This is a genomic window from Ruminococcus flavefaciens, assembly GCF_900108555.1.
GTDB classification, from domain to species: Bacteria; Bacillota; Clostridia; order Oscillospirales; family Ruminococcaceae; genus Ruminococcus; species Ruminococcus flavefaciens_P.
In genome coordinates this window covers 1-42807 of the sequence record NZ_FNWV01000016.1, presented here as the reverse complement: position 1 = coordinate 42807, position 42807 = coordinate 1, and the positions used below count along the sequence as shown (strand labels likewise).

Genomic DNA, 42807 nt, shown 5'->3' with positions numbered 1-42807 from the left:
GAGAAGATGCACATGAGCGAGATATGCATAACCTACGGTCAGACCGAGGCTTCTCCCGCAACTACTATGAGCAAGACCACTGATACTCTTGAACAGCGTGTAAACACAGTCGGCGGACCTATATTCGGCGTTGAGTGCAAGATCGTTGATCCTGAGACAAATCAGGAAGTACCTGATGATGTAGACGGCGAGTTCGTAGCAAGAGGATACAATATTATGAAGGGCTACTATAAGATGCCCGAAGCTACCGCAGCAGCTATTGATCCCGAGGGCTGGCTCCACACAGGTGACCTTGCAAGAAGACGTTCTTCTGACGGCTATTTCAAGATCACAGGACGTATCAAGGATATGATAATCCGCGGCGGTGAGAATATCTATCCGAAGGAGATCGAGGACTTCCTTTACACATATCCAAAGGTAAAGGACGTACAGGTAATAGGCGTGCCCGATGAGGATTACGGCGAAGAGATAATGGCTTGTATCGTTCTTCAGGACGGCGAGACTGCTACTGAAAAGGAAATAAAGGACTTCTGCCTTGCAAGAATGGCAAAGCACAAGTGCCCTAAGTATGTGGACTTTGTAGAAGGATTCCCCATGAATGCAGCAGGAAAGATACTCAAGTACAAGATGAGAGAGCAGGCCGTTGAAAAGCTCAAGCTCCACAAGGCAGACAGTATCGTTACTGCATAAGTACATAAAATCAGCCGCTGTATATACAGCGGCTTTTATAAAGTTGTCATAAAAGCCTCATCAAACTCCGTGATGCATTGATGTTAAGCATTTCTCATTATGAACTGGCATGATAAAATAATACGCAACTGGGTATATGCAGTCAGGCCAATTTCTGCTATACTGTAAAAAAACAAGAAATAAGGTTTTTGAAATCCTGTCATGGCAAAATGCCGTATCGGTCATTTTGCAGAGGCACAGATACTTGAAGCAATAGAGATCGACTACATTGATGAAAGTGAAGTCCTTTCACCTGCCGACGATGTCTATCACGTTGACAAGACAAAGTTCCGTGTGCCGTTTGTATGCGGTGCAAAAGATCTGGGCGAAGCACTGAGACGTATTGCAGAGGGAGCATCAATGATACGAACAAAGGGCGAACCCAGTACAGGTGATATCGTTCAGGCAGTACGTCATATGCGTATGATGAATTCTCAGATACGTCATGTGGTGTCATTGCAGGACGATGAACTATATGAGGAGGCAAAACGTCTGCAAGTACCCTATGAGCTTGTAAAACAGGTTCACGACAGCGGCAGACTGCCTGTTGTGAATTTTGCGGCAGGAGGAGTTGCTACTCCTGCTGACGCTGCGCTTATGATGCAGCTTGGCGCAGAGGGTGTGTTTGTAGGTTCTGGAATATTCAAATCAGGTGATCCTAAAAAACGTGCCGCCGCTATTGTACAGGCTGTTACAAATTATAAAGACGCAAAACTGCTTGCTGAATTGTCATCGAGTATTGGCGAGGTAATGGTCGGCATAAACGAACAGGAAATAGCCATTTTAATGGCAGAAAGAGGCAAATGATGCGTATAGGGGTACTTGCGGTACAGGGAGCATTTGCCGAGCATATTGTCGCTTTGGAAAAACTTGGTGCGGAGGCATTTGAGATAAGGAATACAGTCGATCTCAGTCAGCCTTTTGGTGGACTGATACTTCCCGGCGGCGAAAGCACTGTTATGAGAAAGATGCTGCATGATCTTGGTCTGTTTGACCCGCTTAAATAGAAGATCGCCAGCGGACTGCCGGTTCTCGGGACCTGTGCCGGAATGATACTGCTTGCTAAGAATATCGACAGCGGCGAAGAGCCATGTTTCGGAACTATGGATATTACAGTAAAACGCAACGCATACGGACGACAGCTTGGCAGTTTCGTCTGCACAGACAGATTTGCTGACAGTGATATCACAATGCGGTTTATTCGTGCGCCTTATGTTACAGAGACAGGAAACAATGTTGAGATACTGTCTGAACATGATAACATAATAGTTGCAGTGCGTCAGAAAAATCAGCTTGCTACTGCTTTTCATCCCGAACTGACAGACGATAAGGCAGTGTATGAGATGCTTTTCGGAATGATTGAAAACAGAGCAGCAAAGTGATATAATAGTAATATAAATCTCGGTGAAAGGAAGTGCAGATGTGCATATCAGTATAGACCATAACAGTCAGACGCCTGCATATATACAGATATATTCAGTGATCCGAAACATGATTGTAAACGGTGCATATCCCATGGGAACACGTCTGCCTTCTAAGTGTGAGCTTGCCCGTGACAGCGGCGTCAGTATCGTGACAGCAGAACACGCCTACCAGCTTCTCGCAGAAGAGGGGCTGTGTGAGCTTCGTGCAAGGAGCGGATGTTATGTAAAGTACGTTTCTGAGCACAGCTTTCCGCTTTACGACTATTCGCAGGATAATACTTCCAAACACAATTCTGCTGATTATCACAACGAGGATATACCGTTTTCGGCAGTTGCTTCAAAGCTGCGAAAGGTCATACTCGACCAGTGTGAACGCATACTGATGAAGTCGCCGAATAACGGCTGTGCTGAACTTCGTGATGCTATATGCCGATATCTTGCAAGAAACAGGAATATCAACGTCACAACTGAGCAGATAGTTATCGGTTCGGGAGCGGAATACCTCTACGGACTTTGTATACAGATGCTCGGCAGAGACTGGACAGTTGCGCTGGAAAACCCGTCATACCGAAAAATACGTGAAGTCTATACAGCCAACGGCGCATCCTGTGAGCTGCTTTCAATGGACAGTGAAGGTATACGGACCGATGAACTAAAACGATCAAAAGCAGGTATACTTCACGTCACACCGTTCAACAGCTTTCCAAGCCATATCACTGTCTCAGCCGAACGAAGGCAGGAGTATCTGAACTGGGCAAAGGAGCACAATGCAGTCATTATCGAAGACGATTACGATTCCGAATTCTCTCTGACATGAACTGCACCTCAGACGCTCTACTCGCAGACTTCCGATGAGAATGTGATCTATCTCAACACATTCTCGAAGACAATAGCCCCTTCGCTCAGAGCCGGTTATATGATTCTTCCGGCTGCACTTATCCCGCTGTATCAGCAAACCGTCAGTTTCTATTCCTGCACTGTCCCGATGCTGGAGCAATTCTTTCTGGCAGAGTGGCTCGATTCAGGTGAATTTGAAAGAAATATCAGCAGGATAAGAAATAAGCCTTGAAACTATATTATTCTAATTTACATTAATAATTTATCTCAGCAAGTGTATTTATCCAATGATAATTTTCATTGCTGTGCATTGGATCATGCAAATCATTAAATGTAGATGGATGCCCTATAGTACTGATCATGTTTAGTATTTTATAAACGGTCGATCAGTTTAGTTGGATTCTTGGAGGAATATAATAACGGCAACGATTATCAGATTTTTAGTTAATACATATTACACGAAAGCTACAGCACCCTTACGGGAGCTGTAGCTTTCATAACATTATATCGCCTTTTATTTGTGTGAAAAATTCTTGATTTTCACACATTACTGCAAAATGCAGTTATACCTGTTTTGTAACGCGCTATTTATAGCCTTTTTTCGTATGGAAACTTTTATGGAATAGAATTATTCTTATTAAAAGATATTTCTGTTATAGCTATTTGGTTTCGATTATTCAAATATAATCAGCTCCCATATATTGCTTAAATACTATAATAAATATAGAAGGATAAGAATTTACTGGCTCCACTTCCCTTTCAATATCGCATCGCTTTCTATTGTATTACTTCAAAAATTAATGCGATGTATTTGAAACGGATTTTATATGTGTCAATAGGTCAAGAGCTATTGAAATATTATAATGCCCCTTTGTATGAAGGCGCTTTTTTATTGACAAGATTTTTGACATCTGATATTATAAACATATTGACATAGAAAAATGAATGTAATAAGTTTATATATCTGATTGAAGGTGAATATATGCTCAAAGAATTTGAAATCTGTATCAACGACAAATCATGTGACGATTATTAGTATGATGTTGCGCTTTTTGAGACTCAGGAAATGCTGAACAGCTTTTCTGATGAGGAATGGATGGAATTGTTTGAAAAGATAGACAATTACTCTGAAAAAGCTCAAATGCACTGCGTGGAGTGCTTGTCGGATATTGATAACAGGAACAGTTTGTTACTGATCCTCAAACTCAGCGATACCCCAAATCGGGAATTATTTGTAACTTGTGTCGATTCGCTGAGAAATATGGATCTTTCATCTTTATATCAGAGCGAAAAGGAACACCTTTTGAAAAGAGTCAAAGAATATTCTGCTGATGCTTCAAAGCTTGAAATAATTGTACTTAAAGCTCTTATGGATGCAGTAGGCTAACGAGGTCATTATGAGAAATATATTGAAATAATCGTTCAGGAGGTTCAAGATGATTAGTGGAACTTACGGAGTCTACCATGGAGAATAACACAGAATTGGCTTTGAGCCAAACGGTAAAATTTCATTATCCTCCAATTCTGGTGATGAAATAGATGATACATTTGTTGATCTGTATCATCTTGGAATGTATACAAAAATCGTAGATCGTACAGAGCTTTCTGAGGCTTACAGTCTGGAATCCTATGCGGAATATAAAGGTTATAAGATTTCCATAGCCCGCGAAGCGGGTGATGAATATGAATTATATCTCAGCGATTATGCGCTTGCAGAAAAGCTCGGATTTGACAGATGAGATAAATGCGGATACAATCTGATGGTCAAAAAAGCGGATGTCAAAGTGATCGTCGAAAAGAAGCCGATCAGACTGTGATTATAATTGCCTTATAAACAAAAAATCCCCCTCGCCAAGCAAGAAACTTCTCAGTTTCCTGCCTGATGAGGGGGGATTATAAATATCTGAAGCTCATTTTAGAACGGAAAGCACCGCATTAATCACAATATTACGCATAACATCGGTATCAAGTCCGTAAAGCTCATTGTTCATCATCATATGGCAGTGCTGTTCCATAATACCTATCGCAGAATACGCCTTTTCCCTGATATAAGTATCATCGTTCATAAACACCAAAAGCCTTGATGTAACAATTTTCATTTTTTCTCCTGTTATTTCACTGTACAGTATCCTGACATCTTCATCGGTGTGTAGCAATCCCTCAAGCTCCACGTGAATATCGTGGTATCTTTTATGGAATGCTTCAAAACTTTTTAATATAACTTCAAGATACTGCCTTATATCCGTTATCTCATCGGGAATTTTGGTATTGCCGAGCTCAGCTATGTTTTCGATATTATCAGCACCGTAGGATATTACCGACAGAAGAATATCTTTCTTGTTCCTGAAATATCTGTATGCTATGCCCGTAGATACTCCCGCTTCTGCCGCTATATCATCAACGGTCGTTTTATGATAGCCCTTTTTCTCGTACATTGAAAGTGCCGCTTTCAGCAGATTTTCTTTTGTTTTCTGAGACCTTGCCTGAACGGGTTTTGCGGTATTTTGCATTATTATCTCCTTTTCTTTAGTACAGCAAATCTGAAAAGATCGGGGCCAAGTACCTTTGCACCCGATTTATCCGCTGCTTCTTCAAGGCGGCGTATTTCTCCCGATGTCAGCTTTACCCTTACCGCTTCGGCTTACGGCAGCCGCATATAGGAACAACACCCTTAACACTTTCGCCCCTTATAATAATGTGAGAGGACTCTCACATTAAATATACAACATGATTATTCATTTGTCAATAATAAAGTGAGAGATTTCTCATTTTATTATTGGTACAATGTAATAGCATATCAATCAAATCTCACTTCTAAAAATCTAACTAACGAAAAGTCCCAGCACCACTAACTGTGATGCGGGGTTCGCTCTATCTATCCACATTTCGATACTGATCGTCACGCCGGACTTGAACCTGAACTCCAAGTAGTCGTCGTGAAAATAAAATGTTTTTTAAAAGCAACAGCTCCCACGAGGGAGCTGCTTTGTTTAGTATGATGCTTTTACGTCAAACTTTTATTTTGTATGTTTCATATAGTTAAACTAAACCGTTTATTCCTTTGAATGTAATTGTACCGACATCGTTGGAGAACTTATCCAGAGGATATTTTCTGTCCGAATTAAACCACTCCTGATATGCACTCAACATACCGTTTATGGAGTAATTGACAATCAGGTCAAGCTTGGGCTCGGAAATGCTTATCTGCTTGGCAAATGCATCCTTGACTTTGCTCTTCAGCAGCTCAGAAATTTTGCTTACAAGACTGATATTACCATTTGATTTCATAAGATAACCGTAAAACTCGATATCGCTGTTTATTATATCCGTCAGCTTCTCAAATATAGGCTGCGGATTTTTCATTGCCTCCTGAAAGTCAATATCATTGATCTCATTGTCAAGCAGACATATCAATTCATTCTCGATCTCATCGATGACCTGATATAACCCGCTATAGTAGTTATAGAATGTTTTTCTGTTTATATCAGCCTTATCGGCAACATCACTTACTGTAATTGAATTAAGATCCTTTTCAGAGAGCAACTCGGCAAAGGAATTGCGAATGGCTCTTTTGGTCTTGAGTATCCTTCTGTCGATTTTTTTATCCTCGTTCATCAAGCTCACCCTTCTACAAATTATTATAAATATGAGGCATAATACTCAATTGCGAAGCAAAGTGTGGTAAATTCCATATATTGCATCAAAAATGTCCGTTCACTTTTTTGCTCACTTGTATTATAATATACACATGAGGTATATGTCAAGTGTCTGAAATAATATTCAAGTATATAATTTGAATATCTCTAAAACAGCTTTCGGAGGAGACCATGATAAGGAGAATAAGAAAAATGGGAATAATTGGTGCTGCTGCAATAATAATTATCAGTATCGGCTTATGGGGAGATATGTTATGGGAGATCATATCTTTACAGATACATACTCACAAGGTCAAAAAGAGAAGAAAAGCTTTATATGAAAATGAATTTTCCGAATAAGCCAGTTTTCAATACAAGACCTTTTCTTCCTGCACAGTAAGAATTTATAGACGATACAGCCTGTAAACAGTATGAACAGAAAAGAAAAGATCATAAAGTACGTAAAAACACTTTCAGCTGTAATATGGATCATATTATTTCTGTTTCTTATCGGCAACCGAAATTATATGTCTGCATCGGCAATAGCTGAATATTCTCCGAAAAATCAAATTCTTTCCGCTTTAGCAATGATTATGCTCTATGCATTCAAAACAGTTTCTATTATTTTTCCGTATAAGGTCTTGCAGATAACTGTCGGAATGAAGTTTTCAATAATACCTGCTTTATTCATCAACCTTGCTGGTTCGGCAGTAAGCTTTGCCGTAGGCTATCTCATGGGACGTTTTTACGGTACCGAAGCTGTAAAAAAATAATACAGAAAAACCAAAAATTATCGCTGCTTATGGAAAGGCAGAGCAATAATATCATTTTTTTCAGTTTCTTTCTGAGGACTCTTTTATTTCTGCCATTAGAGGCAGTAAGTATGTATTTCGGCGCAGTAAAAGCTGATCCCCCAAAATATATGCTTGGAAGTATATTGGGAATGCTGCCGAATATTATTATCTCCACTATCATGTGTGATAATCTGTCAAAGCCCGCATCTCCTGCTTTTTTTATCTGTAGCTTTATTCGTTTTGATCTCAATTATAGCAATTATATGGTATATCAAATATATTAAGATGGAGGATAAGCATTGAATATATTTCTAACTTTAACATTTCTGTTTGCGATCGGCAGTATGTTAGGCTGGGGACTTGAAGTCCTCTTCAGAAGATGTGTAACGCAGAAGAAATGTGAAAATCCGGGAATTCTTACGGGACCTTGTCTGCCGCTTTACGGCTTCAGCCTGTGTATATTATATTTACTTACTCAGCTTGAACATACGCTGCCTGTTAAGACTGAGTGGCTCGAAAAATTAATACTATTTGCTCTTATGGCAATAGCAATTACAGCTTTGGAATATCTGATCGGAACTCTAATGTTATCAGTTGCACATATCCGTCTTTGGGATTACTTTGACTGCAAGTGGAATATTAACGGGATAATATGCCCTCAATATACATTTTACTGGATGCTTTTAAGCGCAGTGTATTACTTCCTGATACACCCTCATACGTTGAATGCTCTGGACTGGCTGTCCCACAACCTTGCCTTTTCATTCGGAATAGGCTTCTTTTACGGGATCTTTGTCATTGATGTAGCATACTCGACACATATTATGAATTATATAAGCCGTTTTGCTGATGAAAATCAGATCGTAATACATCTGGAGTCCTTACGGAAATATGTTCAGGAGGGCTTCAAACAACGCAAACCACGTTTTCTCCTTTCCTTGAAGCCCGAAAAGCCGCTTTCCGAAATTCTGGAACAGTATAAAAACAAATTGTCGTTCAGCAAAAAAAATAATAGCAATTAAAAAACATGGCTTTTCAATTGGTATGAAATATCATATAAAACGGGCGCATATTGAAAGTCCGTTGAGCCCCACCATTATCTGTTTCCTTTCCAAAAAACAGAAACCAATCATTATCCTAAAGGTATTAGGCTCACGGACTTTCAATACGCGCTTAAATCTTTTATAACTTCATATCTTCTATTCAGCTCCGCTTGTTTTGGCACCAGAAGTGCCACTTCGGAGCAGGAGGCATGGGTTCATGCTTGATAAGTGCTCTTATTACTCTGCGGTGAGTAAAGCAGCAAGCAACTACTGCACAGATGACTAATAAAATAACGATACCTTTCATAGTCTTTTCCTCCTTTTTATCCGTTGATCATCTGCTGTACCAGTTCACGCTTCTCATAGAGGATACAGCCTCCATCATGGTCTTCCAACAGATAACCTTCATCTCTAAGCTTTCTGAACAGCGGCGAATTCATTGCCCCTTTCAAAGAACTTTCTATTACGTTGATATCTGAGTAAGGCGAGAACGGACAGGGTTCTGCACCACCGTGGGAATTGATATGGAAGAAGCCCCTGCCTGCGGCAACGCAGCCGCCTGAGCTTTTCTCATCGCCGGGGAACGATATGTATACCATTTCGGGACGAGTTTCCCTGAGCCTTATTATCTCGCTCTGCATAAACTCACGCTCAGTATCTGTGGGAGCAAGCTCGCGGCTCTCTTCGGTCACAGGGACATACTCCACGAATATGACCACTTTACAGCCTTTATCCGCAAGACTGTCCAGAAAAGCCTGTGAAGTCACTTCCCTGTAATTCCTTGTAGTTACCGTCACGGACGCACCGAATATGAGTCCGCGCTTTTTTATCTCGTCCATATTGGCGAGAAGCTTGTCGTAAATGCCTGCGCCGCGCCTTTCATCTGTCAGCTCGCGGCTTCCCTCGATACTCATAACAGGTATGAGATTGCGGCACTTGTCAAACAGTTCCAGATACTTTTCATCAAGGTATGTGCCGTTTGTAAAAATAGGGAACAAGATATTCTGCTTCTTTCCTGCCGCTTCGATAACACCGCGTCTCAGCATGGGCTCTCCGCCTGCCAGCAGGATAAAGCTTATACCGAGCTCCTCGGCTTCATCGAACACATTCTGCCACTCATCATCGGTGAGCTGCCTTACAGGTTCGGAATCGACTGTTGCGTGATTGCACCTTGAGTAACAGCCTGCACAGTGAAGATTGCACTTGCTTGTGATACTTGCGATAAGGAACGGCGGTATATGTTCACCTTTGTCCTCAGCTTTCCTTCTCTTTTTTGAAGCTGTACGGCTGGAGGCGGCAAATTTCAGCATAAATGCACTTTCCTTCGGGTTCCTGAGTGTAGCTTTTACAGCTTCGGACACTATACGCTCTACGCCCTCGGTGAGATATTCCTGAAGATCAAATTTTCCACCCATAATATCACCTCAACAATTCTTCTACCGCTTTCCTTACATCTTTCATATAAGCTGTAGGCTCAAATCTTGCAATAACTTTGCCTGTTCTGTCTATGAGGAACTTTGTGAAATTCCACTTGATATACGCTTTATCTCCGAATTTCTTGTTATTCAGCTCTGTAAACTTACTTAGCGCAGCGTATTTAATTCCCTTGCCAAAGCCTTCAAACGGCTTCTCCGCAGCAAGATAAGCAAAGAGCGGTTCTGCATTTTCGCCGTTAACGTCTATTTTTGCAAACTGTGGGAACTCAGTACCGAATTTCAGCTTGCAGAAGGACTGTATCTCATCGGCACTGCCCGGAGCCTGATTTGCGAACTGATTGCAGGGAAAGTCGAGTATCTCAAAACCTTTATCACGCAGGTCACGGTACATTGCTTCAAGAGGCTCATAATGGGGAGTAAATCCGCAGCCTGTGGCGGTATTCACTATCAGCAGCACCTTGCCGCTATAATCGCTGAGTTTTACGTCATTTCCCATGCGGTCTTTAACTGTATGATCGTACACTGTTTTCATAATTGAGGCTCCTTTCACATCATCATAACTCGAAGTTTGATCCAAGTAATTCATAAAGCAGCGAATAGAGCTGCTTTGCCTTTTCGGGAGAGATCTTAACGCACTGCCCGACCTTAAAAGGGATATCCTTTGCCTTTTCCTGCAATGCCTTGCCCTGTTCAGTCAGATAAATGAAGACTGCACGTTCATCGTCCGTGCTGTGCTGCTTGACGATATAACCGAGAGTTTTCATCTTTTTCAGCAGCGGCGAAAGTGTTCCGCTGTCAAGCATGAGCTTTTTACATATCTCACCTACTGTAACACCGTCCTTTTCCCATAGAACTAAAAGAACTATGTATTGTGTGTAGGTGAGATCGAGTGCTTTCAGGTAAGGAGTGTACGCCCCCGTTACAGCTCTTGCCGCAGCATACAGCGGAAAACAAAGCTGATTTTCAAGTTTCATTGCTTCCCTGTAGTCATATTCCATTTTATCACTCCCTGATTTTATGTTGCTTTCAATTATATTGTATCAAATATATCTCCGCTTGTCAAGTCCTTTTTTACTATTTTTGATATTTAACTAAAAGCTGCGACCTTATCTGATTCCTCATCAACATACTCTTTATCCATTATAAATGTGAATATCTCAGAAAATTCGTCTTTACCGGCTTTCAATATTTTGCCATACATTTCTTCATCATTTCTAATTCTTTCAATATGCCTGGCTCGATACTCCGAGACCTTCATGTTTTCTTCAGCTTTGAACCGCAAAGCCTTATCATTACTAATAATATCACAGCACAGATACGAATTCCACATTAAGGGAATTTGCTTATATGTATCATAAGAAGTATATGAAGTAAAAATTAAACAGCATTCATCAGCATGACCAAGGGCATATTCTGATAGTGAATATCTAAGTTGCTTACTGCAAATAGAATAGTCAATATATTTAGGAGAATTAATACAGACAACATGTCCGGTATATACACATATTTTCGACTCTATAAGCTCAGCAAAATCCTTATCATCTCGCAACAACCTCTCATAGTTGTCACGATCGATAACGAAGGTCTCATCCTCTTTTAATGTGCCCTGAGGAAAAGTGAACGGCTGATAACTACAGTCATCAACAGTAACAAAAGTTCCGTCAGCGTAATCGTATCCCAACTGACGAAGGCGTTCCTTCACCGTTCCTTCAAGAACATTAAAGTCCCACGAAAGCTTGTATATCATGTTCTGATAGTACATTCCGCTGAAAGGTATATCACTAGGATTATTTAGACTTTCATCATTATTATACTCTTCGATAGCCATCTCAACAAGATGCTTAGGCATAGCCACACGAATAGCAAGCTCGTTAGCCTGCCATTCTGCGTACCAGTAAGCTCTCTCTTTCAGTGACATGGAATCATCCAAGGTAATTGGCTTAGATGTGCAGTTCATAGGTTTTTTGTCATCTTCAAGAAGTTGACTAATAAAAAAATACAGTTTATGTTGGTTCCAATGAATAAGCTCATGCGTAGCTACAATGATATCATCATGGCGGTTGCCATTTCCTTTATAGTAATCGCTGTTGAGAAGGATTGAGTTTGCAGGAATATGTTCATCAGTGAAGCATTTGTTCATATTCCGGATATCATAAATATCTGCAGTTGATGATTTGAAGTGTATTTGCCCTAGGATACCTTCTTCAAGTATAGCTGTCCACATATTAAGATTGTATTTTTCCTTAATATCAATAACCGGAAACCAATACTTGTGTTCGGGATTTTTTTTGATTCGATAACAAAGAACTCTATGTATCTTTTCTGATTCTTTCTCAAGTGAATCCCTAGAGATATCAGGTAATCCGAACATTGCGGGTATGTCTTCTTTTAGTTCCCTTTCAGAGATCTCTGCAGAGAAGATAAGATTTAGACCTGAAAAGCCTGTTAATACATTTCCGCTGAAAGAGATATTGTAATACGCTGAGGAAACGTTGTTTTTGATTTTGTTGTACACCTCAGCACATACGTCCATAAAAACCATTGCATTCGGTTCAATTTCCGGAACACAACGAACATTGACTATTGTAATATCTTTTAAACAGCAATTGCCTTTGGCATTACTATCAGCTTGGATATAATCATTCACTTTTTGTAAAATCTCATCTTTCCTGTTAAAGTTAAGATAATCTTTTAAGCTTTCATACTGTGTCACAGTCAAGCCTCCTTGATTGATATGCTATCTCTCGAGCGAACCCTAAAATACATTTTTTCATAGCAATTACGTTTTTTCTAAAAATTCAAATTGCATTTTTCTCAAAAACAGCCTCTTTTTGAGAATTTTTGGATTTCAAAATTTTCAAAAAGCGTAATCGGACCACCAAATGTGTTTTTTGTGGTTACTCTCTTCAAAGCTGAGAGAGTGAGAGTAACCATCATTTTTTACTTAAATTATAACATGTTCCTTCATTGAAGTAAAGAGGCTGATTGATAGTTCTCAACTAATGAGAAGAAACTGAATGAAAAAACAGAAGCAATGTAGTGACTATTGAACCGCCCTTACGGGCGACATAGATTCATGATATTTTTTGTAAAAAAGTATTACTATATGATAATCTGGAGCGAAGCGACCTGTATTCTCAGTGTAGTCTTAGAGGTTCAGGTCGAAGGAACTAGTATCAACAGAAGAACTCTTGATATGGTACATGTGATATGATAGATATGATGATTCAAGTCATGAGTACAGTACTGAAGCAACTGTCACAAGTCACAAGATCCTTCGATTCAACCCACCAACCCGTCCATTCGATCTGCATACTTCTTGGACTTCACTGAGTTGTTTAAAGTCAGATAGCAATATCCGCGCCAGATTTATACTATAGTTGAAAGGAAATTTCGTATGAGAAAACCCGAAGAGAAAAAGACCGTACGCAAAACGGTACTTATGACAGAAGCTTTGTCAAATGAAATTGAAGAAGAGGCTAAGAATCGTGGCATTAAACCTAATGCCGTGATGAACGAAAGGCTGAAACATCCTGGAAGCGACAACAAACCGTCATTCATGGCAGCGGTTCAGGACTTTACAAACAAAGCTGTGAAGAAATTGGAAAAATACTCCGAACAGGAAGCAAAAGAACTTGAAAAGGAAGGTAATAAGTTATGGACATATTAACTCAGAAACGTATAACAGATAACGGCGATGGAGCAGGCTACTTCAGACATTGCGTGAATTACGTGTATAAGGATAAGCTTGAACCTGGAGAAAAACTTATACTGACCAAAGGCTATGGCGTATGCGATACCAACCCGAAATATACATACACCCAGATGTATGGAGTGAAGGAGTATTTCGGAAAAACTGGCGATAATCCAGTAATGCACCTTGTTGTGTCATTTGATAAAAACAAGGTGTTTGACTCAATAACAGCCTGCAATCTTACAGAGATAATCGCACAGCACCTTAGAAAGAACTATCAGGTAATAACAGCTGTTCATTATGAAAACCAGGGAGGTTCACTCTACCATGCTCATTTTGTTGTAAACACGGTGGATATCTATAACGGAAAGCTCTATCACAGCGGTATTTATGAACTCGGACAGTTAGCAATATTCATTCACAACCTGACCGGAAACTTCTGTAAGACTGAAATCAAGTATGAGGATCCCACAAAGTAAAAACAACGTAGAATAGAAGTAAAACAAGAAAGCCTATAACGACAATTCTGAATAAGAAATCAAACAGCTGTATCTATACTGATATATGAAAAGGTCTCCCCTCAAGGGGAGATCGGCTGTTTGATGCTGTTTACTATCAATGGAAATGCCAATATTCTGAAAGAAACTGCTGCTGTGACTAACTGGTTGAGAAAAGCAAAAGGACGCGCTTCCCAGTGTGAAAACGTGTCCTATTTATCGTATGAATCTAATAAAGATACAAGGTCTTGATTAAGGATTTCGCTAATTTTCCATCTTTTATCAAATGCATCAAAAGCTTTTTCAATATAATCTACCGTAGGAGTTACCAAACATACTGGCTCATAACTCCAATTATCATCTTTGCATTTGCGCCAACTCACGATATATGAAAATAAAATCTCAAGTGTTCTCTCAACATCCAAATCCAATACCACAGGCTCTTTTTTCGCATAATAGTAATAGACCATTCTTAGTGCGCTGTATATGAACTTCAACTTGTATTCCGGACGCATTGTGCTCATTGTAGGAAATGCTTGAAAAGTTATTTCTTCACCATGTTCTTCATGCTTCATTTCCATGCTATAGTCATTAACAAAGGCCAAATCTTTGGGAAGATACAAATCGGCACCACAGTAATGGTATATAGGAATATGCTGCTTTTTAAGAGAACCACGAATATCTTTGGCATTGATAGTAACTATTCGTGTACTGGTATCAAGCGTATCTCCAAATGTCAGAACATAATAGTCCACTCTTTTGTCTGCTTTTTCAAGGAGTTGAATGAACTCGTCAAGAACAAGTAATACAGGTGTATTTTCGTAATGCACCTTCCCATTGTGATGAAAGAAAAGGTTCTGAAATGCTGAATGCACTTCTATAAGAATAATAAGCCTATTATCAGCATTTCTCTTATCAGCTTCAACCTTGATAGCTCTTTTGTATTCGTCTATGCTTGCCATATGGGTATCTAAAGCAGATTTGAAGCTATAATAGAAAGTCTTGATGGTAGCGTAAGCAGAATTATTGAAGTGGGCGCTTAATGTATCGCAAAGGCCGGTTATCGCTTCATCAGGAATATGTTCTGAGTTAAGCACCTTCTCTTGCCATTTATTAAAGTATGCGAGTGTGTTGCTCTGATGAATTCGTCCCATAGACTGGTACTTTGTCTTCTTTTTACTCTGCTTTTCCTTAGAGAGGTGGTCAACCATGAAATGCTCGATACCTACTACTATACCTCTATCGTTCTTATTGGCAGGAGCTACATAGCGTATGAAGTCAGGACGTTCATCAGATTCACGATCAACGTCTATGCCTGACATCAGCTTGCCGATACGTTTGCTGTCACCCTTTTGAGAGAGACAGTTTTCAATAGCGGTATTCAGGCATTTTAATTCAACATCCTTTTTAGCCAGCATACATAGACCTCACAGATTACGGTATTACCAAAGGCATATTTTTACTTATTCAGCGTTTTTTTAATTCCTTCAGTTTATCTTCCTTTTCCTTCTGAGCTATCTGTTCATCAAGGATAAGCTCAATAGAGTATTTAAGAGATGGGAACAGTTCTTTTGAAGCTTGCTCTGACAATTCATGGACGCCTTTACTAAGCCAACCATAAATCTTGTCTTTGACACCTGATAAGTCGTCAGGAATAATTTTTTCTCCAAGCGATTCTAAGTATTCTATTTTCTCATTAAACCGCCTTTTGTTATACTCCTCTTCGTCCCATTCTGGCAGCTTAGAGCACTTATCCTGAGCATTTTTTATAAGCGTTTCATATATGCGTCGGAGATATAAAAGAGAGCCGCAACCTACTCCTGAAGCATGCAAACCTAAAGCCATTGAAAAGTCTCTGAAACTGTCACTGGACAATACTTTATTGTACTTTTCAATATCAAACATCTGAAGATCAGCCATGGACGGTTCCTGACCAACCTTTTCAAGAACAAGACAATACTTCAATTTTTCGTATTCATCAGATTCGCGCTTATCCTTGCAAACAGCTGTAGCTTTGTGAATAATGTAATATGCAGTGACGTGATGGCTTTTATCTAACGAACAGACAAAATCACGTCTTAATTCGCTGAAATATTGGCTTATTCCCTCAACACAAGACAAAGCAGCTTGATTAGTGTCTATATCTTCCTCATTTACTTGTTGATTCCCGATTAAATCCATTTCATCTTTTCCAGAACAATATAATGCCCTCAATGGATCAAATATGTTTCGTGTTGTTGAAGTTCCTGCTGGATACATTCCTTGATCAATAGGTACAATAACTGTTTTATTATATGGCACTTCATAATTGTCTTTGAGAGTAATAGTATCCAACTGTTGAGGATTAATAGTAATCATTGGCGAAAATACTTGGACTCTTTTGCATTCAGCACATGGAAGCATGATATTCTCTTTTAAGAAAAGGAATCTATGCAAAGCCTTAACCTCTTCACTAACATATACGTTAGTTACAATAGTAAGATCTTTTCCCAGTGGAGGAGAATGCCTAAATGATGTCTTCCATGAGATATTTGATGTATCAATCAATACTCCTTCATACAAACCTAAGTCTGTAATAAGCTTTTCAGGCGTGAAGTTATCCTGAGCATCATATAATAAATGTGATAAACGTGGCAATTCAAGTATTTTTTTAGCTGAATAATGTCTCATAAATCCTCCTTAACCCTTATCTATAGCCCCCAACGCCCTCTCCAGCACATCAGCAATGCGTTTCTGCTCGGCGAGGGGTGGGAGTGGGAACGGTAAATTCAATACTGACGGTCTGTCTATTCCTGGTATAAGCCCTTGCCCGTTATTCTTAATAACAGATAGCTTTGATACAAGAAATAGTTTCATAAACTTCGTATCTATGAATTCACTCTTTTTTACAGCCATAAACTGCCTTGCTATATGAGCATAATCAATAGTGCAGATAGTTATTTTTCCATATCCAGAGCCTTTGCATACAATCAGAACATCATCTGTATTTGCGATACAAGTTGGCTTTTCGGTCCATCTATTGATAATTAAATCTCCATTTTCAGCGATATTGCTTGCACCTGTCAGATACGGAGTGCCAATGTTATCAGCATTATAATCAGAAGGTTTGAAATCCTGTCCTGATTGAAGTGTTATGCACTCGCCTACCGCACAAATGAATCCATACCGCTTGTATGCAGAAGGAGATTTTTCATGTACTTTCTGTTTTCATCAAAAAAACGCATACAGTCGGTCACGATTTGTTTCCACTCATATCCTTCTGTGCCGAACTTTACTATGATTTCCGAGGTGCGCTGAACATAGTCATAGGCGATCAGATCATACTTGTCCTTGAAGTGACGGTAAAATGTTGCAGGAGAATAATCACAGTTATACACAATATCCTTAATGGTTATCTTGTCTATCGGAACTGTCCCGGCAAGCTCGCGGAATGATTCGGCGAGTATTTCTTTGGCTGTTTTGCGTTTCATGGTAACACCTCGGTCATTTGTTTTTACCATTATAACATACCACCGGAGAAAGGTCAACCAGCAGAAAAGGGAGAGTCCCGCATCACATGATACGGGGATTCTCGTATTTAATCACTTTTCAATGCTGATCATTACACCTGATTTCTATGCGGAGGTAGTTGATTTATTAAACGAAAGCCAGCTCCCTTGTGGGAGCTGGCTTCTTTCATAACATTATATCGCCTTTTCTTCGTGTGAATTTCGTGTGAATTCGTGTGAATTTTGCCTGTTTTTTCTTCACACGCAACTGCAAAAATGCAGTTCAAATAGCTTTCTACAGGCATGAGAAAAGTCTGTATTTCGGTGCTTTTCTCGAAATACAGGCTTCTTTAAAAGAACGGACAGAGAGGGATTCGAATATTTTTAAATGGCTATTTTCGCCTATTTATAGCCTTTTATACTTTTCGTGTGGAATAAATGAGTGGAATAGAATTATTCTGAATGGAAACCATTTCTGTTCTAGCTGCTCTCTTTCAATTATTGAAATATTGATATTTCCTGCATATTTTGCTTAAATACTATAATAAAAATGAAGACGCCTGTAATTACTGACTCCATTTTTATTATATCAAAAAGCCCCGAAAAGTCAATCTGTAAACCTTTTGCAAATCAAATCCCATTGCAATGTATCGCCATTTGCGCTTCACTTCTCATGTGGATATGCCTCAATAAGATTTTTTATGCATACGGATACTAAAACGAAGACTTCTTAGTATAAAGCATAATAAATAATATCTGTTTGCTTTATACGCCTTTGTATATTTGCACATTATGTTTTTTATTCAGCACAAAATGCACTATAAAGTCTCTTGACATACAGCGTAAAATACCATATAATTACGGTGTAATCATGCACGAAATGTAATACATAATTTTTCAGGAGGTGGAAACCCATGAAGCATAATAAGCTGTTGTCCGGTCTGATAGCTCTCTTTCTGACGGCATCTGCCGTTCCGTATCAGGGAACTGCTGTTCATGACGGCACAAAATATGCTTCTCACAGAGGAGCAGACAAATTCACACTGACAGCTGCGGCGGCAGATAACTGTCAGATATTCCGTGAACAGGATCTGAAGAATTTTCAGAATTATTTGCTCGGAAAAAATACTGATGAAAACCTTGACGGAAAACAGTATGATCTTAATAATGATGGTGTATGGGATGTTTTTGACCTGTGTCAGATGAGAAAAAAGGTCGTATCCCATCAGCAGAGCGGTATATCGGAACTATATATCAACGAAGTATGCTCTACAAACAAAAAATCAATAAAGGCAGCTGATGGAACATCACCCGACTGGATCGAATTGTATAATGCGGGTGACAATGTCTGTGATCTCAGCGGAATCGGAGTTTCAGACGGTGACAAAAACCGTTACAAGTTCACATTTCCACAGGGAACGACGCTTGGCGTCGGTAAATATATCATCATTTTCTGTGATGATACCGACTCAGCAACAGGTGAGCTTCATGCTGCTTTTAAAATTAGCGCAACAGGAGAAACCATATACCTGACTTCACCTGACGGTACGGAGCTTGACAAGCTTGAGCTCCCTGAGCTTGATACTGATGTTACCTTCGGAAGAACCCCCGACGGCTCTGACAGTCTGGCATTACTGAAGCCCACACCCGGAGCTTCTAACAGCTCAGCTGAAGTGGTATACCGTGTTGAAAAGCCTGTATTCTCATCAGAAGGAGGCTTCTATGATTCTACATTCGATCTTGCTATTTCAGGCAGCAGCGGCTCCACTGTGCTTTATACACTTGACGGTTCGGATCCGCGCACCTCGGGTTCAGCAAAACAGTATCAGGGAAGTATCAGCATACGCAATAACACCAATGATACCAATCAGCTCGCTTCTATCCGTGATATTTCTCTCAGAGGCTATGAGCCTCCGAATTTCGCAGTGGATAAGGGCATGGTAGTTAGAGCGGTATGCAGGGACAGCAACGGACTTTACAGCGACGTAGCAACAAACAGTTACTTTGTCGGAAAAAACGCCTCATATTACAATGATATGAAAGTGCTTTCAATCTCCACTGACAGCAGTAATTTCTTTGATAAGGAAAAAGGTATATATATGATCGGTGATCAGTATTACCGCTGGAAGAACAGTGGCAGCTTTGATCCCAATCTTGATGTGGGAAGCAACGAAAATCCGACGAATTACAACTCGGAGGGCAAGGAATGGGAGCGCCCCTGCAATATACAAGTATTTGAACAGGGTAAGCTCAAGTTTACAGAAGATGTTGGAGTCCGCATAGCTGGAAACTGGTCTGCCGCATTCCCTCAAAAGAGCATGACGTTCTATGCACGCCGTGACTACGGTGCAAATAAAATGCAGTATGATTTCTTCGAGGGCGGTGCCACAGATATTGACGGCGCAAAGATCAAGGAATATAAAAAGGTAACTATCCGAAATGGCGGAAATGCTTATGATAACTGCCGTTTCCGTGATGACCTGAACCAGTCCCTCGCAGAAGGACTATCACTCGGTAAACAGGCAAAGCAGGATTATATTGTCTTCCTAGATGGAGAATTCTGGGGTACCTATTCAATGCAGGAAAAGCTTGACGAGAACTATCTTGAATCACATTATCATGTGGATTCCGACCGTATAACTACTGTAAAGAATGGTTACGAGTATTCGGGACTTGATTCGGCATATCAGGATTTCAAGCAGTTCTGGAACTGGGCTATGTCCGCAAATATGTCAGATCCTTCAAATTATAAAAGGGTATGCGATACTCTGGATATTAACGGCTTGATCGACTTTATCGCTTTTGAAAACTATATCGCAAACTGGGACTGCATTATTAATAGCAATAACTGGATGATATGGCGTTCAGACGAGAACGATAGCTCAAATCCATATATGGATGGTAAATGGCGTTTCCTGCTATTTGATACGGAGTATTCTTCAGGCTATGACGGACAGTGCTCATTCCGCCGTGACTGCTTCAAGAATATGGACAAATCAGGAAAAATCACCAGTATTTCCTCACTATTCAACAAGCTGATGAACAATAACGAATTCAAGCAGCAGTTTTATAGCCGATACAAGGAGATAATGAATGATAACTTCGATAATTCTAAGGTATCAGCAAAGATAGACTCATATGCTGCCGCAACAAAAGATGCTGTTAATGATACTTTCCGCAGATTTGGCATAAGTTCAAACTATGACAGTTGCATTAAAATGATCCGCAATTTCTACAAGAACAGAGCGAAATATGCAGAACACCATCTCAATCTCCTCTATGGAATAAATGATAACTGGCAGGACGATCCGAATATGATAGATCAGTTCGGCTGGAGCGTCTGGATGAATGATGGTGTCGGCTCTATCGAGTACAATGATGACGGAAGCATAACTGTCAATGTATCAAAGACAGGGCAGTATGCGCAGGTAAGCAGCAGCACAGTTTCACTTCAGGCAGGAAAGACTTACCGCATGACTTACAAGATCAGTACTTCACAGAACATAAACACTTATACGATGTTCCAGCAGGGCTACGGAGAGTATAAGAGCTATTCCTACCATGAGCATACGTTCACTCCTAACGTTCAGACTATCACTGACACAGTAACTATGACTCAGTCAGATGACAATGTCAAGTTCCTTATCGGACTGGATAAGGGAACCGGAATATATCGTATTTCTGATTTCTCACTTATTTGCATCAATTGATATGAAAAAACGGCACTTCTCTTTCTGAAGTGCCGTTTTTGATGCTATCATTATATTCACTTTTCAATGCTGACCGTCACACATGTCTTGAAACAAACTTTCAGAAAAGTCGCAGACCTTCATATTGGTAGTCCTTTAATAAGCGAACTTCTTTTCATGTGAAATAGATTATTATTTCAACGCACAGATTATCTCAGCAGTCAGCTTATCCACGGAAATACCATGAGCATCAAGCAGTTCCTCAGCCTTGAATTCCGTGTGGAACGCCTTGGAAATGCCACGGCAGCGTACCCGCATATCAGAATCGCCGTAGAATGCTGCAATATTCTGTCCGTAGCCGCCCATAACTTCACCGTCCTCAATGGTGATGACAAGGCTGTGGTCTTTTTTCAGTGAATCAAGAAGATCCTCGTCTACACCGCTGACAAATCTCGGATTGATGACCGTGATCTCTGTACCGGTCTGAGCCTTGATCTTGTCAGCCGCTTCCAGTGCCATGGGAACAAGTCCGCCCACTGCAAAGAGTGCGACCTTGCTGCCCTTGCGTTCGATCTTGTTTTTCAGAACTGAGTAATCAGTATCGTCAGCGACACCTGTCGATTTCAGATTGTCCACCACTCTGATCGCAACAGGGTGCTGCTTCTGCGTGGTTGCATAGCGGAACATCTGCACGAATTCCTCATTGCTTGCGGGTGCAAGATAAATGAGATTCGGGATATGAGCAAACATCTGAATATCGCAGAGCGCAATATGCGTATTGGAATTCATACCGTAGGCACCGGGGCTAAGTATCAGGAAAGTTGCAGGACTGTCATTCAGACACACATCATGTGACATCTGGTCGTATGTACGCTGATAGAAAGGAGCGAATGTGCCGAATACCGCCGTGCCGCCGTTTCTTGCGATACCTCCTGCCATAGCGACTGCGTTTTCCTCTGCGATGCCGACGTCAATGAACTGTCCGCGGTCAACATATTCCTCACGGACACCCTGAACAAAGCCCAGTCCCATAGGAGTTGCGGCGTTCAGAACAATGGCATTCCCGTTCGTGTCCAGCATTTCTTTCAGGCAGTTGAACATGACACTTTCGCCGTCCTCATAAGGATACAGCGGAGAGCCGTCCTCAACATGGAAGGGACCGCCTGCGTGCCAGCTTTCACGGTCTTTTTCTGCATAGGGCAGACCTTTTCCCTTGATCGTGTGGATATGCAGCACAACAGGGTGGTCGATGTCCTTCACACTCTCAAACAGTTCAACAAGCTTTGTGGTATCGTGACCGTCATCGAGATAGCGGTAGTCCAGTCCCATTGCACGGAACAGATTGTCCTCGGCAGTGCCGTTTGATTCACGGAGCTTTTTCAGCGTTTTGTAGAGTCCGCCGTGATTTTCAGCGATACTTTGGTCGTTGTCATTCACGATGATAATGAGGTTCCTGTCGTACTCTCCTGCGTAGTCGAGAGCCTCAAGCGCCTCGCCGCCAGAAAGGGAACCGTCGCCGATGAGTGCGATGATATTCTCACTGCGCTGATTCAGGTCGCGTCCCTTTGCAAGTCCGAGCGCCAGAGAAACAGAGGTCGAAGTATGACCGACAATGAACATATCGTGTTCACTTTCATTCGGATTAGTATAGCCTGTCACATCGCCGAAATGCGTCTCATCCAGAAATGCCTCTTTTCTTCCGGTCAGAATCTTGTGCGGATAGCACTGGTGGGATACGTCAAAAACGATCATGTCCTTCGGGGAATCGAATACATAATGAAATGCCACAGTCAACTCCACCACACCGAGGTTTGGTCCCTGATGTCCGCCGGCTTTGCTGATCTTATTGATGAGTGCGGCTCTTGTCTCATCTGCAAGTACCTGAAGCTGAGAAACCTCCAGCTTTTTGATGTCGGCAGGGCCGTTGATATTTTCTAAGTACATAGTTTTATCCTCCTCAGATCTTGAAACCATTTATAATCTTTACGAATGCAGGATCGCTGTGGTCAACTATCTCGCTGTGCCCAAGATCAAGTGCCGCGATCTTCTGCATATCCTCGTCTGAAAGGGTGAAGTCCCAGATGTCAAAATTCTGCTCCATACGTTCCACATGAACGGATTTTGGCAGGATCGAAACACCTCTCTGAGCATTCCATTTCAGCGCAATTTGTGCAGCGGTCTTACCATATTTTGATCCGATCTCCGTCAGTACAGGGTGGGTGAAGATACCGTGTCTGCCCTCTGCGAGAGGTCCCCATGCCTGTGGTGCGATACCGTATTCCTTCATGAGCGTGATCGCACTGTCCTGCGTAAAGAACGGGTGCAGTTCAACCTGATTGACAGCAGGCATGATTTCTACATTCTCACAGAAATTTGCAAGAATAGCAGGATAGAAATTTGATATGCCGATCCCCTTTACCCAACCCTCTTTGTAAGCTTTTTCAAGCGCACGGTAGCCTGCAAAATAATCGCCCATAGGCTGATGGATCAGGATCAGATCAATATACTCCATATCAAGCTTTGCAAGAGATTTCTTCAGAGAAGCATAGGCGCCGTCTTCTGTTTTCATGTTTGATACCCACAGCTTCGTGGTGATGAATAGTTCCTCACGGCTTACAAGTCCGTCAGCAATCGCACGGTGGACAGCTTTTCCGACAGCCGCTTCATTCATATAGGCTTGTGCAGTGTCGATAAGGCGATATCCTGTCTTGATTGCATCATATACAGCCTGTTCGCAGACAGCCGCATCGGGCACTTGAAATACGCCGAAGCCCTCAATCGGCATTTTTGCTCCTGTGTTCAGTGTTACGAATTCCATAATAAGTTCCTCCTTGTCTTATAGGTTCAGCCATTCTCTGACATCAGCTTCTGTCAGGTGATTTCCGTCAATGCTTTTGTGGACATTTCCCTTGCACAGCTTCTTGATATCGTCCGTGCCGACAGAACCGCTTCCGCCGTGGGTATTGAAAATATATACATTTTTACCGGTCAGGTCGTATTGCTCAAGAAAACTCAGCACGATCATCGGGCAGGTATACCACCATGCCGGATAACCGATCACAATGTCGGTATACTGTGATATATCCGCAATACCACCTACATAGGGAGGTCGTGTGTCTTTGTCACGTTCTTTTTTCGCCTGTGCCGCACAGATGGGGTATATTTTTGAGTACGCTTTTTCCGGTTTCAGCTCAAACAGATCGCCGCTTGTTGTTTTTGCGATCATTTTGGCAGTCTTTCTTGTGTGTCCGCCCCATGAAAAGAATACAGTCAGAAATTTTCTCTCCGGCATATGATCCCTCTTTTCCGGTATTGATTTTGATACTGGTTTGTGTTATAATCAGAACAGATATCATGTTACAAGCATATTATAGCATACTATTTTGGATTTTTACAATGCTAATATCGGATACTGCTATAAATCAAAATCATACTGAGGTGATGATATGTGTGAGTTATATCTTCTGCGTCAGCTTGCCGCATTCAAAGAATACGGCACACTTTCCGAAGCTGCCGAACGGCTGTATCTTTCGCAGCCAGCACTGAGTCGGAATATGAGAAAACTGGAGGAAGAGATTGGTGTACCGCTGTTTGTACGCAGCCGCAATAAACTGGAGCTCAACGAAAACGGCATACTGACCGCTGAGCTTGCCAGGAAAGCCTTGTCAGAGATTGATGGCATTGCAAAGCAGGTACGTGACTTTGACCGCAGCCGCAGGACGATTTCGCTTGGTGTCTGTGCGCCCGCACCCATATGGAAACTGACTCCGCTTCTGTCGCAATTATACCCGACCATGACGATACAAACGGAGATCACGGAGGAAACGGAACTGCTGGAAGGTCTCCACAACGGACAGTATCAGCTGATCGTGCTGCATTTTCATCCCGAGGATAAACACTATATCAGCACTGCCTGTGGAACGGAAAAGCTGTTCTTCTCGCTGCCGCCGACACACAGGCTTGCAAATGAAGCCGCGCTGTCCTTCTCCGACCTTGACGGCGAGAGCTTCCTGCTGATGTCGGAGATCGGATTCTGGCACGATATGGCCGTCAGAAAGATGCCGCATTCCAGATTTCTGATCCAAAATGACCGCTTTACTTTTGACGAGATCGTCAATGCCTCTGTCCTCCCGTCATTTAGCACAGATACTGCAAATGAGTTTTTCGGAAACAGTTCAGACCGCATTCAAGTCCCCATTACAGACGAAGAGGCTGAGGTGAGATATTTCCTTGTCTGTCTGAAGGAGAATGATAAACAGTTCGGACAGCTGTATAAAGTATTATAATAGCTAAGTTTTTACTTTTGTATGGTTTCAGAAAGAAATGGGCCTGCGTGCCAACACCTTTTACCGCCGCATCAAGGAGTATGAAGACAAGCATATATAAATAAGAATGGAGCCGTTAACGGCTCCTTCTTTTTTCATTAAACTGTCCATATAATTTGAAATATTGCAAAAGCGAAAAAAGCACTTATATGACACAGTTTTACACTGTGTCAATAGACCTTAGTCTACTGCAACCATACTCATGCCAGATCCATAATGGAGCTGGCATTTTTCATAACATTATATCGCCTTTTTTCGTGTAAATTCTTGTAAAAAACGCCTGTTTTTTCTTCATACGAACTGCTTTGACCGTTATTTCATTGATATTAGCAATCGTCTTAAATTTAAAAAGTAAGCGGTTCCTGAATAATAGAGACATTGTCGCAGTTGTAATGATACTTCTTGTCGGCTGGAACAAGACCTTCACCGTAATCCACTTGATTAGACTTTACAGTGAAATCACTGAACCAGCCGTCTACTACATACATTCTGCGATTTGAATTCTCAGCTCTATATGGCTGATCCATATAGAGGGTATTTTTCTCAAAAAACTGGTGATAGCCCCAGCCCTGCACCTGCTCGTGTATCTCAAATGCAGCTACTATTTTTGGGTTGCCGTTTCTGTAACCAGTATTGTCATGGACATAACAATCGTTGCCCTTGATGTCTATGAAGCTTCCGGCATAGTTCTCCCCTGTAATTCCGTCGCCATAGAAGGTACATCCGCTTATCTCAGTATCGGTAGTATACTCCTTGATGTCGATATGCTCTGCGGCAACATTTATAAAGGTGCAGTCCATCACTTTATTATGGTCGCATTTGAAGTCAAACTCCGTTTTATCCTTAGAGCTGCCTATATAAACACCTTCACCGTATCCGGGGGACACAAGGCCGGTATCGTGGATATAGCATTTATTGATCATACAGTAAGAGCTTCCGTCACGAATAGCTATTGCCTCTGCACCAACGGTGTGTATTTCACAGTCAGATATCATAGAATGGTTTGAATTATCCATAACTATTCCCTTCTGCGCATTAGTGAAAACAATACCTTCAACGTTCCAGTAGTCGCCTGTAATATGCATAACATATCCGTTTTCTGCAGCCTTGCATTTGAATACAGGAGGTTCATCACTGTCAAATGCTTTTATGGTTATATGATTTTCTTCTGTACCATCAGCTGTGGCTTTCAAGGTCTTTCCCGACAAATCGTATTCCCCCGATGTGACTTTGATCAGATCGCCTGCTTTTGCATTTTCCACGGCAGTATAAAGCTCCTCGGTATTATGTACTACTATGCCCTGTTCTTCTTTTGGATCATCGTTTATGATTTCAATTTTATTTTTTTCAACAAGTCTTTTTCTCATTAAACAAAGATCAAAGGAATCAAGGCGTTCGTCTTTGTAAAAATCAGCCGCTTTCCAGTTTGTCAGCTCTGCATCATGAGCTCCCATAAGCCACTTCTGAAACAGCAGAAGATCAGCAACGTTGAACTCCCCGTCGTCATTAACATCACCTCTTATGATACCAGACATAAAGTCTGTAAAATAATCGTCCTTTTCAATACCTTCACTTGCGAAAAAGTCAATATAATCGATGATACTTGCTTCTCCAAGCTTATAGGTCGCGTTGTAATTCTTATGCAGAATTTCCATATCTGTTAAGCTGCCAAAAATACCAATAGAATTTTCAACCCAGAAATGCATTTTATCCCCTACTGCTATTTTCTGTGCTTCTATCCATTTGCTTTTCACAGTAACATCTGCTGCAAGTCCGCTCATATCCTTAGCAGTGTAAATATCTATAGGGCGAATCTCCGAAGCAGCTAAAAGCTCAGTTAGAAATGTGCCAAACTGCTCTGAAGTAGAATTATCGTAATAGTAAAATGGATTCAGCATTATGGGTTTATCAGGACAGTTTTCCTCTATCGCAGATATATTTGCATTTATATTATTGCTGATAATCCGAGCAATCTCTCCGTCATCATTACCGTTACAGGCGTTTTCAAAGTTATTAAAATTGTTTGAATAGTACCAGCCTGCTATCTGATCTCCGTATTCCTCTCCGTAGCGAGACCAGATCTCTGATATGATAGAACTGCTAAGCTCAGAGTTTTTATTGCTCCAGCTCTCGTAACTGTTGACATTTTCGTCTGTAGGTGAAATCCATGTATTATCGCTTACAGTTCCAAACCATAGCTTCATATCAGTATTCTTTGCAGCCTCAAGAGCAGGTTTGATACTATCTCCGCTACATCGAACATCATAGGCAACAGGAGTTTCCAGAGGGAACCAGCTGTGACAAACAAGATCAGGTGGATTACCCCAGAATGTGTTGACAAACTGTTGATGTATATATAGAACAGATGGGATTATCATCGTATCAAAGCCTAACTTCTTAGCTTTATTGAAAGTCTGTTCCCAGCGCTCTGTATCAAGGAAATCGCTGTAATAGGGCTGTACAAATGTCGAAGTAAAATGAGGAACAGGTTCAAAGGCTGATGTGAATTGTGGTATATTAGCAGCTGCACATACACACACAGATAATATCAAACTTATACTCTTTTTCATAACGAAACTCCTCCTTTTTCAGGTATCGATGTTCTGCCAACTTTATGCATAAATTATATCACATCCATTTCATAAAAACAAGATACAATAAGTAATCTAATGTTTAGTCATCTCATAAAAGTTGAATCAGTACTTCTGAATTCATGGAAGAGTATAGCAACGTCAAAAATGAACGAAGTAATTATATAAAAATATTATATAAAAAATACGTCCGCTTCGGATGTCCATCAAATCCTCTTCCTGAGAACTGGCTTGAGGCGATTGCGAAAGTCCGCTGCGGAAACAAAAAGCCCGTAGAAGCGGTTAGGGAATTAGGTGTATCTCGCTCTTACTTCTACAAGCTTTATAGCGACAATTGATAGATGTAGCCTCCTTCGGGAGGCTACTATTCTATTCCAAGATCATTTGTTAATGAAAGAGTCTTTAATACTACTTCTGAGCATTTCATGCTCATTCTGGCAAGCTGTTATTTTAGGCGTATAATCAATCACAGTATTCAATTCTTTTTTTAAGCTATCCTTATGAGTCAGAAGACCAACTCTTTTTTCGTTAAGTTTACGGACAGAAGCCTCTCTAAGTTTTCTGCCAGCGCTGTCTGTTTTTTTAGCATATGGAAAGGGCTATGTCCTCCGTAACCTGTGTACGGAAGGCATAGCCCTTATTTTCTGTGCCTATTCAATTAAGTGTAATCCTGCTTTAATCTTTTCAGAAACAGTTCTGCTATCGGCGAGAACACCTGATACTTTTTCCAGATGATATACATATTCGTTTCAAGTGTCGGCTTTATTGGTCGAAAACAAAGACTGCTTCCCTCACTTGTGTCTACAAGGTACTCAAAGGTCAGCATACACCCCAGCCCCTCCTTCACAAACACTGAGCCGTTATATGCAAGATTGACTGTTCCCGCAAAGTTGAGCTTATCCATATTATCCCCGCACCAGCGCGGAAAATCCACACGGATAGACTGCTCCGAGCAGAACAGCGGCAGACCATAAAGATCATCAAATGTTACATACTCTTTTTCGGCAAGCGGACTGTCACGGCGCATTACAAGCCCCCATTTGTCACTTTCGGGGATAGAAAGATAGTTGTATTTTGAGAGGTTCGGCGGTTCAACGATAACTGCAAGATCAAGGATACCTCTGTCAAGACGTTCCGCAACAGGTTCTGTGTCTCCGCTGAAAATGTGGAAGGTGAAGCCCGGGTACTGCTCCTTGAATGTCTTGATACTCCGCGCCAGATACTTGATGAGATGGCTCTCGGCGCAGCCTATGCGTATCTCTCCGCCGATGATGTTGTCAAGCTGGCTGAACTCCTCGGCGGTCTTGTCTACCATTGCGAGAATGTCCTCGGCACGCTTTCGCAGGAGCATTCCCTCATCATTTAAGAGCATACTTTTATTCGTGCGGATAAACAGTTCATGCCCCAATTCTTCCTCAAGTTTCTTTATCTCTTTAGACAGCGAGGGCTGCGAGATATGAAGCCGCTCGGCTGCCCTTGTCATGTTTTCTTCTCTTGCGATGGCAAGAAAATATCGTAATATCCGTATTTCCATAATAAACCTCCGATAGTTTCTATTATCATTATAACCTGTTTTGCTATTCCTGTCAAGAATAGCAAGCTATTCAAAATAGGTATTTTACATATCATAAGATCTGTGTTATACTAAAGATACCAAATAACACAGAGGTGAGAATATGGCAAATGCAACCGACAAAATGGCGGTCATGACCGAAAATCTCAGGGATATGGGCTTGGACGATGAAAGCGTAACGAAATGCCTGCAAATGGTCGAAAGCGGACAATATCAGGCACTTGACTGTTTTCTGAAAAGCTATCGTCAAACGCTCCTTGACAGCGTTCACAAGTATAACGACCGCATCGACTGCCTCGACTATTTCGCCTACACATTAAGAAAAAACGGAGGTATCTGAAATGAAAGATGAAATGCTTACTTTAACACAGGAATGGGACAAGACCTTCCCAAAGTCCGACAAGGTTGACCACAACAAGGTCACTTTCCACAACCGCTACGGCATCACACTCGCTGCCGATATGTACACTCCGAAAAACGCAGGCGGAAAACTCCCTGCGATCGCCGTGTGCGGACCGTTCGGTGCAGTCAAGGAACAGTGCAGCGGTCTTTACGCACAGACACTTGCAGAGCGTGGATTTCTGACCATTGCATTCGATCCGTCCTTTACGGGTGAAAGCGGAGGACAGCCGAGATACATGGCTTCTCCCGACATCAACACGGAAGACTTTATGGCAGCGGTGGACTTCCTCTCAGTACAGGAAAATGTTGATCCTGAACGCATTGGTATCCTTGGCATCTGCGGCTGGGGCGGTATGGCATTGAATACAGCAGCACTGGATACCCGTATCAAGGCGACTGTTGCATCTACCATGTACGATATGACAAGAGTGAATGCAAATGGCTATTTCGACAGCGAGGACAGTGAAGAAAAGCGTTATGAGAAAAAGGTTGCTCTGAATGCCCAGCGTATCAGGGATTATCAGTCCGGCGAGTATGAGCTCGGTGGCGGTGTTATTGATCCTCTGCCGGAAGACGCTCCCTACTTTGTCAAGGACTACCACGCATACTACAAGACTGAAAGAGGTTATCACCCTCGTTCGCTCAATTCCAACGGCGGCTGGAACAAGATCGGCTGTATGTCGTTCATCAATATGCCTATCCTGCACTACAGCAACGAGATACGCTCTGCTGTCATGGTGCTTCACGGTGACAAGGCACATTCTTTCTACTTCGGAAAAGATGCGTATGAGAATATGATAAACGGAAACAAGTACACCGACAATAAACAGCTTCTTGTGATCGAAGGTGCTTCCCATACCGACCTCTATGACGGCGGCGAGAATAACTCTATCCCGTTTGACAAGCTGGAAGCATTCTATAACGAATATCTTAAATGATCCCGATTGGAGGAAAAGCAATGACAACAGCAGGATTTCTTGAATATATGAACAGCGGAAAACAGGTCACGGCGGAGAGCAATGTGCATCAGATCATGCATGAGCTGAGTCAGGAGGCTATCCGCATTACTATGGAGATCAACAGCCGCTATCATACCCCCGATGAGATCAATGCGCTGATGTCGGAGCTTATCGGTGAACCTGTTGAGGTCAGGCTGTTTCCTCCGTTCTATACAGACTGCGGAAAGAACATTCATCTCGGAAAAGGCGTGTTCATCAATGCAGGCTGTAAATTTCAGGATCAGGGCGGTATTTACATAGGTGACGGTGCGCTGATCGGTCACAATACGGTGCTTGCAACGCTGAATCACGGACTTCTCCCCGAAGAACGTCATGATCTGATACCCAAGCCCATTCACATCGGCAGGAATGTGTGGATAGGCTCTAACTCAACTATCCTTTCGGGTGTGACGATCGGTGATAATGCAGTCATCGGTGCAGGCTCAGTCGTTACAAAGAATATTCCCGAAAATATGATAGCGGTCGGCACTCCTGCAAAGGTGGTGAGGAGCATTTATGATTAAAGCGAGATTTTTAGCAGTTATTTCTTCTTTTCTGATGTTGACCGGGTGCGGCAGTTACTCAGAGGATAGTTCGGCTGTGACGGTGCAAAGTGAAAACTCGTCTGTTATGATGCAAAGCGACAGCAGCGTTTCATCTGTGGCCTCTGACAAACAAGAGGTCACAACCGCCGAACAACATGAAGAAAATGATGCTGATGGTATGCAGATAGCTGTAGGAGATACGCAATTTCGTGTCTCATTGGAAAGCAGCGATACAGTCACAGCTTTGACGGAAATGCTGCCCCTGACTCTTGATATGTCCGAATTGAACGGCAATGAAAAGTATTATTACCTTGATACCTCTCTGCCTTCCTCGCCTGAAAAAGTCGGTCATATCAGCGAGGGGGATATAATGCTGTATGGTGATAACTGCCTTGTGGTATTCTATGAGAGCTTTGATACTTCATACAGCTATACAAAGATCGGTCATATATCAGATACTTCGGGGCTTGCTTATGCACTCGGTAAAGACGATGTGACCGTAACGTTTGAAATGAACGGCAGCCAAGATACCGAATACACCGTGCAGGATGTACGGAATCTCAATGATTTTCTTCTTACGAAACCGACAGAAGAAGATTTGCGGGGAAAGCCTTACGATCTCGACAATGACGGGGTATGGAGCGTTTTTGACCTATGCCTGCTGAAACGAAAGATATTGGAGCAGCGTAATATGACAACAGAATTTGATTTTGAAAACAAGACTGTACTGCTCAACAGCGGCTATGAAATGCCCATTCTTGGACTTGGTACATGGACACAGGACGATGATACTGCGGAAAACTCTGTCTACGAAGCGCTGAAAGACGGTTATCGGCTGATCGACACAGCGCAGTATTACGGTAATGAAACAGGTGTTGGCAATGGCATTCAGAGGGCGATCAATGATGGTATCGTAACCCGTGAGAAGGTCTTTGTCACCACAAAGGTCATGCCTTCCAACTATGACAGAGCGTACAGTTCTATTGACGATTCGCTTGAACGGCTCGGACTTGATTACATTGACCTGATGCTGATACACCAATCGGGAAGTAATGATACTGAAGTCTACAAAGCTCTGTGTCAGGGTGTAAGGGACGGAAAGCTGCGGTCAATCGGTATTTCTAACTATTATACCATCGACGAATATGAGCGTGTCACATCCGGCGGTGAGATCAAGCCTGCGGTAGTTCAGAATGAAAATCATCCGTTTTATCAGAACACCGAGTTCCAAAAGGATATCGCCAAATACGGTACGGTGGTAGAATCATGGTATCCGTTCGGAGGCAGAGGGCATACGCAGGACTTGTTCGGTAATGAAACGATCACGGATATAGCAAAGGCACACGGCAAGACATCGGCACAAATAATACTCCGATGGCATTTGCAGGCAGGCTATGTCACGATACCGGGTTCACAGAATCCGGATCATATACTTGAGAATTACAGCATCTTTGATTTTGAGCTGACCGATGCAGAAATGCAAAGAATGGCAGAACTGCACACAGGACAGCGGTATGAAAATTGGTGAGGTGTGCTATGAAAATACTTGTATTAAATGGAAGCCCCCGTCAAAATGGAAATACTGCAAAAATGGTCACAGCATTTTGTGAAGGGGCTGAATCATCAAGGCATACCGTGAAAACAGTAAATGTCTGTAAGCTGAATGTAAAAGGCTGTCTTGCCTGTGAATACTGCCACAGCAAAGGGAACGGCAAGTGTATACAGAAAGACGATATGCAGGATATATATTTGCTGCTGAATGACACTAATATGCTTATTCTTGCTTCCCCGATCTACTATCACGGTATTAGCGGTCAACTCAAATGCGTGATCGACAGGTTTTATTCTGCACTTTATCCTGCTGCGCCGAAAAGCTTGACTCAAATTGCAATGTTTTTATCCTCCGGTGACAGAAACCAGTATGACGGAGCAATGTTTTCATACAATGGTGATTTTCTCGGTTATCTGGGATTAAGGAATATGGGAGTGTTTACATCAGCAGGCAATGTTTCTGATGAGCTGCTTGCAAAGATTAGAAAATTTGGGGAATCGTTATGAGAAGCCGTGCGAGCAGCACTATTTCATTAGCCCATGGGCTATTGAAATAATATAGTCACATTATATATTGACAAGTGTTTAGACTTCTGATATTATAAGAATAACGACATGATCCCAAATACGTCACACGTTGAGTGCGTGGTTCTGCTGACAAGGAACGACTGATAAAACGCCGATTTTACGCGGTTTTACGGAATATACGTCATTCAAAAAGCACTCAAAACAGCCCGGTTTTCGTGTAAATGGGAACATATCAGGCAAACTGGAAAAGTCCCATGAGATACACGATATTTCCGCATTTTTACGCACTCGGTTGGTTGGTGTGTAATTCTGCGATTGCCCCTTTTTCAGTGTGTGAATATGCAGACAGAAAATACGCTTTAACGGCAATATGGATATCTGCTACAAGGATTTCCCGACCATTATCAAGGGTAAGGGGCTGAATGGATTCAGTAAGACTGAACCGACTCCCACACTTGCCCCCGATGTGCAGGAATCCAATGTTACCGTGACTGTACATATCGGCAAAGACAGCTATAAGGGAACGTTGAAAAAGTTATAAAAAACAGGGCAGGTTTTCCTGCCCCTGTACATATTGTAATGCTATTTATAAAGATGATAGACTTTGAATTTTCTCCATTTCATATCTTGGGATACAAACCAGGTAATCATCGCTGCTTGTGTGAAGAACCGTATATTTATATGGAATCAAATAATGATCCGGGATAAAACTCCCCACAAAAGGTATTAGCGAGATCAGTCTTCCTTTCTTTTTTACACCCTCTTTCGCATAAGCAGACGGCTTGCTGTTCTGGATCCAATGCCGGATCCTAGCATTGTTCTCGGAATCTACCCACGGTTCAATCAACGAATAAGGAATTTTTGCAGTTCCGGTCACATCCACAAAATAGAATGATTCAGCGTCTGCGTAGACAAGGTGCAGGCTGTTATCAAAAAGCAGATTCTTCTTTTGCGAAAAGTCATCCGAAACTTTCTGTGGAAATAGCATTTCAATTTCAACTGCATCATCAGGCACATCCATATCACTGCCTGCCAGCATCGCCATTTCCTCAGATTTCCTTTTCAGTGATGGTCTGCTCACCCATATAGCACCAAACACCAATATCAGCGGATACCCGAAAATAGTCAGCAGTCCAAACATCAGCACAAGATTTGAGTTCATTCCGGCAATATCCCCGCCGATCCATATCACTGCCATGATGATGACAAAGAGAAGCGCTTCTCTTTTGATGTTTTTCTCGAAACTGTCGATCTTGTCGTTGTACTGATATATGGACTCTAAAAGCGCCTTATTTGGAGCTTTTACAATGATATTTTCGGTGTTCTCACGATCCTTAAACAAGTTTTTCAACATCTAACTTATCCCTTTCCATTCATATATTACTTTGATTGTCTCCTGCTTATATTATACATCCCATTCCTGAAAAAGTCAATGTGTTATGCCCACATAGCCATCAGGCACAAAAACTCCCCGGAACTGCTCAAAACGAACAGCTCCGGGGAGCATTATTTCGGGATCATATCTTAGCGAGGTATTATCCCTCAATTGCAATATACTTGTGATTCTCCAGCTTCTTAGGCTCTGCCTTCGGAACGCAGATGTTCAGAACACCGTCCTCAAACTTTGCCTTCACATCGGCTTCGGTAACAGTATCACCGATGTAGAAGCTCCTCTGCATTGCGCCTGCATAACGCTCCTGACGGATCAGCTTGCCCTTCTTGGACTTTTCATCCTTGTCAAGTCCCTTTGCGGCGCTGACAGTCAGATAACCGTTCTGAAGCTCAAGATTGATCTGGTCTTTCTTGAAGCCCGGCAAATCGATAACGATCTCATAGTGGTCGTCATGCTCATGGACATCCGTCTTCATAACCTGCGCAGCGTGCTTGCCGTACAGCTTCTTCTCCACGTCTCTGCCGAAGTCAGGGAATCTGAAGAAATCATCGAATAAGTTTTCACCGAAAATGCTAGGATACAACATAGGTCAGTCCTCCTTTTTACTCGTCACATTGTTTCCATTGCTTCGAGCAAGGGGACGGAGGGTTCAGCACCCGGATCCTTTGGTGCTTCTCTGTTCCTTTGTTCTGATTATATTATAGCACTCTGAATTAGCACTGTCAAGGGGAGAGTGCTAATTTTCACACAGGTTTCATTTTTTTTGACAGAAATGTCACATTGATTTTAAGGGAGGTATGCTATGGAACAGCAGAAAATCATTGACGAAGTAAACTACCATAAGGCACAAAAGATCACAGAATGACCGTTATGATAAGAATCTGCATGGCTTGGTCAAGACTATGGGTTGACGGAATTTCACCTTTCGGTTATAATATAATCAGGCTCAAGTCATAAAAAAGTCGTGGCGGCAGATGTGCTGTAAATGGCGTAATATCGCATATGTTACGATTCGTGTCACTGCTGTGACGATACGGTTCTTTACTTTTTTCAGTCCCCGTGTTACCATGAGATCAGTCGAAAGGAAATCATCTGAAAGGAACACGGAATTATGAAAAAGAATGAAAAGAACATATTGATCACAGGCATGATAATGCTAGTACTGTTTGCAGTCTGGACTGTACTGATACAGACAGTTGATGTTCAGGCAGTGGGACAGAACGGAACGGACATCGGGTTTGCAGGTCTGAACGTGTGGTTCCATAAAATGACAGGCGTTCATATGTGGGTGTATACTGCCACCGACTGGCTTGGACTTGTGCCGATCTTTATCTGTATGATATTCGGAGTTGTCGGTCTGGTTCAGCTCATAAAGCGGAGAAGTCTTCTTAAAGTTGATAAGGATATTATCCTGCTTGGTATTTACTATATCCTTGTGATATTTGGTTATCTCATATTTGAGATGATACCTATAAACTACCGACCGATACTTATAGAAGGACGCATGGAGGCTTCTTATCCCTCTTCGACAACGCTGCTTGTTACGAGCGTTATGCCAACACTGGCTTTTCAGGTGTATCGCAGGATACGAAATACTAAAGTCAGGTACGTGCTATATACGTTTACAGTCTTATTCACGGCGTTTATGGTGGTGGGACGCACCGTTGCGGGAGTACACTGGCTGACAGATATAGCAGGCTCTGTTCTGCTGAGCTCTGGACTGTACTTAATATATCATGGTGCTGTCCGCCTCACTGACAAAAATAACTAACGGAGAAAAGAAAATGGAATTTCACGAGAAATTGCAGGAATTAAGGAAGAAAAAAGGCTTAACTCAGGAGGAACTTGCAAAGGAACTCTACGTTTCCCGTACAGCTATCTCTAAGTGGGAGTCGGGAAAGGGATATCCGAATATTGATTCGCTGAAAGAGATATCAAAGTTCTTTTCTGTGACCATAGATGAGCTTCTGTCGTCGGAGGAACTCATTACTGCGGCAAAAGACGAGAACCGTTCAAATATTGGTAAAATGATCGACCTGCTGATAGGTGTAGTCGATATAATGAGCATTATGCTTATTCTTCTGCCGCTTTATCCTAAAAAGGTAGGAGAAACAGTCTCGGCAGTTGCACTGTTTGATTACACGCATATATCGTTCGGGATAAGCTGTGTATGCTGGGGACTGTTTTCAATACTTATAATCATCGGTGCAGTGAAGTTGTTTATGAATTACAGGAACATAGAAAAGGGCAGAAGCACAGTTACTGGCACATCGCTTGTACTTAGCATTATCGCGGTATTGTTCCTGACTATGGCAAGAATACCCTATGCGGCAACAGTAGCGTTCCTGCTGCTGATAATAAAGGGGATAATGCTTTTCAAACTCCCAAAAAGTGAGCACTGAACAGATAGGAGAGACAAATGAAATTAGAGAACTTACCGCCTGTATATGAGGCGTATAGCGCAGAATATCCAGACCTTACAGTATGCCGTGTAGTTTTGCAGGAAAAAGATCTTTATCATGTCATACATAAAGACGGAATGATGCAGGCGCAGGTATCCGGCAAATTCAGATATGATGCCATAACTGTATCTGATTTCCCTGCCGTAGGCGATTATGTTATGGCTGATATAACCGTCGGCGACAGGGCTGTGATACATAATGTTCTTCCAAGAACAAGCGTATTTATCCGTAAAGCTGCTGGAAAGTCAAACACTGAACAGGTAGTTGCTGCAAATATAGATACAGTATTTCTGTGTATGTCACTCAATAACGATTTCAACATAAGACGTATCGAAAGATATATGACTGCCGCATGGGACAGTGGAGCTGTTCCTATTGTACTGCTGACGAAAACTGATCTTTGTGATGAAGTTGCTTCGAAGATAGCTCAGATAGAAAGAGTTGCAGTCGGAGTTGATATCATTACGACATCGGTCGCTGAACCTAATGGTTACAGCCAGATCACGCCTTATCTGAAAGCAGGAAAGACACTTGCTTTTGTAGGTTCATCAGGCGTTGGCAAATCAACCCTTATCAATCACCTTCTTGGAGATGACAGGCTTGATACGAATGGACTACGTAACGATGACAAGGGCAGACACACTACTACTCACCGTGAACTGCTTATGCTTCCAGGCGGCGCTATGGTCATTGATACGCCTGGTATGCGTGAAATGGGAATGTGGGACAGCAGCGAAGGACTTTCGGCTGCATTTGAAGATATCGAGGAACTTTCAGCAAAGTGTCGCTTCAATAACTGTACTCACAAATCTGAACCTGGATGTGCAGTACAGGCTGCTATCAAAAATGGTGAACTTTCAGAGGAGCGGCTGTCATCTTATGAAAAGCTGAAAATTGAAAATGCTTATTCTGAAGATGCTGAAGGATATCTGGCAGCAAAAGAGGAAAAATTCAAAAAGATAGCCAAGTACAATAAAGCTAACCATAAAAAGTAAGATGAACGCTATATAAGAATACCAGTTCCCTTACGGGAGCTGGCTTCATTTGTAACATTATATCGCCTTTTCTTCGTGTGATTTCGTGTGATTTTCGACTGTAAAACAGTCACACGGAGCTGCAAAATTGCAGTTATAACTCTTTTCTGTAGGTAACAGAAAAGCCTGTATTTCGGTGCTTTCCTCGAAATACAGGCTTCTTTAAAAGAGCGAAAATGTAGATTCGAATATTTATAACGTAGCATTAGGGAATGTTTATAGCCATTTTCTTTTTATTACTTCTCATTCTCATCAAGCAGACTGTTAAAGTAATCGTCGATCTTTTTATCGACCTGCTTACGCTCCTCTGAGAACGTATGCTGATATACTGATTTAAGCGTAGAATTGGTCGACCACCCTCCCCTCTCCATCGCATACTTGTCAGGAATATTAAGCATGAGCATAACACTCGCAGACAAGTGACGGAGATCATGAAAAGTCATATGATAGTTATACTCTTCAAGCAGCTTATAAAACTTGCTTCGCAGCGTCTGATACTCCATCTGAACTATAAACTCGTCTTCCTTCTCATGAGGAACGGCTTCTATGAGGCTCTTTATGTGGTCGGGTATGTTCAGCCTTCGAGTTGACTTGAAGGTCTTATTCATATCGCGGACGTTGTTGCTGCCGTCAAAGTAGATATTACTGCGGCAGACAGTAAGTACATTTCCCTTTAGATCGCGGAACTGTAAGCCTCTAACCTCGCTCATACGTAGCGACAGCCACATTGCAAGCAGGCAAGGCAATTCAATATCAGTACCACGAACCATATTCATTACCTGCTCCGCTGTTGGCAGCTCCTTCAGCTTCGGCTTTCTTGCAGGATATGTTACACTCAGCACAAGTCTAATGCCATACAGTCTCAGTGCTGCACATACAAGATGTACACCTTCTTTAATCGTTTTTGCCCCGACCTTTGCAGCGTCTTCATTTATTGCTTGCTGGACATTGAAGCTGTTAACTTCGTGAATATCGAGTTGCATAAGACCCTGCAAGCGATTCCTGCGGAGAATACCGTATCCTCTCAGTGTGGACGGTGCAAGCACATTTTGCTTAGCAAGAATATAGCCATCAATAGCATCAGCTACCGTAAATCGTGCCTTACGTTGCATACCGTTGACGATGTATTCGGCAGCCATTTTCTCCGCTTCCCTCTTTGTAGAGGCAGTGAATGACTCACGAATCTTCTTACCGTTTTCATCAAATCCGACAAATACTTGTGTGTGCCAGCTGCCTGACTTTAATTGCCAAGCCTCTGGGAATTTACGTTTTGGCATGTTTTTTCCTCCTTTATATGCAGAAGAGGACGTATCTACGGCTTACGCAGTACCTACGCCCTCTATCATTATTTTATATTATCAAGCACTGATAAGTGCTTCAATATCCAGTCCTGAATGCTCAATAAAGAGCTGTACACGCTTCAACGTGAGCATCGACGGGTCGTGGTCGTAATTGTAAAGTGTCCTCGTCGTTAACTTCATCGTCTCAGCAAGCGCTTCATCTGAAAGTGAATTCAGATATTGATAACGACGGATATTGCTCCAGATCACCATATAAAATGTATACGGCTTAGTTTTGGCTTTCATAGTGTTCACCTCGCTTTCTTACTGCTTGACAGCGGAATGTTGTTGTAATATAATAAGTATAAGTTGGTGCGCCCTTAAGGGCGCCCACTAGCTTTTTCTGAATTTAAATCTGTTGATATTGAGACGCGGCTCATTACTTGTTGCCTTTCTCAGAACCTGATTGATATAAGTCCAGCCGATGACAGTAGCCTGCTTGTTTTTGCCTGTCGTTTTGTCATAAAGCAGACCGTAAACCAGACACTGCCCCTGCTCCAGACTTGCAAGAGTAGCTGAATCAACACCTGTTAGCTTGGAGATGTCCGCGAAATCAACATATTCCGGACGAAAGATAATCAGCGTTCTGCAGTTACCGAATGTTTTACCAAGTTTTTCCTTAACAGCTGAAAAGTGCTGTGTTGCTATTAACATACGTATACCATGTTTTGCACCCTTGCGCAGCAATTTGTCAATTGCGCTATCAGTGCTTATATCCAGATCTTGCGCTTCATCAAGAATTATTGTATTACGAGTCTCAGGAAAATGCTGCTTGTAGGCGTAATAGCTCGCAAGTAACATATCTGTCACATAGGAACCTTTAGCTACACTATCAAAGCCTGTGGAAATTACAACTATCTTCTTCTTGGAAGAGAAGAATTCTCTCCATGAAGTCTTTGGAGTTGGTAGTTCTTCAAAATCTTCAAGGACACCTTCAATTTTATCGCGTAAAGCCTTTTGAACTTCATCTTTTTTTTCAAGATAAGCAAGTATATCACATATATTTATATCGTCATTTTTATCCTTTAACATTACGCCTATGCGTTTGTATAGCACTTTTCCCTGCTTATCACCTAGGCTTCTTGCCGCACAGGATAAAACGCTTTTTATGCGATCCTTTTTCTCGGTAACATCATCACAGTCGCTAACGTCGGCAAGGTTAACTGGCAATCCCATCTTTGGGATGCTCCAGAAGGAAAAATACTTATCAATTATACTTTCTGGAAGACGCTTCCTTACCTCACGCTCTGACCATGATCCATCATTATCTACAATTAGAACTTGTTCATCATTTATAGCAGCGTCTACAGCCTGCTCGCCTTCATACGTGCTCTTGCCACTACGAGAATCTCCTGAAATCAACTGATGATAATTCAAATCCGGTTCCATATTCTGTCCATACAGGCAAGTACCTGCTCGGTTCATTACCAAAGGTCTGAGTTTGATATTCGCCGCTTCAACCTTCGTTAACTGATAACCGGCATACTTTAACTCTCTGACCTTTTCTAAATTGGAAGGATATAGAATTATACTCGGTATACTAAAGACACTTATTGATATTTGAATCTTAGGAGCTATATCTACATCTATATTCCGCTTGTACTCTTTCTGTCTATGATTTTTTTCCATACATTTTTCGAGTGCTTTAAGAATCTTGTATTTTTTCTTACAGGTTCGCATGCGCATCAAAATGTAATCCCAGAGTTCAGGCTCAAAATTCAGCCAAAAACCGTCGTAAACGATTGTTTTACTCTGTAATTTATAATACGGGAAACCTTTCTGTGTCGTAATCTTAAAGATGCCAGTTGCTATAAGCTCATTCAAAACATTAATAAAATCGTTAAAAATAGCCGTAACCGAGTCGTCACGGTTATCACTACCCGACTTCATCCATGTCAGAATACTCTTGGTCTCCTCTTCGGATATCAAACCGTAAGAAAACATTATTGAAATCGCTACTCTTATCATTTTTTTTGCGTTGATATTCTCAGAATTCTGGATTGTCAGAGTTTCAATGTCAGCAGCCTTAAGAGCATTTTTTATAAATGCAAGCATATTTGTAGGATCGTTTACGATAGCCTGTATCAATGCAGAATCGAACTCACCTGAAAATCTCTGAAGCTTATCCGGATCTCCGATATTTACTTTTTCGCAGAGATTAATATACATCGCCGGCGTATCTTCAGGGATTACGCATGGATTCTCACAGATAATCGAAGTCAAATGCCTCGTACTATCCTCAATTCCATTCGTTCCTTGCAGATCATCAACCACGACCTTAAGCAGCTCGTCGTGTCTTTTGCCATTCTCAATGCGAGCATCATCGTATAGAACAACCATGCTGTCGTTTGAATCACGAAAAGCCTTTTTCAGTTCGCTTTTTGTTGACATTAAAGATTTAACAACCTGTGAGCTATAATTTTGCGTTTTTAGCAATGCAATCGCTGTTTTTGCAGCTGAAGGACATGCAGGTTCAACAATAATCAGCTGATCCGGCTTAATGCCTTCTTTCTCGAAAAAGTACAGCAGTAAGCTTGCAATTCTAAGAGCAATAAGAAGTTTGTACTGCCAAATTCTCGGAAGTACCATAGAGTAATCCTTGGCAATATCCACGATAGCCCTATCTGTTGGTAGCAACTGTCTTTCACGAACATCGGTCGGATAGCAAGACATATACTGAGGATTCACTATTTCAGCCGAAGCGAAAAGCAAGTGGCCCTCACTATCTTTGCTCCACCCAGAACGCTTAGGAGTAAACAGCAATTTTCTCTCCGTTATTTCCTGAACGGCAAGGTAGAA

The 42807-nt window shown here is 41.7% G+C and carries 42 protein-coding genes and 2 pseudogenes; 23 read left to right on the top strand and 21 right to left on the bottom strand.

Annotated features, from left to right (window positions below):
* The 6 genes and pseudogenes from BLW60_RS15015 to BLW60_RS16920 form a co-directional block, all read left to right on the top strand.
* The coding region (locus tag BLW60_RS15015) for an AMP-binding enzyme (protein WP_139283394.1) at positions 1–690 on the top strand (690 nt) is incomplete at its 5' end.
* Positions 691–885: 195 nt separating this feature from the next.
* Positions 886–1536, top strand: a pseudogene (locus tag BLW60_RS15010) (pyridoxal 5'-phosphate synthase lyase subunit PdxS); the annotation flags it as partial.
* Positions 1536–2111 (top strand): annotated as a pseudogene (gene pdxT / locus BLW60_RS15005) (pyridoxal 5'-phosphate synthase glutaminase subunit PdxT). The pseudogenes BLW60_RS15010 and pdxT, both read left to right, overlap by 1 nt.
* A gap of 40 nt (positions 2112–2151) precedes the next feature.
* Complete coding sequence (locus BLW60_RS15000; RefSeq protein ID WP_242872897.1) at positions 2152–2970, top strand: aminotransferase-like domain-containing protein; 819 nt, start codon at positions 2152–2154, stop codon at positions 2968–2970.
* A gap of 1086 nt (positions 2971–4056) precedes the next feature.
* Complete coding sequence (locus BLW60_RS14995) at positions 4057–4377, top strand: hypothetical protein (protein ID WP_074718830.1); 321 nt, start codon at positions 4057–4059, stop codon at positions 4375–4377.
* Positions 4378–4561: 184 nt separating this feature from the next.
* Positions 4562–4729, top strand: a complete 168-nt coding sequence (locus BLW60_RS16920) for a hypothetical protein (protein WP_175460954.1) — start codon at positions 4562–4564, stop codon at positions 4727–4729.
* A gap of 171 nt (positions 4730–4900) precedes the next feature.
* On the opposite strand, the gene BLW60_RS14990 is transcribed toward BLW60_RS16920, so the two are convergent.
* Together BLW60_RS14990 and BLW60_RS14985 are read right to left on the bottom strand one after the other, a co-directional pair.
* Entirely contained in the window at positions 4901–5500 is a 600-nt protein-coding gene (locus BLW60_RS14990; RefSeq protein WP_074718828.1) for a TetR/AcrR family transcriptional regulator, read from the bottom strand.
* A 529-nt stretch (positions 5501–6029) separates the two neighbouring features.
* On the bottom strand, positions 6030–6605 hold the full coding sequence (locus BLW60_RS14985) for a TetR/AcrR family transcriptional regulator (RefSeq protein WP_074718826.1): 576 nt from the start codon (positions 6603–6605) through the stop codon (positions 6030–6032).
* 212 nt (positions 6606–6817) lie between these two features.
* On the opposite strand from BLW60_RS14985, the gene BLW60_RS16915 reads away from it, so the two are divergent.
* The 3 genes from BLW60_RS16915 (at position 6818) to BLW60_RS14970 (ending at position 8441) form a co-directional block, all read left to right on the top strand.
* Positions 6818–6985, top strand: coding sequence for a hypothetical protein (locus BLW60_RS16915; protein WP_175460953.1), 168 nt, complete (start codon positions 6818–6820; stop codon positions 6983–6985).
* 71 nt (positions 6986–7056) lie between these two features.
* Entirely contained in the window at positions 7057–7398 is a 342-nt protein-coding gene (locus BLW60_RS14980; RefSeq protein WP_074718824.1) for a hypothetical protein, read from the top strand.
* Positions 7399–7718: 320 nt separating this feature from the next.
* Positions 7719–8441: a putative ABC transporter permease gene (locus tag BLW60_RS14970; protein WP_074718820.1), complete on the top strand. Its 723-nt coding sequence runs from the start codon at positions 7719–7721 to the stop codon at positions 8439–8441.
* Between the two features lie 181 nt (positions 8442–8622).
* On the opposite strand, the gene BLW60_RS16910 is transcribed toward BLW60_RS14970, so the two are convergent.
* The 5 genes from BLW60_RS16910 to BLW60_RS14950 all read right to left on the bottom strand — a co-directional run bounded on the left by BLW60_RS16910 (position 8623) and on the right by BLW60_RS14950 (position 12611).
* On the bottom strand, positions 8623–8769 hold the full coding sequence (locus BLW60_RS16910) for a hypothetical protein (RefSeq protein WP_175460952.1): 147 nt from the start codon (positions 8767–8769) through the stop codon (positions 8623–8625).
* Between the two features lie 16 nt (positions 8770–8785).
* Positions 8786–9877 carry a radical SAM/SPASM domain-containing protein gene (locus BLW60_RS14965; RefSeq protein ID WP_074718818.1) on the bottom strand — a complete coding sequence of 364 codons (1092 nt, stop codon included), beginning with the start codon at positions 9875–9877 and terminating at the stop codon, positions 8786–8788.
* Positions 9878–9881: 4 nt separating this feature from the next.
* Positions 9882–10430: a glutathione peroxidase gene (locus BLW60_RS14960; protein WP_074718816.1), complete on the bottom strand. Its 549-nt coding sequence runs from the start codon at positions 10428–10430 to the stop codon at positions 9882–9884.
* 22 nt (positions 10431–10452) lie between these two features.
* Positions 10453–10896, bottom strand: a complete 444-nt coding sequence (locus BLW60_RS14955; protein ID WP_074718814.1) for a MarR family winged helix-turn-helix transcriptional regulator — start codon at positions 10894–10896, stop codon at positions 10453–10455.
* An 89-nt stretch (positions 10897–10985) separates the two neighbouring features.
* Positions 10986–12611: a hypothetical protein gene (locus BLW60_RS14950; RefSeq protein WP_074718812.1), complete on the bottom strand. Its 1626-nt coding sequence runs from the start codon at positions 12609–12611 to the stop codon at positions 10986–10988.
* Positions 12612–13295: 684 nt separating this feature from the next.
* Here BLW60_RS14950 and BLW60_RS14945 point away from each other — a divergent pair.
* Both BLW60_RS14945 and BLW60_RS14940 read left to right on the top strand, forming a co-directional pair.
* Complete coding sequence (locus BLW60_RS14945; RefSeq protein WP_074718810.1) at positions 13296–13568, top strand: hypothetical protein; 273 nt, start codon at positions 13296–13298, stop codon at positions 13566–13568.
* Positions 13556–14071 carry a relaxase/mobilization nuclease domain-containing protein gene (locus BLW60_RS14940; protein WP_074718808.1) on the top strand — a complete coding sequence of 172 codons (516 nt, stop codon included), beginning with the start codon at positions 13556–13558 and terminating at the stop codon, positions 14069–14071. The genes BLW60_RS14945 and BLW60_RS14940 overlap by 13 nt, the downstream gene beginning before the upstream one ends.
* Positions 14072–14301: 230 nt before the next feature.
* Here BLW60_RS14940 and BLW60_RS14935 read toward each other — a convergent pair whose 3' ends face one another.
* From BLW60_RS14935 to BLW60_RS14920, 4 genes are read right to left on the bottom strand one after another with little or no spacing between them, the layout of a single operon-like run.
* On the bottom strand, positions 14302–15507 hold the full coding sequence (locus BLW60_RS14935; protein ID WP_074718806.1) for a hypothetical protein: 1206 nt from the start codon (positions 15505–15507) through the stop codon (positions 14302–14304).
* Between the two features lie 49 nt (positions 15508–15556).
* Positions 15557–16759: a hypothetical protein gene (locus BLW60_RS14930; protein ID WP_074718804.1), complete on the bottom strand. Its 1203-nt coding sequence runs from the start codon at positions 16757–16759 to the stop codon at positions 15557–15559.
* 9 nt (positions 16760–16768) lie between these two features.
* Complete coding sequence (locus tag BLW60_RS16340) at positions 16769–17224, bottom strand: restriction endonuclease subunit S (protein ID WP_278289931.1); 456 nt, start codon at positions 17222–17224, stop codon at positions 16769–16771.
* 8 nt (positions 17225–17232) lie between these two features.
* The gene (locus tag BLW60_RS14920) at positions 17233–17589 is read right to left on the bottom strand and encodes a TetR family transcriptional regulator (protein WP_074718800.1); all 357 of its coding nucleotides are present in this window, start codon (positions 17587–17589) and stop codon (positions 17233–17235) included.
* Positions 17590–18491: 902 nt separating this feature from the next.
* Between BLW60_RS14920 and BLW60_RS14915 the strand changes: the two genes are divergently transcribed.
* Positions 18492–21287 (top strand): CotH kinase family protein, encoded by a 2796-nt coding sequence (locus BLW60_RS14915; RefSeq protein ID WP_074718798.1) that lies wholly within the window; start codon positions 18492–18494, stop codon positions 21285–21287.
* Between the two features lie 171 nt (positions 21288–21458).
* Here BLW60_RS14915 and BLW60_RS14910 read toward each other — a convergent pair whose 3' ends face one another.
* Genes BLW60_RS14910 through BLW60_RS14900 form a run of 3 tightly spaced genes read right to left on the bottom strand, consistent with a single transcriptional unit; the run spans position 21459 to position 24558 of the window.
* The gene (locus BLW60_RS14910; RefSeq protein ID WP_074718796.1) at positions 21459–23210 is read right to left on the bottom strand and encodes a 1-deoxy-D-xylulose-5-phosphate synthase; all 1752 of its coding nucleotides are present in this window, start codon (positions 23208–23210) and stop codon (positions 21459–21461) included.
* 13 nt (positions 23211–23223) lie between these two features.
* Positions 23224–24084, bottom strand: coding sequence for an aldo/keto reductase (locus BLW60_RS14905; RefSeq protein ID WP_074718794.1), 861 nt, complete (start codon positions 24082–24084; stop codon positions 23224–23226).
* 18 nt (positions 24085–24102) lie between these two features.
* Entirely contained in the window at positions 24103–24558 is a 456-nt protein-coding gene (locus tag BLW60_RS14900) for a flavodoxin (protein WP_074718792.1), read from the bottom strand.
* A 154-nt stretch (positions 24559–24712) separates the two neighbouring features.
* On the opposite strand from BLW60_RS14900, the gene BLW60_RS14895 reads away from it, so the two are divergent.
* Positions 24713–25552, top strand: coding sequence for a LysR family transcriptional regulator (locus BLW60_RS14895; protein ID WP_074718790.1), 840 nt, complete (start codon positions 24713–24715; stop codon positions 25550–25552).
* Between the two features lie 383 nt (positions 25553–25935).
* Here BLW60_RS14895 and BLW60_RS14890 read toward each other — a convergent pair whose 3' ends face one another.
* Entirely contained in the window at positions 25936–28161 is a 2226-nt protein-coding gene (locus BLW60_RS14890) for a DUF4434 domain-containing protein (protein WP_074718788.1), read from the bottom strand.
* Between the two features lie 143 nt (positions 28162–28304).
* Between BLW60_RS14890 and BLW60_RS17050 the strand changes: the two genes are divergently transcribed.
* On the top strand, positions 28305–28520 hold the full coding sequence (locus tag BLW60_RS17050; RefSeq protein WP_207645948.1) for a hypothetical protein: 216 nt from the start codon (positions 28305–28307) through the stop codon (positions 28518–28520).
* A 320-nt stretch (positions 28521–28840) separates the two neighbouring features.
* Here the strand turns inward: BLW60_RS17050 and BLW60_RS14885 are convergent, their stop codons facing one another.
* The gene (locus tag BLW60_RS14885; protein ID WP_074718786.1) at positions 28841–29716 is read right to left on the bottom strand and encodes a LysR family transcriptional regulator; all 876 of its coding nucleotides are present in this window, start codon (positions 29714–29716) and stop codon (positions 28841–28843) included.
* A gap of 142 nt (positions 29717–29858) precedes the next feature.
* On the opposite strand from BLW60_RS14885, the gene BLW60_RS14880 reads away from it, so the two are divergent.
* The 6 genes from BLW60_RS14880 to BLW60_RS16900 all read left to right on the top strand — a co-directional run bounded on the left by BLW60_RS14880 (position 29859) and on the right by BLW60_RS16900 (position 34320).
* Positions 29859–30095 (top strand): hypothetical protein, encoded by a 237-nt coding sequence (locus tag BLW60_RS14880; RefSeq protein WP_074718784.1) that lies wholly within the window; start codon positions 29859–29861, stop codon positions 30093–30095.
* A 1-nt stretch (position 30096) separates the two neighbouring features.
* The gene (locus tag BLW60_RS14875) at positions 30097–31095 is read left to right on the top strand and encodes an alpha/beta hydrolase (RefSeq protein ID WP_074718782.1); all 999 of its coding nucleotides are present in this window, start codon (positions 30097–30099) and stop codon (positions 31093–31095) included.
* Positions 31096–31115: 20 nt separating this feature from the next.
* Positions 31116–31679 carry a DapH/DapD/GlmU-related protein gene (locus BLW60_RS14870; protein WP_074718780.1) on the top strand — a complete coding sequence of 188 codons (564 nt, stop codon included), beginning with the start codon at positions 31116–31118 and terminating at the stop codon, positions 31677–31679.
* Between the two features lie 106 nt (positions 31680–31785).
* Positions 31786–33228 (top strand): aldo/keto reductase, encoded by a 1443-nt coding sequence (locus BLW60_RS16905; RefSeq protein WP_242872896.1) that lies wholly within the window; start codon positions 31786–31788, stop codon positions 33226–33228.
* 8 nt (positions 33229–33236) lie between these two features.
* Positions 33237–33758 carry a flavodoxin family protein gene (locus BLW60_RS14860; RefSeq protein ID WP_074718778.1) on the top strand — a complete coding sequence of 174 codons (522 nt, stop codon included), beginning with the start codon at positions 33237–33239 and terminating at the stop codon, positions 33756–33758.
* A 391-nt stretch (positions 33759–34149) separates the two neighbouring features.
* The gene (locus tag BLW60_RS16900) at positions 34150–34320 is read left to right on the top strand and encodes a hypothetical protein (RefSeq protein ID WP_175460951.1); all 171 of its coding nucleotides are present in this window, start codon (positions 34150–34152) and stop codon (positions 34318–34320) included.
* 45 nt (positions 34321–34365) lie between these two features.
* On the opposite strand, the gene BLW60_RS14855 is transcribed toward BLW60_RS16900, so the two are convergent.
* Positions 34366–35133, bottom strand: a complete 768-nt coding sequence (locus tag BLW60_RS14855) for a hypothetical protein (protein ID WP_074718776.1) — start codon at positions 35131–35133, stop codon at positions 34366–34368.
* A 181-nt stretch (positions 35134–35314) separates the two neighbouring features.
* Positions 35315–35758, bottom strand: coding sequence for an Hsp20/alpha crystallin family protein (locus BLW60_RS14850; protein WP_002851770.1), 444 nt, complete (start codon positions 35756–35758; stop codon positions 35315–35317).
* A gap of 525 nt (positions 35759–36283) precedes the next feature.
* On the opposite strand from BLW60_RS14850, the gene BLW60_RS14845 reads away from it, so the two are divergent.
* From BLW60_RS14845 to rsgA, 3 genes are read left to right on the top strand one after another with little or no spacing between them, the layout of a single operon-like run.
* A complete protein-coding gene (locus BLW60_RS14845) occupies positions 36284–36943 on the top strand; it encodes a phosphatase PAP2 family protein (RefSeq protein WP_074718774.1) in 660 nt (219 codons plus the stop codon).
* Positions 36944–36956: 13 nt separating this feature from the next.
* A complete protein-coding gene (locus tag BLW60_RS14840; protein WP_024859453.1) occupies positions 36957–37574 on the top strand; it encodes a helix-turn-helix domain-containing protein in 618 nt (205 codons plus the stop codon).
* Positions 37575–37591: 17 nt separating this feature from the next.
* Positions 37592–38629 carry a ribosome small subunit-dependent GTPase A gene (rsgA, locus tag BLW60_RS14835; RefSeq protein ID WP_074718772.1) on the top strand — a complete coding sequence of 346 codons (1038 nt, stop codon included), beginning with the start codon at positions 37592–37594 and terminating at the stop codon, positions 38627–38629.
* 275 nt (positions 38630–38904) lie between these two features.
* Here rsgA and BLW60_RS14830 read toward each other — a convergent pair whose 3' ends face one another.
* The 3 genes from BLW60_RS14830 to BLW60_RS14820 all read right to left on the bottom strand — a co-directional run.
* Complete coding sequence (locus BLW60_RS14830; RefSeq protein ID WP_074718770.1) at positions 38905–39945, bottom strand: tyrosine-type recombinase/integrase; 1041 nt, start codon at positions 39943–39945, stop codon at positions 38905–38907.
* An 81-nt stretch (positions 39946–40026) separates the two neighbouring features.
* Positions 40027–40254, bottom strand: coding sequence for a hypothetical protein (locus tag BLW60_RS14825; RefSeq protein ID WP_024859414.1), 228 nt, complete (start codon positions 40252–40254; stop codon positions 40027–40029).
* A gap of 87 nt (positions 40255–40341) precedes the next feature.
* The coding region (locus BLW60_RS14820) for a TraM recognition domain-containing protein (protein WP_139283437.1) at positions 40342–42807 on the bottom strand (2466 nt) is incomplete at its 5' end.

Coding starts and splice junctions, on each gene's coding strand:
- BLW60_RS14850 (WP_002851770.1), bottom strand. CDS start 35,758: ATGTTGTATCCTAGCATTTTCGGTGAAAACTTATTCGATGATTTCTTC.
- BLW60_RS14940 (WP_074718808.1), top strand. CDS start 13,556: ATGGACATATTAACTCAGAAACGTATAACAGATAACGGCGATGGAGCA.
- BLW60_RS14935 (WP_074718806.1), bottom strand. CDS start 15,507: ATGCTGGCTAAAAAGGATGTTGAATTAAAATGCCTGAATACCGCTATT.
- BLW60_RS16905 (WP_242872896.1), top strand. CDS start 31,786: ATGATGCAAAGCGACAGCAGCGTTTCATCTGTGGCCTCTGACAAACAA.
- BLW60_RS17050 (WP_207645948.1), top strand. CDS start 28,305: ATGGAAGAGTATAGCAACGTCAAAAATGAACGAAGTAATTATATAAAA.
- rsgA (WP_074718772.1), top strand. CDS start 37,592: ATGAAATTAGAGAACTTACCGCCTGTATATGAGGCGTATAGCGCAGAA.
- BLW60_RS14945 (WP_074718810.1), top strand. CDS start 13,296: ATGAGAAAACCCGAAGAGAAAAAGACCGTACGCAAAACGGTACTTATG.
- BLW60_RS14840 (WP_024859453.1), top strand. CDS start 36,957: ATGGAATTTCACGAGAAATTGCAGGAATTAAGGAAGAAAAAAGGCTTA.
- BLW60_RS14830 (WP_074718770.1), bottom strand. CDS start 39,945: ATGCCAAAACGTAAATTCCCAGAGGCTTGGCAATTAAAGTCAGGCAGC.
- BLW60_RS14985 (WP_074718826.1), bottom strand. CDS start 6,605: ATGAACGAGGATAAAAAAATCGACAGAAGGATACTCAAGACCAAAAGA.
- BLW60_RS14990 (WP_074718828.1), bottom strand. CDS start 5,500: ATGCAAAATACCGCAAAACCCGTTCAGGCAAGGTCTCAGAAAACAAAA.
- BLW60_RS14825 (WP_024859414.1), bottom strand. CDS start 40,254: ATGAAAGCCAAAACTAAGCCGTATACATTTTATATGGTGATCTGGAGC.
- BLW60_RS14885 (WP_074718786.1), bottom strand. CDS start 29,716: ATGGAAATACGGATATTACGATATTTTCTTGCCATCGCAAGAGAAGAA.
- BLW60_RS14880 (WP_074718784.1), top strand. CDS start 29,859: ATGGCAAATGCAACCGACAAAATGGCGGTCATGACCGAAAATCTCAGG.
- BLW60_RS14980 (WP_074718824.1), top strand. CDS start 7,057: ATGAACAGAAAAGAAAAGATCATAAAGTACGTAAAAACACTTTCAGCT.
- BLW60_RS14915 (WP_074718798.1), top strand. CDS start 18,492: ATGAAGCATAATAAGCTGTTGTCCGGTCTGATAGCTCTCTTTCTGACG.
- BLW60_RS16920 (WP_175460954.1), top strand. CDS start 4,562: ATGTATACAAAAATCGTAGATCGTACAGAGCTTTCTGAGGCTTACAGT.
- BLW60_RS14900 (WP_074718792.1), bottom strand. CDS start 24,558: ATGCCGGAGAGAAAATTTCTGACTGTATTCTTTTCATGGGGCGGACAC.
- BLW60_RS16915 (WP_175460953.1), top strand. CDS start 6,818: ATGATAAGGAGAATAAGAAAAATGGGAATAATTGGTGCTGCTGCAATA.
- BLW60_RS14895 (WP_074718790.1), top strand. CDS start 24,713: ATGTGTGAGTTATATCTTCTGCGTCAGCTTGCCGCATTCAAAGAATAC.
- BLW60_RS14890 (WP_074718788.1), bottom strand. CDS start 28,161: ATGAAAAAGAGTATAAGTTTGATATTATCTGTGTGTGTATGTGCAGCT.
- BLW60_RS16900 (WP_175460951.1), top strand. CDS start 34,150: ATGGATATCTGCTACAAGGATTTCCCGACCATTATCAAGGGTAAGGGG.
- BLW60_RS14910 (WP_074718796.1), bottom strand. CDS start 23,210: ATGTACTTAGAAAATATCAACGGCCCTGCCGACATCAAAAAGCTGGAG.
- BLW60_RS14960 (WP_074718816.1), bottom strand. CDS start 10,430: ATGAAAACAGTGTACGATCATACAGTTAAAGACCGCATGGGAAATGAC.
- BLW60_RS14870 (WP_074718780.1), top strand. CDS start 31,116: ATGACAACAGCAGGATTTCTTGAATATATGAACAGCGGAAAACAGGTC.
- BLW60_RS14860 (WP_074718778.1), top strand. CDS start 33,237: ATGAAAATACTTGTATTAAATGGAAGCCCCCGTCAAAATGGAAATACT.
- BLW60_RS14875 (WP_074718782.1), top strand. CDS start 30,097: ATGAAAGATGAAATGCTTACTTTAACACAGGAATGGGACAAGACCTTC.
- BLW60_RS14955 (WP_074718814.1), bottom strand. CDS start 10,896: ATGGAATATGACTACAGGGAAGCAATGAAACTTGAAAATCAGCTTTGT.
- BLW60_RS14965 (WP_074718818.1), bottom strand. CDS start 9,877: ATGGGTGGAAAATTTGATCTTCAGGAATATCTCACCGAGGGCGTAGAG.
- BLW60_RS14855 (WP_074718776.1), bottom strand. CDS start 35,133: ATGTTGAAAAACTTGTTTAAGGATCGTGAGAACACCGAAAATATCATT.
- BLW60_RS14930 (WP_074718804.1), bottom strand. CDS start 16,759: ATGAGACATTATTCAGCTAAAAAAATACTTGAATTGCCACGTTTATCA.
- BLW60_RS14920 (WP_074718800.1), bottom strand. CDS start 17,589: ATGGTAAAAACAAATGACCGAGGTGTTACCATGAAACGCAAAACAGCC.
- BLW60_RS14995 (WP_074718830.1), top strand. CDS start 4,057: ATGCTGAACAGCTTTTCTGATGAGGAATGGATGGAATTGTTTGAAAAG.
- BLW60_RS14845 (WP_074718774.1), top strand. CDS start 36,284: ATGAAAAAGAATGAAAAGAACATATTGATCACAGGCATGATAATGCTA.
- BLW60_RS14905 (WP_074718794.1), bottom strand. CDS start 24,084: ATGGAATTCGTAACACTGAACACAGGAGCAAAAATGCCGATTGAGGGC.
- BLW60_RS16910 (WP_175460952.1), bottom strand. CDS start 8,769: ATGAAAGGTATCGTTATTTTATTAGTCATCTGTGCAGTAGTTGCTTGC.